Raw genomic sequence first — 57,671 nt, forward strand, 5'->3', positions numbered from 1 at the left:
CAAGTGTGATAACTGCCTTATACGCCTATTTTGGGCTGAAGTTCACCATCAAAGAAATGGTTGAGGAATTTGAGTAGGACTCGATTTCATTAGGTATTTACATTACATTGAAGCGGAAAACTCAGATGAAGCTGGGACAAAGTCCTCTTCATACCGCTTATGAAGAGGAAAACTCACCAGGTTCCCGGGCAATATCCTCTTCATACCAAAATACACATGATTCTCGGACCTCTTCATACCTCTTATAAACATTAAAAAGGCGAGTGTCCATTCACTCGCCTTTCTTTTAACTCATATTACATTTTTTCAGCATTCGTTAATGATGCTTTAATAAATTCTCTAAATAATGGTTGTGGACGGTTTGGTCTTGATTTAAATTCTGGGTGGAATTGTGATGCTACAAACCAAGGGTGGTCTTTAAGCTCAATGATTTCCACAAGACGTCCGTCTGGGCTTGTCCCTGAGAAGACAAAGCCTGCCTTTTCCATTTCTTGACGATAATGGTTGTTAAATTCATAACGATGGCGATGACGCTCGTATACCACTTCATCATTGTAGGCTTCATACGCTTTTGTACCTTCCTCAATTTTACAAGGGAAGATTCCTAGACGAAGCGTTCCACCTAAGTCCTCAACATCCTTTTGTTCTGGTAATAGGTCAATAACTGGATGAGGCGTATCTGGGTTAAGCTCTGCAGAATGCGCTCCATCTAGACCTAGTACATTTCGTGCAAACTCAACAGATGCTAATTGCATACCAAGACAAATACCTAATAATGGTGTTTTGGTTTCTCTAGCATATTTAAGAGCAACAATTTTCCCTTCAACACCACGGTCACCGAAACCACCTGGTACGAGGATACCGTCAACTTCACCAAGTAATTCAGCTACGTTTTCTTCCGTTACTTCTTCAGAATTTACCCAGTTGATGTTGATATCAGAATCAAATGCATAGCCAGCGTGCTTCAATGCTTCAGCAACAGATAAGTATGCATCTTGAAGTTCCACATATTTTCCGACCAAAGCGATATTAGCTGTTTTTGTTAGGTGAGTTACCTTCTCGACAAGCTGAATCCAATCTGTCATATCTGCTTCTTGGCAATCTAGTTTTAAATGCTCGCACGCAATTTGATCGATGCCTTGAGCTTGAAGAGCTAATGGAATTGAATATAAAGTTTCAGCATCGCGACTTTCAATAACCGCCTTCGGATCAATATCACAGAATAGCGCAATTTTCTCCTTCATATCCTCTGAGATTGGCATTTCAGTACGAACAACAATGATGTTTGGCTGAATCCCTAAACTACGAAGTTCTTTTACACTGTGCTGAGTTGGTTTTGTTTTCATTTCACCAGCAGCTTTAATATATGGAACAAGCGTACAATGCACGTACATTACATTGTGGGGACCCACATCACTTTTGATTTGACGAACAGCTTCAAGAAATGGTAATGACTCGATATCTCCTACTGTACCACCAATTTCAGTAATGACTACGTCTGCATTTGTAGTATGACCAGCGCGAAATACTCGTTCCTTGATTTCGTTTGTGATGTGCGGAATAACCTGAACAGTTGCTCCTAAATAATCACCACGACGCTCTTTCTTCAAGACAGTCGAATAGATTTTTCCAGTTGTTACGTTGCTGTATTTGTTTAGGTTGATGTCGATGAAACGTTCATAGTGTCCTAGGTCTAGGTCTGTTTCAGCACCATCATCCGTAACGAATACTTCACCATGCTGGTATGGGCTCATTGTTCCCGGGTCCACATTTATGTACGGATCAAATTTTTGAATCGTTACATTCATTCCTCGGTTTTTTAATAAACGTCCTAAAGATGCGGCAACAATCCCTTTTCCTAGAGATGAAACAACCCCACCTGTTACAAAGATATATTTTGTCATCTTTCTCTTTTCCCCCAATCATGTAATTAATTAAAGTTTGCTCAAATAAATGAAATAGTATAAAGAAATCTTGTGGCCAGTTCCACTGCTTTTTGCAGCATCAGCATCGCACGAAGAAATTGCAAAGCATTTGCGAGGATGCTGACATCGACGTTTGCCACAGAACATGGCAATAGTTAGTCGATGTCTTCGCTTGCGCTTTTCTTTTTAGTACGGGGGTTTATCTTGTAAAAACAAGAATTTCGACAAGCTGGTTTCACTTGTCGAACTTTCCGAACCTAATATTCCTATAAAAAATAAAAAAGCTCCTCTTACAAATATGTAAGGGAGCGAAACTTTTAATATGGTTTCGTAGATACTCTTTTTTTAGAGCCCAAAAAGTATTCTACCGAGTTAAGATTAAAAAGTCAATATGTAGATTGAGCAGATTTAATCGTAATTTCCTAAAGGTGTTTCGAAGGTTAGTTTTCTTCTTCTTCCTCTTCTTCGAATTCCTCATCTTCTTCATCTAGCTCATATTCTTCATCTTCGATTAACTCTTCGTCCTCGTCTTCGAAATCCTCATCTTCTTCAATGTCATCGAAGTCGTCGTCCTCTTCCTCTTCGTCGTCTTCAATGTCATCCACGTCGTCTTCTTCGAAATCTTCATCAAAGTCAAGGTCATCTTCATCAAGGTCGTCAAAGCCGATAAGATCGTCATCCTCGTCCTTCTTCTTGCTCTTTTTCTTCTTCTTCGGCTTTTCTGTATGAGTTACTTCTTCATCAATTTGCTCGTACGGATACCATGTACGAAGTCCCCAACGGTTATCACCTAATGTAATAAAACGGCCATCAATATTGATGTCTGTATAGAATTGAGAAACTTTCGCGCGAAGTTCTTCCTCAGAAAGCTCCAATATTTTTGCTACTTCGTCAACAAGCTCGTTAAACGTAATCGCATCTTTTCTCCCTAAGAAAATCTCATACGCTACTTCAAGCATTGACATTTCTTTTATTTGCTCTGGTGAGTATTGATCAAGACTCATCAAGGCACTCCCTTTCTATGTATGTAACTAGATTTCTGACAAAAACTTATTTATTCGAATAACCATGAAACACTATAAAAAAATAAGTACTGTAAAATACATATCATTCATTATAAACAAAATCAACCACTTTATGCCACTGTAACCAATTTTTAAGGCTGAGTCATCCTTTTTTGACTCAGCCTCGATGTTTTTCTACATATTTCTACGATATTGCCCGCCAACTTCATAAAGTGCCTGTGTAATTTGGCCAAGGCTAGCAACTTGAACCGTTTCCATTAACTCTTCAAAAATATTACCATTCGTAATCGCAACCTGCTTTAGCTTATTCAGTGCATCTTCTACTTTATCCTTATTTCGCTCTTTGAATTCTTGCAAATTTTTAATCTGTAGTTCTTTCTCTTCTTTCGTTGCTCGAGCAAGTTCAATGTTATTTAAGTCTTCCTCTGTTGGTGGATTAGGATTTAAGTAGGTGTTAACTCCAATAATCGGAAGTTCGCCTGTATGTTTTTTCATCTCATAGTACATTGACTCATCCTGAATTTTTCCACGTTGGTACTGTGTTTCCATTGCCCCAAGAACACCACCTCGGTCATTCAGGCGATCAAACTCCTGAAGCACAGCCTCTTCAACTAAATCAGTAAGCTCCTCGATTATAAAAGAGCCTTGAAGTGGATTTTCATTTTTGGTTAAACCGTGTTCTTTCGTGATAATCATCTGAATTGCCATAGCACGTCGAACCGACTCCTCTGTCGGCGTTGTAATCGCCTCGTCATATGCATTAGTATGAAGCGAATTACAGTTATCATGAAGTGCCATTAGAGCTTGTAGCGTTGTACGAATATCATTAAAGTCAATTTCCTGTGCGTGGAGTGAGCGTCCCGATGTTTGAACATGGTATTTTAATTTCTGGCTACGTTCATTTGCTCCATATTTCTCTCTCATTACAGTCGCCCAAATACGACGTGCGACACGGCCAATCACCGTGTATTCAGGGTCTAAACCATTGCTGAAAAAGAAGGATAAGTTAGGTGCAAAATCATCTATATTCATGCCTCTACTTAAATAATACTCTACATATGTGAACCCATTAGACAACGTAAACGCAAGTTGAGAGATTGGGTTTGCCCCTGCTTCAGCGATATGATAGCCAGAGATTGAAACTGAATAATAGTTTCTTACCTTATGATCAATAAAATACTTCTGAATATCACCCATCATTCGGAGTGCAAATTCAGTTGAGAAAATGCAGGTGTTCTGACCTTGGTCTTCTTTTAAAATATCAGCCTGAACTGTTCCACGGACTGTTTGTAATGTTTTTGCACGAACTTCTTGGAACTCCTCGACCGTTACTATTCGTCCAAGCTCCTGTTCACGCTTTTCTACTTGTTGGTGAATCGCCGTGTTCATGAACATCGCTAGGATAATTGGTGCTGGCCCATTGATTGTCATTGATACAGATGTGGATGGAGCACACAGGTCAAAGCCTTGGTAAAGCTTCTTCATATCATCTAACGTACACACGCTGACTCCACTTTCGCCGACTTTTCCATAAATGTCAGGGCGATAAGCCGGGTCTTCCCCGTATAACGTGACAGAGTCAAATGCTGTGCTTAACCGCTTTGCATCATCATCCTTTGAAAGGTAGTGGAAGCGACGATTTGTTCGCTCAGGCGTACCTTCCCCTGCAAACTGGCGCTTTGGATCTTCACCTTCACGTTTGAATGGAAATACACCTGCTGTATAAGGGAATGCTCCAGGAACGTTTTCCTTGTAAACCCAACGGAGAATTTCCCCAAAGTCCTTAAAGCCTGGCAGAGAAATTTTCGGAATCGATAAACCAGAAAGACTTTTTGTTTTTAAAATCGTGACAATTTCCCTGTCGCGAATTTTGGTTATGAATTTTTCACCCTTGTATGTTTCCTTTAGGGAATCCCAGTTTGCAAGAATCTTTTTTGATTCATCCGTAAGCTTTGCTTCATATTGTGTTTGAAGGGTTTCAAGGGCAATGAGGACCTCTTTGTTATCGAGCTCCTTCACACTTTCAATTGTACCGCTAATTTGGAATAGCTTTCTGGCGATTTCCACCTGTTCAGCTGCTTTTTTATGATAATTTCGAACCGTTTCGGAGATCTCACGTAAGTAATAACGACGGTCATTTGGGATAATTACATTTTGCTTTTGAACATCTGCCGTTTTTTCGAACGACGTTTCCCAGTTCGTGCCCATTTTTTCATTCATTTTATCAACTAAATTGGCAAAAAGGGCGTTCGTTCCTGGGTCATTAAACTGACTTGCAATGGTACCGAATACTGGCATTTCTTCATACTCTTTTTCAAATAAAAGGTGACTTCTCTGGTACTGTTTTTGCACCTGACGTTTTGCATCTTCAGAACCCTTGCGCTCAAATTTGTTAATGACAATCAAATCCGCATAGTCGATCATGTCGATTTTCTCAAGCTGGGAAGGTGCCCCAAATTCACTTGTCATGACATACATCGAGATATCACAAACCTCTGTAATTTCGGCATCCCCTTGGCCGATCCCGCTCGTTTCAACAATGATTAGATCAAAACCGCCAGCCTTTGTAACGGCAATAGCATCTTTAATAGCTAGTGATAGCTCTGATTTAGAACCCCTAGTTGCAAGACTCCGCATATAAACCCTTGGTGAGAAAATCGCGTTCATCCGAATGCGGTCACCTAGTAGGGCGCCACCTGTTTTTTGCTTGGTTGGATCAACGGATAGAATCGCCACTTTCTTATCATCAAACTCATTAATAAAACGACGAATCAGTTCGTCAGTAAGTGAACTCTTCCCAGCTCCCCCAGTTCCGGTAATTCCAACAACTGGGACGTTTTTTTCAAGGTCTTTGACTTGTTGAATGATGGTTTCTGCAGCTGCAGCACTTTCATCGGTAGAACCAATTTGGTTTTCTGCAATTGTAATGAGCTTTGCGATTGTTTTATAATCCCCATTTTGAAGAAGCTCCAGCTCATCAGTAAGATTCGTGCTAGTTGGATAATCACATTCATTTAGCATCTTGTTAATCATTCCCTGAAGCCCTAAGATACGTCCGTCTTCCGGTGAAAAGATACCAGCAATGCCGTATTCATGGAGTTCCTTAATTTCACGAGGAATAATAACGCCTCCACCACCGCCATAGATTCGGATATGGGCTGCTCCTCTCTCCTTCAGAAGATCATACATATATTTAAAATATTCAACATGACCACCCTGATAGGAGGAAATCGCAATACCTTGAGCATCCTCCTGGATTGCTGCATTCACCACTTCTTCGACCGAGCGGTTATGCCCGAGGTGTATCACTTCTGCCCCACTTGCTTGCAGAATGCGACGCATAATATTGATTGAGGCATCATGTCCATCAAATAGACTTGAAGCCGTTACAAATCGAACATGATGCTTTGGACGATAAACCTCTACCGTACTCATTTCCTCTCCCCCTTATAAGAAAAGCGCAAAGGCGCACAGCTTTAGGCGACAAGCATTCACAGAAGGTGTATTTACCTTCCGACCTGATTGTCTTTTAACCTCAAGCTAGAAATTACACTACTTTTCAATCCCCTTTAATAAAAGCTCCGTTTGCATATCAATATATTCATCAAGTGTGAAGAGCTTACGCATTGCCCAGCGGCGAAAGCCCCACATCTGTCCTTGAACGAAAATATTATGGGCAACTAACTCAACCTGTTTTTTCGGCAATTGAAGTTCCCCGTTTGCAATGCAATCTTCAATTGCTTTTTCAAACATGCCGACCATTTCTACTTCCTTATTTAACACATACGGAAGTGCGTCCTTTGAAAGCGACTTTGCCTCTTGATAAAGCACAAGTACTTCATCCTGCATTTCGTCCATAACTAAAAAATAGTTGCGGATGGCTAGTTTCAAGCCTTCAATGCTGCCTTCTTTGGTTGTAATTGCTTGCTGAAGACGTTCTTGAACCTGGTCATAAATACCGTCTACTACCAAATACAGAACATCCTCTTTTTTTCGAATATATTCATAGAGTGTGCCGATGCTAAAGCCTGCCGCTTTCGCAATCTCTCTCGTTGTCGATCGATGAAACCCTTTTTCTTTAAAAAGAGTCACCGCACCCTTAATCATCTGATCCCTTCGTTTCTTAATCAACTTCTCATCCTTCACCGAAGCTGGAACATCATTCCTTCGCACTATGTCACCTCCAACTTAAAAAGTGCAAGGCGCCGTCTATCGGCTTAGACCATAGAACCGATGGCGCCTGGAGCTAGACTTCTTGGGACAAGTTCGGAGTCCCACCCTTTGTTGCTGGGACTCCGAACCTGTCCCCCTGTCCCACTATTTTGTTAACATTCTCGAGATTACTAGACGTTGAATTTCTTGTGTGCCTTCATAGATTTGAGTAATTTTCGCATCGCGCATATATCGTTCAACCGGGTAATCCTTTGTGTAACCATAGCCACCAAAGACCTGAACCGCTTCTGTTGTCACTTTCATCGCAGTATCCCCAGCAAATAATTTTGACATCGCAGATTCCTTACCATATGGAAGCCCTTCTGATTCTAACCATGCAGCTTGATAGGTTAAGAGACGAGCTGCCTCGACATTTGTAGCCATGTCCGCAAGCTTAAACCCAACACCCTGTTGAGCTGCAATTGGTTTACCAAACTGAACGCGTTCCTTTGCATAGTCTGTTGCTGCATCTAGGGCTCCTTGTGCAATTCCAACAGCTTGTGCAGCAATCCCATTACGGCCACCATCAAGCGTCATCATTGCAATTTTAAATCCTTCTCCCTCTTCGCCAAGTAAGTTTTCCTTTGGTACACGACACTCTTCAAAGATAATTTCTGTTGTAGGTGACGAACGAATTCCCATCTTCTGTTCTTTCTTCCCAACAGAGAAGCCCGGGAAGTCACTTTCGATAATAAATGCACTTGTACCTTTATGTTTAGATGTTGGGTCTGTTAATGCAAACACCACATAAATATCAGCGATACCACCGTTTGTAATGAAGATTTTTGATCCGTTCAAGACATAATGGTCACCTTCTAATCTAGCCGTTGTTCTCATTCCACCTGCATCAGATCCGGAGCCAGGCTCGGTTAATCCATAAGCACCGATTTTTTCACCTTGCGCCATTGGACGTAAGTATTTTTGTTTCTGCTCTTCATTACCAAATTTATAGATTGGCCAGCCGGCAAGTGACGTGTGAGCTGAAAGTGTAACTCCCGTAGATGCGCACACTCTTGATAGCTCCTCAACCGCGATACAATAGGCTAAATAATCACTACCAATGCCACCATATTCCTCAGGCCACGGAATTCCTGTTAACCCGAGCTCTGCCATTTTATCGAAAATATCACGGTCAAAGCGTTCCTCTTCATCGCGCTCTGCCGCAGTTGGTGCAACCTCATTCTTTGCAAAATCACGAACCATTTTACGGATCATTTCATGCTCTTCAGACAACTTAAAATACATATCCATTCCTCCATTTGGGACAGAGGGACAGGTCCCTCGTCCCACTTTATAAATGTTTGCTGATTACGATTCTTTGGATTTCGCTGGTACCTTCATAGATTTCGGTTATTTTAGCATCACGGAAGAATCTTTCGACCGGATAGTCCTTGGTATAGCCGTAACCACCATAAACTTGTATCGCTTCTGTTGCGACCTCTACCGCGGTTTTCGATGCAAATAACTTCGCCATTGAGGATTCTTTCCCAGCTGGTAAGCCTTGCTGTTGTAGAAAGGCAGCTTGATAGACTAATAGTCTTGCCGCTTCAACATTTGTTGCCATATCGGCTAGTTTAAAACCAACTCCCTGCAAAGAGGCTATCGGCTTTCCAAATTGATAGCGTCCTTTCGCATACTCCACTGCGTGTTCAAGTGCTGCCTCAGCGATGCCAAGTGCCTGTGCAGCGATGCCAATCCGACCGATTCCAAGATTGGCCATTGCCACCTTAAAGCCCTCACCTTCGACTCCTAGGATATTTTCAGCAGGCACCTTAACATCCTCAAGTGTAATTTGAAGTGTACGCGAGCCTTGGAGTCCCATTTTATGTTCATCTTTCCCGAACACAAAGCCCGGTGTATTTTTTTCAACAATGAATGCTGTGATGCCTTTACTACCTGTTTCATTCGCATTTGTGCGGGCAAAGACAATGTATACATCCGCTTCTCCACCATTGGTGACGAAAACCTTTGACCCATTTAATACATAATGATCGCCCTGCTTTAAGGCTCTTGTTTTTAAGCTTGCGGCATCTGAGCCAGCGCTCGGTTCAGTGAGACAAAAAGCCCCAAGATACTCCCCACTCGCAAGCTTTGGAATGTATCTTCGCTTTTGTTCCTCTGTACCGAAATACAGAATGGGGTTCGTACCAACAGAAGTATGAACCGATAAAATAACCCCTATTGTCGCGCTTACCTTAGACAATTCATTTATCGCAATGATATAGGACGTAAAATCCATTCCAGCGCCACCGTATCTTTGCGGAACCGTGATCCCCATTAAGCCCAATGAAGCCATCTTTGAAAGGATTTCTCGTGGAAACTCTCCCTTTTCCATTCGTTCCACAAACGGAGCAATTTCCTCTTTCGCAAAGTCACGGACCATTTTTCGCATCATTTCTTGCTCTTCTGTAAAATGAAAATTCATGCTGTTTCCCTCCAATGTGGGATCTTATTGATATGGGTTATTTGTAAGAGTTGTCAAATCAAATACGCCTTGGCGTATTTGTGCCCAGATTTTTTCGAGCTAGCTCGAAAAATTTCCTTTGAAAATCTGTGGCATCCGCCGGAGGCTTTAACGTTATTCTGCGGGGGTTTAACCCCTGCTGAATAACGTTAGCACACCCCTATCCTTCGTATGTGTAGAAACCTCGACCTGATTTTTTACCTAACCAACCAGCCTTCACGTATTTACGTAACAACGGACATGGTCTGTATTTGTCATCTCCAAAGCCTTCGTGAAGGGTCTCCATAATATATAGACATGTATCTAGCCCGATAAAATCAGCCAGGGTTAGGGGTCCCATTGGATGGTTCATTCCAAGCTTCATCACTTCATCAATCGCTTCTTTTGTGGCGACACCTTCATAAAGTGTATAAACAGCCTCGTTGATCATCGGCATTAAAATACGGTTGGACACAAACCCAGGGAAGTCATTTACTTCAACCGGGACCTTATTCAATGTTTTTGTCATATCTTCAATGACTTGATAGACTTCATCGGTGGTTGCTAACCCACGTATAATTTCTACTAATTTCATGACAGGAACTGGATTCATAAAATGCATGCCAATTACTTTTTCCGGGCGCTTTGTGGCTGCGGCAATTTCAGTAATTGGTAGAGAGGAAGTATTTGTTGCTAAAATAGCATTCTGAGGTGCAATTTCATCTAGTTGAGAGAAAAGTTTTGTTTTGATATCCATGTTTTCAACGGCCGCCTCGATCACAAGGTCGACATCACTTGCATTCTGTAAATCAAGAGACGGCGTAAGCCTTCCCAGGGTTGCCGCCTTGTCTTCTTCACTCATGCGCCCTTTTTCGACTTGACGTGAAAGGTTTTTCGTAATTGTCCCAAACCCACGGTCTAGATAGTCTTGCTTTAGGTCATGGAGCTTTACATCGTATCCAGCCATTGCACAAACCTGTGCAATCCCAGAGCCCATTTGTCCGGCACCAATTACCATCACTTTTTGTACATTCATTTAACAAACCTCCTCAGGAGTAGTAAACTACCCTTTTTTAGACTTCCACCATTATCGCGTCGCCTTGGCCACCACCACTACAGATTGCAGCTATTCCGACTCCACCGCCACGGCGTTTTAATTCATGAATAAGCGTAATGATAATTCGTGCACCACTTGCTCCAATTGGATGACCGAGTGCAACAGCTCCACCATTGACGTTCACTTTTTCAGGATCAAGATTTGCAATTTTTCCGCTAGTTAACGCTACCGCAGCAAAGGCTTCATTGATTTCAAATAAATCAATTTCATCAACTGTTTTACTTGTCTTTTTGAGCAGTTCATTAATGACAAGTCCTGGGGTCTTTGGGAAATCCTTTGCTTCAACCGATATCGCGGCATGAGCAAGTATCGTTGCAAGCGGTGTTTTCCCTTCCTGCTTTGCCCGCTCTTCACTCATCAGTACAAGTGCAGCTGCACCGTCATTTACACCTGGCGCATTTCCGGCTGTAATTGTACCGTCTGCATTGAACACTGATTTAAGCTTCGCAAGTTTTTCAATCGTTGTATCTGCTCGTGGTGCTTCGTCTTGATCAACTACACTAACCGCACCTTTACGACCCTTGACTTCTACAGCAACAATTTCCTCAGCAAATTTTCCTGACTCTATTGCGGCAATTGCACGCTCGTGGCTACGGTATGCCCACTTATCTTGTTCTTCACGTGAAATCTCTAATTCTGTTGCGACTTCATTGCCGTAGGTTCCCATATGAACACCCTGGAAGCTACAGGTTAGGCCGTCATGAACCATTAAGTCCTTTAAGCTGGCATCTCCCATTCGTAGTCCAAAGCGTGCTTTCGGTAAAAAGTAAGGGGCATTGCTCATTGACTCCATACCACCAGCGACAATGACCTCTTCGTCACCAGAGCGAATGATTTGATCAGCAAGCGTGACGCTGCGAAGCCCAGATGCACACACCTTATTGATGGTCTCCGTTTTTACTTCCCACGGAATACCTGCATTTCTCGCAGCTTGGCGTGAAGGAATCTGACCTTGGCCACCTTGTAACACAGTACCAAAAATAACTTCATCAACAGACGTACCTTCGACTCCAGCACGTTTTAGAGCCTCCTTAATTGCAATTCCTCCAAGCTCGGACGCTGATAATGAACTCAAACTTCCCCCTAATTTTCCAAACGGAGTACGAACACCACTGACAATTACTGTTTTCCCCATGCTCAAACCTCCCTGTTTTTGATTCGACACTCTCTTGTCGAAACCGCTTACATTATTTCGACTGAACGCTCGCTCAGACTCGTCCGAAAGAAGGAGGCGTACATATTGTACACCTCTATAACTCTTATTCTATTATACTTACAACACTTTATATGTTTCCTATATTTCTAGTTTACAATATTTAAGATGGAAATTAAATCTAATTTTACCACTAAGATGCAATTTCCTTTTGTTCACCGATAATTGATCTTTCTAAGATTTCAGCGATATCGTACGTACCAATTTGGTCTTCTACTTCCTTCGCCTTCGTTCCATCACTTAGCATTGTTAAACAGTACGGACATCCAGAACTAATGGAGGTCGGATTAACAGCAATGGCTTGTTCTGTTCTTGCAACGTTAATACGAGTACCAGTGTCCTCTTCCATCCACATTAGACCACCACCAGCACCACAACACATTCCTTTTTCACGATTACGTTCCATCTCAACTAATTGTACACCTGGAATTTGTTTTAAGATTTCGCGTGGTGGATCGTAGACATCATTGTATCGTCCTAAATAACAGGAATCATGCCATGTGATAACTTCGTTTACTGCATGCTTCGGAACCAATCTTCCCTCTTTTACTAGGTCATATAATAGCTCTGTATGGTGCAAGACTTCAACATCTTCAAGACCCATATCTGGATATTCGTTTTTAAAGATATTGTAGGCATGTGGATCGATTGTTACAATCTTCTTCACTTCTGCCTTTTCAAATTCAGCAATGTTGTTTGTTGCAAGCTCTTGGAATAGGAATTCATTACCGAGACGACGTGGTGTGTCACCCGAGTTTTTCTCCTTATTTCCTAAAATCGCAAATTTGACACCTGCTTCATTCATCAACTTTGCAAATGATAATGCGATCTTTTGGCTACGGTTATCAAACGCACCCATTGAGCCAACCCAGAATAAATATTCAAATTCCTCGCCAGATTTTTTCATTTCTTTTACTGTTGGAACATGAACATCTTCACGGGCTTCACGCCAGTTTTCTTTTTCCTTACGGTTTAACCCCCAAGGATTTCCTTGGCGTTCAATATTCGTCATCGCACGCTGTGCATCTGCATCCATCTTTCCTTCTGTTAGAACAAGATAGCGACGTAAATCAATGATTTTATCAACATGCTCGTTCATTACTGGACACTGATCTTCACAGTTACGACATGTCGTACATGCCCAAATTTCTTCTTCTGTAATCACATCACCAATAAGGCTAGGACTGTATGCTAATTCAGCAGTCGCAGCCGTTTCATTAGCACCTTGGCTAGCTGAAGCAAGCGCTAACTGATTGCCTTTTGTATGAGAAAATGCAACAGCAGGTACCCACGGAACGCGTGATGTTACGACTGCACCCGTTTCCGTTAAGTGATCACGCAATTTCACAATTAAGTCCATTGGCGATAGCATTTTTCCAGTTCCGGTTGCTGGACACATATTGGTACAACGTCCACATTCTACACAAGCATAAAGGTCAACTAACTGTGTTTGCTTGAAGTCTTCAATTTTTCCAACACCAAATGTTTCTTGTGTTTCATCTTCAAAATCAATTTTTTCAAGCTTGCCTGGGCTTGTTTGTCTGCTTAAAAATACGTTTGCTGGCCCCGCAATTAAATGGGCGTGCTTTGATTGTGGTACATAAACTAAGAAACTTAATAGGAAGATGAGGTGAATCCACCATGCAATATAGAAGATGACAATTGCTGCTGTTTCACTTAGTCCGCCTAAAGCAAGCGAAATAACAGATGCAATTGGCTCTGTCCAGGTTGCTTCATGTCCGTGCCATACTAATGCCGCACCGTTTCCTAGTAATACAGATAGCATTAAGCCGCCAATAAATAGAAGTACTAGTCCGGATTTAAAACCTCTTTTTAATCGCACTAACTTTTCAACATAACGACGATGGAAAGCCCATACGACTGCTACTAGAATCATAAATGTGACAATCTCTTGGAAAAAGGTAAAGCCAGGGTACAATGGTCCAAGTGGAAGATGGGACTCTGGTTTTAGCCCTTTCCAAATAAAATCAATTGCGCCAAATTGGACAAGGATAAATCCATAAAAGAACATAACATGGATGATTCCGCTTTTCTTATCCTTTAACAGCTTCTTTTGTCCAAACACATTGATCCAAATTTGCTGAAGACGCTCTTTTACTTTCCCATCAAATTCAACCTTCTTGCCGAGCTTGATATAAGCAATTCTTGTCTTAATTAAATATACAAATAGATAAACTGCGTAAGCGGTTACAGCAAGAAATGCAAGCAGGTTAATAATTAAAAGAGTATTCATGTCTAAACTCCTTTCATGTGTTGTAATGGAAATAATTTTCTGACTATATAGTTCATACCTCCATTATATAATGAATGAGCATTCAGTCAATATTTTTATTTAAAAAACTCAAATAATCATTTTAATTTTAGTATAAACTAAGTGACAGCCTAAAGAAGGAGGAGTATCGATTGTTGCGAACTATCATCTGGATCGTCCTTATTATCATTATTCTATTACTGTTACTCCGCCTTGATTACAGTCTCGGTAGAAAAAGTCATTTAAAAAAACAAGTAGAAGAGGAATTCCCCCAACGAAACAGTGATATTGCCCTCTTTGCCACAGGCGAAATACTCTTCAAGGATTTATTTTCAGAAATCCAAAATGCCACAAATCATATTCATGTTCAGTTTTATATTTTAAAGGATGATGATATTAGTAAGGAATTTGTTGAACTTCTTAAAAAAAAATCGGAGCAAGGTGTAAAGGTACGGTTACTCTTGGATTGGGTAGGGAGTCACAGCGTTACAAAAGAGATGGAAAAAGAAATGGCTCGCTCTGGCGTTTCACTTGGCTATAGCAATAAGCCGAATTTCCCTTACTTTTTTTATAAACTCAATGAACGCAATCATAGAAAAATTTCGGTAATTGACGGAAAAACAGGTTATATAGGTGGCTTCAATATTGGAAAAGAATACCTCGGGCAAGATCCGGAGCTAGGATTCTGGCGTGATTATCATTTAAAGCTGACCGGTGAAGGAGTTACCGACCTACAAACGCAGTTTCTAGAAGACTGGCAACACTCGACTAAAGAAGCTGTCGCTACTAACGAGGATTATTTCCCACCTCAACCGAAAGGAAAGTCACAAACGAAGCTTATTCCAACAAATGGAGCTCACCTCGAAAATAATTTTGTGAATATGGTCAAAGGTGCTGAGAAGGAGATTATTATTGGCTCACCTTATTTTATACCCGGTGAAAAAATCAAGAATGAACTGAAAAATGCGGTTAAACGGGGGGTTAAGGTTCGTATCCTTCTCCCGAAAAAGCCGGATCATCCACTTGTAAAAGAAGGAGCCATTCCCTTTATGGATGAGCTTTCAGATACCGGCATTCAGTTTTATATGTACACAAAGGGGTTTTATCACGCCAAAGTCATTTGTGTTGACGATAAGCTTTGTGATATTGGAACAGCTAATTTTGATAAAAGAAGTTTGTATTCAAATTATGAGATTAATTGCTATATCTATGATAAAGATGTGATTCAACAGGTCAAGGATCTTGTTGAAGAGGATTTTACGAATTCAAACAAGCTTACTCGTGAACGAATCAATGAATTAAAGGCGGAGAATACGTTTAAAATTAAGATTGCAACGTGGATCTCGCATTTTTTATAGGGGGTTTGGCGTTTTTAGCTTTCGAAATGTACTCTTGAGTGTGGAATACTGTCACTAATTCAGGAATACTGTCACTATCAAAATATAGACATACAAACGCACTACCTAAAAAAGCACCCACACCGGGTGCTTTTTTATTTCGGTCCAAATTGTATCAAGGGTGCCACCCATTGGAACAGCTTAAACCCCAAGTAAATGCCGACTATTCCAGTAACCCCTGCGAGTGCTGGTGGTGCGGGAATCGGTAGTTTTAAAAGTGCAAATAGAAAGCCAACTATGACACCTGTTAAGAGTGCCAAAATCACTTCTTTCATGTATGTACCTCCCTTTTCCCTTCATTATTCCCGCATAAAAGGCCCTCTACTCAAAGTAGGGGCCTTGTGTAAAAAGATTACATTTTTTCTGGTGCTGATACACCGATTAATTTTAATGAATTTTGTAATGTGATTTGAACGGCCTTCATTAATGCAAGGCGTGCTTTTGTTTTTTCAAGATTGTCTTGGTCTAACACTTTTTCTGCATTATAGAAGCTATGAAGTGCTGCTGCAAGCTCATTAATATAGTTTGTGATGCGATGTGGAATTCGCTTTTCAGCCGCTTCTGTTACAGCTGCCGGGAACTCACCAAGCTTTTTCAACAAATCAACCTCTTTCTCAGAATTGATATAAGAAAGCTCGTAGTTTCCGTCTAACGCAATATTCATCTCATCACCAGAACGAAGCATGCTGCAAATACGCGCATGTGCATATTGTGCATAGTATACAGGGTTCTCGTTTGATTGTGATACAGCTAAATCAAGGTCAAAATCTAGATGTGTATCAGAACTTCTCATCGCAAAGAAGTAACGTACTGCATCTAAACCAACCTCTTCAGTCAGCTCGCGCATCGTAACAGCCTTACCTGTTCGCTTACTCATCTTCATCTTCTCACCATCTTTAAAGAGGTGAACAAGCTGAATGATTTCGACCTCGAGCGTATCTTCGTTATAACCTAGTGCTTGAATTGCTGCCTTCATACGTGGAATATATCCGTGATGGTCAGCACCCCACACATTGATTAATTTCTCAAAGCCGCGCTCAAGCTTGTCCTGATGGTATGCGATATCAGGAGTTAAATAGGTGTATGAACCGTCATTTTTAATTAATACGCGGTCTTTGTCATCGCCAAACGCGGTTGAACGGAACCAAGTTGCACCATCTTCTTCATAAATATGATCCGCTTTACGTAGTGCTTCAAGTGCTCTATCAATTTTTCCATTATGATATAAAGAAGTCTCAGAGTACCATACATCAAAACGAACGCGATACTCTTCTAAATCCTTTTGAAGCTTCTCCATTTCATACTTCAACCCATATTCACGGAAAAAGTCGAAGCGCTCCTTCTCGTCCATGTCTACATACTTATCACCGAATTCTTCAGCAAGGCGCTTTCCGATTCCAATAATATCTTGGCCATGGTAGCCGTCCTCAGGCATTTCTGCATCCTTACCAAGAGCTTGCAGATAACGTGCTTCAACTGACTTCGCTAGATTATTAATCTGATTACCAGCATCATTAATATAGTACTCACGTGACACGTCATAGCCCGCTTTGTCTAAAATATTACTTAAAGAATCACCAACAGCTGCCCCACGAGCATGTCCAAGATGCAGGTCACCTGTTGGGTTTGCTGAAACGAACTCAATCTGAACCTTGAGATTGTTACCAACATTTGTTTCTCCGTACTTCTCGCCAGCTGTTAAAATAGTCGGAATAAGGTCCGTTAAGTATGAATTGTTCATATAAAAATTGATAAACCCAGGTCCTGCGATTTCAATTTTTTCGATTGATGCTTTGGATTTGTCAAAGTTAGCAACAATGTCGTCTGCAATCATACGAGGTGCTTTTTTCGCCACACGTGCAAGTTGCATCGCCATGTTTGTCGCATAGTCTCCATGCGCTTTATCCTTTGGAAGCTCTAATACAGCTTCTGGAATTTGGTCTTCCGTAGCTAGTCCCGCTTTTAGAACCGCATCCTTAATTTCCGCTTTCAAGCGTTCTTTTACTTGATCTACAACATTCATCTAGTTTCGCTCCTTAAATGTAATCGATATTTTATGTAGTCCAGACTTTTCACCATGCAGTGAAAGCTCATATGCTAAAAACAACGTCCCTTTTCGAGAGTTTTTATACCATTTATATTCGATATTATTTGTTTTTGCGGTAAGGTCAAAAGTCCCGAGCTCACTTTGAAATGAACCGTTTGTCGTTTCATTCTTCCGGTAAACCTGACGCATCTTCACCTGGCCCGAACGAAGAATGAGAACCTCTTTTTCTGAGATTTTAATGACCGTCTTTACCGTCCCTGTTTCCTGCTTTTCGTCAAACTGCAAGTATGTATTGTTTCCTTTTAAGTAGTATAGACCATTCGCGTCAAAAGCAACATTCTCTTTTCGCGGTCCTTCCTTAATTTCGGTTACAAATTTAAGTGTAATCGGCGTTCCTGCTTGACTCATTTTCACACATCCCTATAAGTCATTAACTTTACTAGTATACGGCATTTTGCTTAATGATTTCAAATTAAAATAGAAAAACTCGACCTTAGCCGAGTTAGGTAGTTATATGAAAGTATCATTGCTTTGTGACTTTGACATTCATAAAAACGTTGATCACAAAAAGGATGATAGCAAGGGTTGTGAGTGTGCCACCGATTGCAATCGCTGGTTCAACAGCAGGATTTCCGAGCATTAACAGAGTGAGTCCGACCATCATCACAGGCAAACCAATGTTATGAAGCCAAAAATGAACTTTTCCTAGCTTCGACTCTCCTGCTTGCGGAAATAAATAATATACAATACCTGCAAGCCCCATTGAAGCCCAGCCGAGTAGGTTAATATGAACATGGACTCCCGTAAGTGTGTAGTTGTGTGACATCGACATGCCCATACCAATAAGTACTCCAATCACAAAGTAAAGAGCGGCCATTTTGATAAAGCGAACTCCAACCATTAAATTCCTCCCTCATCAAATAAAATATAGTTCAAATGTATTATATTCGCCTGATTCGAAAGAATTGTCATAATGGGTAAAATTAATTTATGGAGGACTTTAGTTCCAGAGGGGTAGGGCTTGGCTCGGGGACAAACTTCAGCGATAGTATACTGAATTGTCTCTGAGACCTCGGCTCAAGGACAATACTTGGATATCCGGTAGTGTATTTGTCTCTGATAGACCCTTTCAAAGACATTTTGAAAGCTACACCCCTACTATTTGTCTTTGATAAGCCTCCTCAGAGACATTACAAAATCTACAGCCACCAAAATAGTCCCGACCCCCTAAGTCCCACTCACTAAAAAAAGCCTGAGCCCAAGGCCCAAGCTTTAACAAGACTACTTATTTTTTCTGTACCCACCCTAAAATCATCTCACGAATCAGCTTACTTGCTGTATTTGCTGTTTGTTCAGACGGGTCATAGATTGGTGCAACCTCTACCAAATCTGACCCAACCACACGCACATCGGATTTTGCTATCTCATGAATTGAAGCTAATAGCTCCTTCGACGTGATTCCACCTGCATCCACAGTTCCCGTACCCGGTGCATGTGCTGGATCTAACACATCAATATCAATCGTTACATACACAGGACGACCCGCTAGCTTAGGAAGAATCTTTTTCAATGGTTCAAGCACTTCAAATTTTGAAATATGCATCCCATTTTCCTTCGCCCACTGGAACTCTTCCTTCATACCTGAACGAATACCAAATGAAAATACATTCTCTGGGCCAATTAAGTCTGCAATTTTACGAATTGGTGTAGAGTGAGAAAGTGCTTCTCCCTCATAATGCTCACGTAAATCTGTATGGGCATCCATATGAATAATTACAAGATCGCGATACTTTTTATAAACAGCCTTCATGACTGGCCATGATACCAGATGTTCGCCACCCATACCTAGTGGATATTTCCCTGCAGCAAGCACTTGATCAACAAAATCCTCAATCTCATCAAGACTGCGTTGCGGGTTTCCGAATGGTAATGGAATGTCACCGGCATCGTAATATTTCACTTCTTCTAGCTCTTTATCAAGATATGGACTATATTCCTCAAGTCCAATGGAAACCTCACGAATCCGGCTCGGGCCAAAGCGTGAACCTGGACGATAGCTTACTGTCCAGTCCATCGGCATCCCGTAAATGACGGCTTCACTCTCTTCAAAACTCGGATGGCTTTTGATAAACACATTTCCTGAATAAGCTTCATCAAATCTCATCGAAAATCCTCCAATTATTTCGTTAAATCAGCAACAAATTTCGGTAGTACGAACGCTGCTTTATGAATCTCTTTCGTGTAATACTTCGTGTCAATCTCATGGAAACGATCATCACTTACTTCTAATGGATCATGTTTCTTTGAACCGATAGTAAAAGTCCATAGACCACTTGGGTATGTTGGGATGTTCGCAATATAAAGTCGAGTAATCGGGAAGATTTCCTTCACATCACGTTGTACATTGCGGATTAGGTCTGGCGTGAACCAAGGATTGTCCGATTGTGCAACAAATACACCATCTTCTTTCAATGCCTTCGATATTCCTGCATAAAAGCCTTTTGTAAACAGATTTACCGCTGGGCCTACAGGCTCAGTGGAGTCAACCATGATTACATCATACTCGTTTTCACTGTTTGCAATATGCATGAAACCGTCGTCCACCTTCACGTCAACGCGTGGGTCTTCAAGCTTTCCAGCAATTTCAGGTAGGTATTTCTTTGAGTACTCAATTACTTTTCCATCAATATCAACTAAAGTTGCCTTTTTTACACTTGGATGTTTAAGGACTTCGCGAATAACACCGCCATCACCACCGCCTACGACAAGTACGTTTTCAGGGTTTGGATGTGTAAACAGCGGTACATGTGCCACCATTTCGTGGTAAACGAACTCGTCGACTTGAGTTGTCATAACCATACCATCAAGGATGAGCATGTTGCCGAATTCCTCTGTTTCTACCATATCAAGCTTCTGAAACTCAGTTTGTTCTGTATGTAAGGTTTGTTTAATTTTTGCTGTAATACCAAAGCTTTTTGTTTGTTTTTCTGTAAACCATAATTCCATTTTTATAACATCCTTTCGATTGAAAAATTCAGAGTTTCCTATCTCTTTAACGTTCCCTATTCCCGTTAAAAAATCGATGTCAACTTCAAAAAGTATAAGGCAACGTTCCAAAATTGCAAGAAAATTTTTCATGTTTTAGCAAATTAATGTTTAAAACACTCTAATTTTTTTCATACTGATTGATATATGACTAAAAAACGGCTTACATACAGCCTTCAATCTATAAAAGAGAGGTGAACCCTGGTGGAGCTCATCACAAATGACCGGTTAAAAATCGTATTAAAAATCATGCGAGCCTGTTTATTCATCACTTTAATCGGCTGTGCCCTTGTGGCTGTCGGAATATTGGGCGTGATTACCTACGCGAAGACACAGGGGGCACCTCCTCTTGCTGTCCCTTTATCAACCTTATTTTATGCGGAGGATGGAACCTTAATTGGGGAAGAACGCCATCAAGGTGAGACTCGATACTGGGTATCACTTGATGATGTTTCAGAAGCCGTCATTGATGCAACAATCTCCATCGAAGACCGTAATTTCTTCGACCATCATGGCTTTGACTACAAGCGAATTGGCGGAGCGATTATTGCAGATATAAAAGCAATGGCGAAGGTCCAAGGGGCAAGTACAATTACGCAGCAGTATGCTCGGAACCTGTTTTTAGAGCATGAAAAGACATGGAATCGAAAGCTCACTGAGGCCTTGTACACGATTCGACTTGAACTTAATTATTCTAAAAAAGAAATTCTCGAAGGTTATTTGAATACAATTTATTATGGTCATGGTGTCTATGGTGTTGAAGCAGCATCAAATTATTATTTCGGGAAAAGTGCAAGTGAACTATCGCTTGCAGAAGCCTCGATGCTCGCCGGAATTCCAAAGGGACCTACACATTACTCGCCACTCGCAAATGAGGAAAAAGCTAAGCAACGTCAAAATGTTGTTTTACACTCAATGGTAGAGAATGGCGTAATTTCGAAAAAAACGGCCGATCAAGCACATGCCGAAAAACTTGCTTTTACTGGCACCAGAATAGCTGGGCGTGAGGACATCGCTCCTTATTTTCAGGATATTGTCAAAAAAGAGCTTCACTCAAAGCTCAAGCTTGATCAACAAACAATTGAAACAGGCGGCTTACGTATCTATACGACGCTCGACCCTGATCTTCAAACAATTGCTGAAAAAAATGCGACTAATTTTATTGAGGAAGAATCTAAGATTCAACTTGGTTTTGTTGCAATGGACCCGGAAAATGGCGAGGTAAAAGCGCTAATTGGTGGACGGGACTATAAGGAAAGTCCGTTTAACCGAGCAACTCAAGCCATTCGTCAACCAGGTTCGACCTTTAAACCGATTTTATATTATGCAGCACTCGAAAAAGGCTACACACCGTCAACACCCATTCGAAGTGAGCTAACAACCTTTTCATATGACGACAATCGCTCAACATACACACCACGAAACTATAAAAATTACTATGCGAACGATTCAATCACATTAGCACAGGCGATTGCGTTATCTGACAATGTGTATGCAGTGAAAACACATCTGTTTCTTGATGATGGAGAGCTTGTTGATACTGCGAGAAGGCTAGGGATAAAAAGTAAACTGAAGGACGTCCCTTCGCTCGCACTAGGGACTTCTGGGGTTAGCGTCATGGAGATTGTAAACGCATATGCCACGCTCGATAACAAGGGGATGCTACATCAACCTGTTTTTATTGAAAGAGTAGAAAACTACAAGGGTGAAGTGATTTATGAAAATACTCCTGAACCGAAACAGGTGCTTGATGAGGATCTCGCGTTTGTGACAACACAGCTAATGACGGGCATGTTTGATGAAAAATTAAATGATTATACATCCGTAACAGGATCTACAATTAGTGATAAATTGACTCGCTTTTACGCTGGAAAGTCAGGTTCGACTGACACAGACAGCTGGATGGTTGGATATTCTCCACAACTTGTTGCTGGGATTTGGACTGGCTACGATAATAATGAACCTATTACAGTTGTGGCTGAAAAACAAGTTGCCAAAAATATTTGGGCTGGATTCATGGAGGAGGCCCATGAGGATATTCCGCCAACACCATTTAAACCAACAGAAGGTGTTGTTGGTGTCTATGTAAACCCAGAAACGGGTTTACTTCCGACAAAGGATTGCCCAATATCAAGACTGACTTACTACAAACAAGGGACCGAACCTACTGAATATTGTTCAAAACAAGCTGAAGATGAAATTGAGGATTCTCCATCAAAAGAAGAAGAAAAGCAGAAAAAGGGATTCTTTAAACGAATTTTTGATTGGTTCTAGGGACAGAGGGACAGGTCTCTTGTTCCAGGACTTGAGGTATTTTTTATACTGGATTTGTCATTACATGATGAAGAGGGTTTAAGTGAGTTTTTCAATTCTTTTCCCCTTCACTAGCATTAGGAAGAGGGTTTGAACGAGGTTCTTCGACTCTTTTCCCCTTCATTGGCGTTATGTAGAGGATTTGATTGAGGTTCTTTGACTCTTTTCCCCTTCATTGGCATATTGAAGGACTTACATACATGGTTTTGACTCTGTAACATCCTTTACCTAAATTATAAAGAACTAGACCCACTACTCTGGGGCTAAAATCAGGCGGCAACTACGCCAAGATGTATTTTTAAAGTAAAAAAGTGAAACCCCCAGGCTGTGTAGTCCTGGGGGTTTCTGTGTCCTAGTTTCAATGTGTGTACATTGTAAATTTAGTGTACTTTATTTGGCTAAAAGTTCTCAAGCATTAGTCGCTTTGTTCACCAAAATGTCACAAATTGAATCAGCTTTATTCAACCTTTAATCCTGCTTTTAACTCATCACTTGAATTATTCCAGATTTCTAGGTTGTGGTTCATTAAAAATTCCGCTAATAGTTTCTTTGATTTATCATCCATAAAATCAACCATGATATGACGTTTTAATGATTTATCCATTTTGTTCACGTGCTCTGGTAAGGATTTGTAGCCACGACGAATTGAACGATCAACGGTCATCTCACAAGCTGTTACACCCGCATAATATGGACCTTCTTCACGTCTATCAATCGTCACCCACACAAGCCAATATGGCTTTCCATTTGGAACTTCCTCTTTCGTCTTTAGGAACTTAATCCCTTTTTCTACTACACTTCTTGCATGCATTGCTCCGACATCAACAAAGACATCTTCTTCTTCTATATCTATAAACACTGGTGATATATTTTCAAGGCTTAGTGCCCCAATCCCATATCCCTTGTGCCCATCTGTTGGATCATTTTTAATGATATTAAAGGCGACCTTTTTCTTATTTTGATCCATTACACATCCACCTTTCCCTTATATTTCATTATTCACCATTTTATCACAAGACCTTCGTATTTTATAATTGAAGGATTGGCCTAAAAATTGAAACCAAGATACCTGTAATTGAATAGACCCCATTATAAAGCAACGGGTATAAAAAGCGATCTCCTAATGGTGTAATAACGAGTACCAGGAATAAAACAATTCCTAACCCTTCGTACTGTGTTAATCGAGGGCGAATCCGTGCTGGCACAAGGTCTTCAATAATCCGATATCCATCAAGCGGAGGAAACGGAAGCAAGTTGAAGATGAACAACACTATGTTCAGCCTTACAAAGAGGTTAAAGAACGTTTCGAATCCTTCTCCTATGGACTCCGGAATCGCCGCAAACACGCCAACTCTGATTAGAATCATATACAGCAAAAGCGCTAATGCCGCAACCAATAGATTGCTAAGTGGACCTGCCATTGAAACTAGGATTCCTGCAAGACGTGGATTCTTAAAATGAAACCGATTCACAGGTACTGGACGTGCCCAACCAAATCCCGCTAGAAAAATAAGTATCGTACCAAACGGATCTAGGTGAGCGATTGGATTTAACGTTAATCTCCCCTGCCGCTTCGCTGTATCATCGCCAAATTTGTATGCAACATAGGCATGTGCAAACTCATGCACCGTAAAGGCAACAAGTAAGGTAATTACCACGTATGGAATTAAAGCTAAATCAAATGCTAAAAAACGACTAAATTGTTCCACCAAATTTCTCCTTCTTCTAGAAAAGATTTTATTTTCAGTATACAATACTCTTAAGACTATAGAAAAGATAGATTGGAGAGATTCATTGTGCCATACGTAACAGTAAAAATGCTAGAAGGGCGTACTGAAGAACAAAAAAAGGCGCTCGTTGAGAAAGTAACAGAAGCTGTATCTGAAACAACTGGAGCTCCAAGTGATAAAATCGTTGTTTTCATTGAGGAAATGACAAAAAATCATTATGCGGTAGCTGGCAAACGTTTAAGCGACCAATAAGTTTACACCCGTGGTGATTTCAACCACGGGTTATTTATTTTTTATGTTCATGAACGTACACCATTTCTATATAATACTTATAAGAATTATGAAATGACATTCTGATAGCTAAGGGGATAGGAATAATGGAAAACTTTTATCTGTTTGTGTTTATGTGTATACTACTCATTATTTTACCCGGACCCGATACTGCCATTGCCACTAAAAACACACTCACTGCTGGTCGAATCGGGGGATTTAAAACAGCCTTAGGTACTTGTTGTGCCCTTCTAATCCATACTTCCGCTGCTGTGTTAGGACTATCCGCCATCATAGTGAAATCATCCTTGTTATTTTCTATCTTCAAGTATGTAGGTGCTATTTATTTGATTTATTTAGGGGTTAAAACGCTATTGTCCTTACGGAAAAAGGAAGTAGCAGCTAGCCTAGAAATGGCCTCAAAAAGCCAGTTTGAAAACACATCATGCTTTAAACAAGGATTCCTTACAAATCTTCTGAATCCTAAAGTTGCAGTCTTTTTCTTAACATTTTTACCTCAGTTTGTAGATGGTGGTAGTGAAACCTTGCTTCCGTTTCTCATAATGGGGTTTACTTATACGATACTGACAGCATTGTGGTTTTTCCTTTATGTCTATTTAATTAATCAAATTAGTACTTTCATGAAAAAACCAAAGGCCCAAAACTGGATCGAAGGAATGACCGGTTCAATTTTAATTGGCTTTGGTATAAAACTAGCTTTAGAAAAGACCAATTAGTAGAATACAAAAAGCTAACATAAAAGGAGGATTGTCCACATTTGAACAATCCTCCTTTTTAGTCAAAAATCAAACTCTAAGTGAGCCACGGAATCCTCTAGCACCGTAGTAGGAATCTGCTCCATTATGATACATGAAGACAGTATTATAGCGACGGTCACAAAAGATAGCCCCACCGAGTTTTCTAATAGCATCAGGTGTTTGGACCCAGCTAGATGTTTTCAAATCGAATTGACCAAGTTCTTGTAATGCTCGGTACTGTTCTTCCGTTAACATTTCGATCCCCATGGCATTTGCCATATCCACAGCGCTGTTTTCGGGCTTATGCTTTTTTCTCGACTCTAATGCTTCTCGGTCGTAACACACACTTCTGCGCCCTTTGGGGCTTTCTGCTGAACAATCAAAAAATATGTATTCATCTTTCGTTTCATCATATCCTACAACATCTGGTTCTCCGCCCGTACTTTCCATTTCATGAAGCGACCAAAGTTTTTCTGGATTCGCTTCTAACTTCGCTTGAACTTTATCCCATTCAAGCCCCTCATGACGATTCATATTCTTTTCAAAACGTGTTCTCAATAATGTGAGTAATTCATCACGCTGTTCGAGTGACAACTCTCGTTTAATTTCTACTGCCACGTTCATTCCTCCTTTACACACGTCCATCCTTAAAATTATCTTCATTTTACCCAAAAACCCTTATAAATAAAATCATAACACAACCTATTAAACCCATGTATTGCTTCTGATTTTTATCACAGATAAAAAAAATACTTGCGAAAGTATCCGCAAGTAAATCAAGAATAGTCTCTAGTTTTCCTTTTACTCTGACATTTGCGGTGGTTCTTCCAACCAACCTTTTTTTATCATGAGTTTTGCTCCTTTATGGGCGTACTCGAAAATATCTTTTAAAAAGACTGACATATTAGCAGGTAAGTCATTCCGTAAGCTAAAAGCCGTACCTAACGAACCACTTCCCATCGAAAAACTACATAATAAGCTTGTACAATACATCATCAGTTTTTCAGAGAAAGGTGCTAGGGTAGAATGCGTTACATTACCTCCAGCTGTCTGTGGTGTTTGAATACTACTTTGAAGTAAAATATCACTGAGCTTCTTGACGATACTTCTAGCCAAGGACGCTCCTTCATCAAAATAGTTTATAATATCCTCTTCTTTCGCACATTGAGCAAATCCTGTCATTAATTGAAATCCAAGTAAATTCGATTCAATTGCATGATGAATATGCGCGACTTCTACCGTGTTTAACGAACGTTTCTCACTAAAAGGATTAATAGAAAGACCACCTAGATAACTTGTATCTTTTGCAAATTGGACTGATTTTGGCATTGAAACATATGGAGATTTAACGAGCAAACCTTTTTCTAATAAATATTGAGTACAGATATTATAGTACCTTTGAGCAATTTCGGTAAGCTCTTTAAATAACATCACAATATCTTCACGAAACACCATTGTTATATTTAATGCATGTAGCCCCATGCTTATTTCATTTAACAAACGAATAAACATAATGTCAAAACCGTTATCATATAACTTTGGTACTTCCTTATTCACATCTTCCTCCGTGTAGCCGATTGGGATTACAGCACCTTCTTGGCGTAAGGTATCCGTGATCTTTTCTACATACGTACTGAATTCTTGATGTAGATTTGTCATGATCTCCTTAGTCGTTTCATCATCGGCTTTTTCGATAAAATATTCAAGCATACGCAAATACATCGTTTTCTCTTGATAGGTAAGCCATAACGATCCTAATTCAGATGAAGTAATCTGGGGTTTGCTAGACAAAGGAATCCCTCCTTAAATTTTATATTTTAGGATGAGCCTTGGCCGTTATTCTAATTCATTCACTTATTATATTCGTTTGAAATCAATCATGGTCCACACTTAATAAGTGAACCGTAACACCATTATTGTACGGTCCCACTGTTTTCCAAATTAGATATAGCTCTTTTTGGGAAAACTATCCTATACTTTTTAATAGATATCTCTTGCAGTTTGTCTTTAAAACGAATAATATAGAAAAGGATTTTCAAATCGTTCGTCTTTTGGAGGTTACACCATATGTTTAAACTAGCAGAACTCAATACAAATATACGAAAGGAAGTCCTTGCAGGGATTACGACCTTTTTAACAATGGTTTATGTTGTCGTTGTAAATCCGGTCATCTTATCCGATGCAGGGGTTCCTTTTGAACAGGTCTTTTTAGCAACAATCATTGCAACGGTGGTTGGAACGCTGTGGATGGCGCTGTTTGCGAATTATCCAATTGCGATTGCACCTGGAATGGGATTGAACGCCTTTTTTGCTTATTCCGTAGTTGGTGCAAATGAAAACATTACGTACGAGACTGCATTTGCAGCCGTTTTTGTTGCGGGTATTCTTTTTGTCATTTTATCGTTAACACCGTTTCGCGAAAAATTAATTGAGGCAATTCCACCTAATCTAAAACATGGGATTACGGCAGGAATTGGACTATTTATTGCTTTTATCGGACTTCGAATGACAGGAATTATTACAGCACATGAAACAAACCTAGTTACACTCGGAGATTTACATTCAGCAGAGGTCCTTTTGTCACTGGTTGGTTTAGCCATCACGCTCATCCTTATGTCGCGTAATATAAATGGGGCGTTATTTTTCGGAATGATCATCACTGGTATTATCGCTTATTTTACCGGTCACCTTGAATTCAAGGATGGACTTGTTGATGCTCCTTCGTTACCAGAAGGGTTAATTATCGCCAATCCATTCACTGCGATTGGTGATGTGATTCAGTATGGACTATATGCAGTTGTTTTCTCCTTTTTGCTCGTTACTATTTTCGATACAACAGGAACGATGATTGGAGTTGCTGAGCAAGCTGGCCTGATGAAAGGGAATGTCATGCCACGAGCTAGACAAGCCCTACTTGCTGATTCTGTCGGTACAACAGTTGGGGCGATGTTTGGGACAAGTCCTACAAGTGCTTATATTGAATCATCCACAGGTGTTGCAGCAGGCGGAAGAACAGGACTAACTTCAGTTACCGTAGCGTTCCTGTTTATAGTCGCTGTCTTTTTCGGCCCACTGGTTAGTGCGGTTTCAGGAATTGCGGCGATTACAGCGCCATCGTTAATAATTGTTGGGTCTCTCATGATGGGGAGCATTGCTCAGGTTAAATGGAATGAATTAGATGAAGCCTTCCCAGCATTTTTGATTATCATAAGCATGCCACTTACTTCAAGTATTGCAACTGGGATTGCATTAGGTTTTATTTCATATCCGTTAATGAAGGTTGTAAAAGGAAAATGGAGAGAGGTTCACCCGCTCGTTTATCTATTTGCGGTACTTTTCTTTTACCAACTTGCATTTTTACCGCATTAAAGCATTATAGGCAAAGTTAAATTAAAAACTCGGCAGTCACACATCTGCCGAGTTTTCTTATCAATGTTTAACTAGATTACGGAGAGAATCAATATATTGATAGGCTTCATCAACCTCTTCGTCCGTGTATCGTTGTTTTGCTTTAAGTGTAAATACCTTTTCTTTGACCTCTTCTTTTTCGAGTCCTTCAAAGTATAGAACCGTAGATACAAGTTCCAAAAAACGTGCACTTTGCTCATTTAAATCTTGCATGCAACCCTCTAGTGGAGGCATGTCCAATTGGTAGTGGCCTAAAAACTGCTCGCCTTTTTCAGTTAACGCATAGCGATACTGATAATAGCCACCCTTTTTCTCTTTCAGCTCATCTAAAAATCCAAGGTTACAAAGTTCTTCCACACGTAGTGTAAGTTCCTCTGAGTAGGGTCCATAAAAATGGAAGTTGTATTTTTCATAAAATGGATAATCGATCTTTTTTGCGATATAAATCATTTTTTGCAGTTTTTTCCGACCTGTAATTTCCCCTGCAGCAGCGAAAGCCTTCATTATCTTTGCGTGTTCTGTTAACAAAACCCCTTCATCTCCTCACCAAACTTATATACCTAAAGCTTCTATAATTTTGCGTTTCATCTTATCTGGTAAATTTTCAATCATATCTAGTGGAAAGTATAGCTTGTGATCGGTCCGCCTTTTTCCTGATATAGCATCTACGATTTCGGATTGTCTTGATAATTCTCGAATATCACCATTCGGCATTAACAGGTTAATAGGAAGTCTTTCCTCTTCCTCACCTGGGCGATAAAAGTCATAAGGTAAATCGGATGATGAATCAACCACTAGGTAATAATTTGGATTGATCCCCGATTCCTCAAAAAGACCTCTCAGCTCCATCATCTTCATCATTTCAGTACTTGGATCAAACTCCACATATTTGAACAGATTGCGATTAAGAAAACGACGACAAAGATCACTTAATATCGTGTCATTTTCATCCTGCCAAACTTGAAAATAAAAAGAAAAAACTCCCTCATCTAGCCTTATATAATCCTCAAGTGTTAGCGTATCTTCAAAGATGGAAATAAAATGGACTGGGGCTGTTTGAAAAGCGTAGTTTTCTTTGTACAACTGTTTTGCACGATGTAGAATTTTGGTTAGTATAACCTCCGCGCTTCGTGTAACAGGATGGAAGTAAATCTGCCAATACATTTGATATCGACTCATGATGTAATCTTCAACAGCGTGCATTCCACTGCTTTTGAAAACAACCTGGTCTTCCTGCGGCCTCATGACACGCAAAATCCGCTCCATGTCAAAATTTCCGTAGCTAACACCCGTATAGTAGGCATCTCGCAGCAGATAGTCCATACGGTCAGCATCGATTTGACTGGAGATGAGACTGACAACTAATTTATTTTTATACGTTTTTGCAATTACTTCGGCTACCTTTTTCGGAAAATCATCTCCGACTTGTTTTAAGACTCGATTTACCTCTGTGTCCCCAACAATAATTGCTTGTGTAAATTCCTCATGATCATAATGGAATACTTTTTCAAACGAATGCGAAAATGGTCCGTGGCCAAGGTCATGAAGTAATGCTGCACATAAGCATAACAAGCGCTCTTCTTCATTTAACAATGGTCGCTCTCGAAACACATCGTCGATGATTCTCCGGACAATTTCATATACTCCTAATGAATGGTTAAAGCGACTGTGCTCCGCCCCGTGAAAAGTAAAATAGGTTGTCCCTAGTTGGCGAATACGACGTAGCCTTTGGAACTCCGATGTAGCGACAAGCTCCCAAACCACCTTATCCTGAACATGTACGTACCTATGTACAGGGTCTTTAAAAACCTTTTCCTCACTTAATTTCCCATTGGAATTTGTCATCTATTCAACCTCTTCCATACTGGCATGCTACTATTATATATATTTATCATTGACAAAAAAACCTAAATTTCATCAAATTTCAGCTTAACCCAAGTCATAGCAACGTTTGGAAAATTTTTCGACAAATAAAAAAATCACCTTGTCTCCCTTAAGAGAAAGGCGATTTTAGTCCTTCTTCAGCTTCTTCTCAATCTTCTCGATTAATTCATCTTCCGTTGGAGCTGATACTGGACGGTTGTTGACAAATGCGAATGATTTTTTTCTTCCAGGGCCACAGTATGATTGGCAACGGATATCAATAGTTGCGTCTCCATCTACTTCTTTTAATCGTGGTACTAATGTTTGAATATTTGTTGCTTGGCAATCATCACAGATGCGAAATTCGTTTGCCATTTTGTATACAATCCCTTCATCATGTCATTCTGGGTCGTTTTATATAGTACGAATCAATTCTTAATTAGTAAAAACACTACACGATATTTTACCTCGTCCATTATGCCTTTGCAAGGGAACATAGGATTTTTCAAAAAATCTACACAAGTAGAAGTTAGTGATATTTCATTTATTTAATAAATGAATCTATTATCCTTTTATGCTTGTGTATAAAATTTGTTTGAATTGACCATTATATAAATAACCTAACGCAAAATAGTAAAGATATATAGTGGGAGATGAATAAAAATGAAAGAAAGACAAGATGCTTGGACAGAGGAAAACGATTTATTATTAGCTGAAACTGTTCTAAAACATGTTAGAGAGGGTAGTACTCAATTAAACGCATTTGAAGAGGTTGGAGACCGATTAAACCGTACTTCAGCTGCATGTGGATTTCGCTGGAATGCGGTAGTTCGTCACAGTTATGAAAAAGACTTACAGCTTGCGAAAAAGCACCGCAAACAACGCCAACGTGCACTTGGTAAACACCAGCCTGTTAAAAAACAACTATTGTATACACCACCAACGCCAAATCTAGAAGAATTTGCAGATGAATTACCGCTATTTCCTTCTGAATCTACCAGAGTAAAAAAGGAAACATCTATGCCGTATTCTTCTGCAAGACCAACAATGACCATTGATTCAGTGATTTCATACCTTCAATCTATGAGCAATACAAGTTTCGGAATTGAAGCATTGAAATCTGAGAATGAGAGATTGAAAAAAGAAAAGAATGAGATACTTCGTAAAAACGAAGATCTCGAAAAGAAGGTCGCGCAGCTTGAACAAAGTGCAGTGAACATTCAAGAGGATTATGAAACACTCATGAAGATCATGAACCGTGCACGAAAACTCGTCTTATTTGAAGATGAGGAACGCCCAGCTACTTCTTTTAAAATGGACCGCAACGGCAATTTAGAGAAAATGGCTGAATAGACCAGTTGCTGGACCTTTCAATATAAAGAACCCCTTGGATTAATTACAACCAAGGGGTTCCTCTATTTATCAATGTCCCGGTTTTACAGTGGCTTTTTCAATCTGATCCTCTGATGTACCCCCAAAGATTACCCGGAAAAATTTTATGTTAGGTGATGCCGCATATGCATAACTTTCCATCATTAGTTCACTTGATAGAAGATAAATAGTTTGATTTGGCGTTTGTCGAACATCGTTCACCTTTACATCAACTGGAAGGTGCTCTTGGAGTAAGTAAAATGCCTCTTCAGCTGACGCAATCGGTTCTTTTAACGTGATTATAGGCTGATCACAGCGACCTTCTGCGATAGACTGACAATGGAAAACTAGCTTATCTGTTTCAAATTCCTGATCCGATATTTTTGTCATATGTTGCTCCAAGAACAAAAGCTTGTCATAATGGCCACCCTTTAAAGTTGTTGCCTCTGTTGTTGGCACAAGTCGTCCTTCTACTATCTCATAGCTTCCATCCTTAATAAAGTCTGGAAGTTCATCTTCGACAGGCGCAGCCACATCCGTTGCTCTTTTTTCAACACCTGTAATAACAGCCGTGCCCGCTACAATCATTAGCACAAGTAACGTCACCGGCCCCGCCACTCTACTAGCTATAAATGTTTCACTAACTTGTTCAATCATTCGACGCACAACCTGATTCTTCCCGCTTGATACCGGTCTTTCAAACAACTTTCGAAACCCTTCGCTCAACAATTGGAAGGTTAGCAACAGCAATGTAAGAGCAAATGCTGGGGATAACGGGATCCACACTGCCCTCAGGATTTCATAGCGAGCTACTGACAATAACCCTGGCCAGTCGAAGAATCCTGTCTCAGAATTATACCCTGACTCCTCGCGGTCTACCCCACCCCCCGGATTATAATGAATCGTATGCTCGATAAAATATTCAAACAAGGCGAGTTGTCCTAATAACAGTGTCACACGTGCGAGGTCATTAAAAAAATTAACAACCAAGCTTTGTGAAATCGTTGGCAAATAGTGCATCACCGACAATTGGAAAGGATTGCTGCCCACTGTCACACTCGCTTGGACGAACTCTTTCTGTGACACATAATGTATTTCATTAGCAAAAATATAACTAACCCGCCCTACTTCAATAAGAGCAATTATAAGGACCTTCCAATAAACTCCGTTAGCAAGTTCGCTCACTGGGACAATCTCCAATAGCAAGATTGCCGCGAAAATCGTTGGGATACTTCCAAACAACGAATGCCAACCATTCGATATCATATAGGCAATCCCTTTTTTCGTGGAAGCCAAAAAAGCCATCGGAATCGCGATAATGTAACGAATAACTGTGATCAGAACGATAATTTTTAGTGTATCCTTCGCCCCAAGGATAATTAGACTTAAAATGTCTCTCGCTTCACTGTCTGTCCCCAGAGGATCTTCTTTAGAAGGTGGAAAAGGGGCTCTTTCAAACTCGCCACCTTCAAAAAATCTGATTCTATGTTCAGGAGGAGTATGCTCAACAAAAGGTAAATGTGGACCAACAAAGCTAATAAACAACATGATTCCAAACAGAAGTAATCCTGTCCAAAGTGACCAGTTTTTCAAAAGCTCTCTCTCCCCTCTACATAGGATTCAAAAATGAAATGATAAATAAAATAAAGCACCAGACTAATACATACTGGATAATGACCTTCATAATTTGCTGCCAAATATTGCGCTTTTCAACTTCAAATTTATATTGCAATGTCACACTCACGATTTGGGTGATGACTAGGAGCACCATAAAACAAAGTGAAAATTCAAGAATTAATCCTACTTCCGGAAAATCAACAAATGGCATATTTTCTTTCCTACTTACATTCAACCGTTTTATTGCCACCATCATTCTCCATGCCGCACCCTTATACTCCATCAACCACTCGACTAATAATAGATTAGAAACCACATAGGTCATCACCACACCAAGATGTTGTAAGATAGAGTGCAAGCATTTTTTTAGAATATGCTTGTGGACGACAAGCTTATGAGTAAGCCCTTTCGCTCGAGCATATTGGATGTACATCTCACCATCTTCATTAGCAAGGGTAGTAAAGGTGACTCTAGCAAAATACATCATTGGGTATAAGGACACTAGAATTCCCGGGATTATAAAATTAAACCACTGATCGTGCCCAAACACGTCAATAAAATTGAAATAGATTAGAATAATCCACTGAAGTACAATAATCATAAAAAAGTCTGGTAAAGAACTAAGGAAAGATGTTACTCCAGTCCCTAAAATGTTCAGGTATGTATAGCGATTGTGGTAATCGAAAAGCCCCTTCGCCATCCCGCATGTTACAGCTAAAAAAACAGCTGTAATGATCACGGATAAACTTCTTGGAAAGTATTCAAGAACGATTTCTTCAAAGGACTCCCCATGTCTCGTCGCTCCAAGACTTCCCTCCGTTTGAATAGCACTCATTAAATGTTTAATTGCTTCCCAGCTCTCAGATAGTGGAAACATTCGTACTAACATTGAAAAGAACTTCGCAACATCTCCGTCTCCTAAGATGTAGGCAATCACAAGGATAACAAGTCCGAAATAGAGGATTGATATTATATCTTGCCCACTAAACACTTTTAATCTCCTAAGCAACCAAATTCCCCTCCTTCCAGATCATTAATTGTAAAAAATAGGAATAGACATGATAATCCTATCATAAATGTTACATTCAGAAAATACCTTAAATTCAGAATTCGAGAACACAAAAAAAACCAAAGGAATCACTAGAGTGACCCAGTAAAATGAGACAAGGAAAAAACACCCCCTGTATCGAATTTAGTTAATAACTAATCGATTTTTATGGAGGGTGTTTTTATATGGGGAAAAAGGTACATTATCCATCAGAGATTAAAGTAAAAGCAGTAGAAATGAAAAAGAATGGATTTACAAACTCAGAAATTATGAATGAATTGGGGATAAAGAATGTCTCACAAATAAAGACATGGATGCGCTGGGATCGTAATGGTGAAAGCTATCGTTTTGAACAGCCTATTGGAAAACAGTACAGTTATGGAAAAGGTCCAGGAAGCCAGGATGAACTTGAAATAGAACGCAACAAAAATAAGCATCTTCAGATGCAAATTGAAATTTTAAAAAAGTACAAAGAACTCGAAAGGAGCTGGTTCCGCAAGTAGTTATTGAATTGGTAGAGGAGTTATCAAAAAGATATAAAGTAATTGATATACTCAGTGTTCTAGAAATACCAAAATCTACATTTTATCGTTGGAAAAAGAAATACATTAATCGAGGGCCAAAAAAATTAGAAAAGCTTATAATCGGCCTTTGCGAAGAGACTAAATATCATTATGGACATAGAAAAATTAAAGCTCTTCTAAAACAGCGTTATAACATTAAGGTTAATCGCAAGACTGTACAAGTTATAATGCAAAAGTTCAATCTTCAATGTCAGATTAAAGTAAAAAGACAGAAACATATCAATGGCGAAAGTAATATTATTGTGGACAACATTCTTAACCGGAACTTTAAGGCAGAAAGACCAAATGAAAAGTGGGTAACTGACATTACATACCTACCATATGGCTCTTCTATGCTTTATGTATCAACAATAATGGATTTGTATAATAACGAGATAGTCGCTTATACGGTAAGTTCAGTACAAGATACGAATTTTGTATTGAGTACATTGAGAGAGGCCATAAAAAAGCGAAGACCTAAAAAAGTTCTATTGCACAGTGATCAAGGATCAGTATATACATCCTATGCATATCAAAATTTCGCAAAAGAAAAAGGCATTATCACAAGCATGTCCCGTAAAGGAAACTGCCATGATAACGCCGTAATTGAATCCTTTCACTCCTCGCTAAAGTCGGAAGGATTCAAAGACCATAGAAGATCTTCTATCACTAATATTAAAGTAATTGAGATTGTGAATCAATATATGTATTACTATAACGAAAAACGAATACAGGCAAAATTAAACTACCTGGCTCCAATTGAATATGGACGCCAGGTAGCATAGGTGTTTTTTCTAATTCCCATTTTGGCGGGTCNGTAGATGATCGTTTGGTTTCGATGGCTTCGATTGAGTTAAATCAATTACTTGCTAGGATTGAAAGAGGAAAAACTAATCAGGGTGAGTAGAGACCTTGATGACGTACCTATATTAAATACAAAAACCACGATGAATATTAGAGTGACCCAGTAAAATGAGACAAGGAAAAAACACCCCCTGTATCGAATTTAGTTAATAACTAATCGATTTTTATGGAGGGTGTTTTTATATGGGGAAAAAGGTACATTATCCATCAGAGATTAAAGTAAAAGCAGTAGAAATGAAAAAGAATGGATTTACAAACTCAGAAATTATGAATGAATTGGGGATAAAGAATGTCTCACAAATAAAGACATGGATGCGCTGGGATCGTAATGGTGAAAGCTATCGTTTTGAACAGCCTATTGGAAAACAGTACAGTTATGGAAAAGGTCCAGGAAGCCAGGATGAACTTGAAATAGAACGCAACAAAAATAAGCATCTTCAGATGCAAATTGAAATTTTAAAAAAGTACAAAGAACTCGAAAGGAGCTGGTTCCGCAAGTAGTTATTGAATTGGTAGAGGAGTTATCAAAAAGATATAAAGTAATTGATATACTCAGTGTTCTAGAAATACCAAAATCTACATTTTATCGTTGGAAAAAGAAATACATTAATCGAGGGCCAAAAAAATTAGAAAAGCTTATAATCGGCCTTTGCGAAGAGACTAAATATCATTATGGACATAGAAAAATTAAAGCTCTTCTAAAACAGCGTTATAACATTAAGGTTAATCGCAAGACTGTACAAGTTATAATGCAAAAGTTCAATCTTCAATGTCAGATTAAAGTAAAAAGACAGAAACATATCAATGGCGAAAGTAATATTATTGTGGACAACATTCTTAACCGGAACTTTAAGGCAGAAAGACCAAATGAAAAGTGGGTAACTGACATTACATACCTACCATATGGCTCTTCTATGCTTTATGTATCAACAATAATGGATTTGTATAATAACGAGATAGTCGCTTATACGGTAAGTTCAGTACAAGATACGAATTTTGTATTGAGTACATTGAGAGAGGCCATAAAAAAGCGAAGACCTAAAAAAGTTCTATTGCACAGTGATCAAGGATCAGTATATACATCCTATGCATATCAAAATTTCGCAAAAGAAAAAGGCATTATCACAAGCATGTCCCGTAAAGGAAACTGCCATGATAACGCCGTAATTGAATCCTTTCACTCCTCGCTAAAGTCGGAAGGATTCAAAGACCATAGAAGATCTTCTATCACTAATATTAAAGTAATTGAGATTGTGAATCAATATATGTATTACTATAACGAAAAACGAATACAGGCAAAATTAAACTACCTGGCTCCAATTGAATATGGACGCCAGGTAGCATAGGTGTTTTTTCTAATTCCCATTTTGGCGGGTCAGTTCACACCCTTGGTCTCTAAGCTAGCTTTCTTTCTATTACTTTTGAAACAATTCAATCCATTCTCCATCCGGACCGGTGAAGAAGATGTATCTTGATCCGCTTGGAAGAGTCGTGATGCTTTCATCAATAAACGTAACACCATGCTCTTTTACGTTCGCAATTTCTTCTTCAATATTTTCGACTGTGAATGCGATGTGGTGGACTTTCCCTTCGGTTGGAAGATTCGGATTGTATCCAGAAATCAACTCGATTACGGTTTCGTCAGAATGACTGAAGCCCAAGAAGGCTAGCTTTAAATTGGGGTCAACATGTCCCTGTCTTTCTAACAATTCTAGGCCTAAAACGCGCGTATAAAACTCAATCGATGCATCTATGTCTTTCACTTGAATTCCAACATGTTCTAATTTTTTAAGCGGCATGTTTTTGCTCTCTCCTTTTTCGAATAACCTTTGGTCGATATTTAACTCCAATATATGTCACAGCAAGAGCCAAGACAAGCACGGACCCTTTTACGATTTCAAATGCATAGTATGGTAGATTTAGCATCGTTAGCCCATTTAAAAGTACACCAATTAACGCTGCACCAAAGAATGTACCCAGTGCATTTGGTTTGCCTGCACCAAGAACGGAAAAGCCAACAAACACAGCAGCAACAGCTTCCATCAATAACGAAGCACCAGCATCAATTTGCCCTGAGCCGACGCGGGCTGCAAATAAAATTCCAGCCATCGACGCAAATACACCAGAAACTGTATAGGCAATCAACTTCACCTTATTTGTATTAATACCTGACAAACGTGCTGCCTCTGCATTACCGCCTGTCATATATAAAATCCGGCCCCATCTCGTATGGTTCAGGATTACATAAGCAAGGAGGACGAAGAATAGCATAATCCAAACAGGTACGGGTAATCCTAGCATTTCTCCTTGCCCAATCCATAGAAACGCAGAACTGAATTCACCTGGGGCGTTTCCTCCACTTGTTAGCGGCATATTGTTGTAGATGGAGTACCCTTCCGTATACGTCCGGTGAAGCCCTGAGACGATATACATCATTCCAAGTGTCGCTAGTAAATCTGGTATCCCTATTTTCACGATTAATAGTGTATTGACTAGCCCGACCGCAATTCCCACTACTAATGGTAAAAGTAGTACAACCCATAGCGGCAGCTCATACCAGACCATTAAAGACGATGTAATGACGACTGACAAAGACATTGTCGATCCAACTGATAAATCGAATCCATCAACAACAAGGGTGAAGGTAACCCCTAACGCCAACAGAGTTACAATCGAAATCGACCTTAATATATCTGATAAATTTCCATATGAGAAAAATGCACTATTAACAAAACTAAAATAGATTAAGATAAAGCCCATTAATAAAACTGCCCCGTATTTAAACAGGAAGCTGATGATATTCCCTTTCATGAACGTCTTCCTTTCCACCGCTAGCATACAAGAGGATCTTATCCTGTGTTGCCTCTTCTCGTGAAAGTTCTTTCACGATTTCACCGTCATACATAACAAGAATGCGGTCCGATATCCTGATGATTTCATCAATCTCACAGGAGAAATAGAGGATGCCCTTTCCCTCGTCAGCAAGGGAGTGGATGAGCTTAAAAATATCCTGTTTCGCTCCAACATCTACCCCTTTTGTCGGCTCATCAAATAGGTACAGACTCGCATTGCGAGAAACCCATTTACCAATCGCAACCTTCTGCTGATTCCCTCCACTTAAATGCTCGGCCAGCGTTTCGGTGTTATCTGCTTTTATACCAAGCAACTCAATGATTGATTTGGCGTGACTTTTTTCACCTTTCCGATTCATAAATAAAAGTGGCGAGAATTTTTTCAGGTTTGCAAAGGATAGATTTGTAGAGATTGACTCATGAATGAATAAGCCTTCCTTGCGACGCTCTTCAGAAATAAGCGCTAAACCTGCTTCAATCGCCTGTTGAGAATGGGTAAACTTTTTTGCATTCCCTTTTACTTTCACTTCACCCTGTTCGTGAGGACGAAGGCCAAATAATGTCTTCGCAAGCTCTGTTTTTCCAGCACCCACTAAACCAACTACTCCAACGATTTCTCCTTCAGAAACAGTAAACGATATATCTTTAAGTTTCTCTCCGTCTTCAAGACCGTTCACCTCTAAAAGAAGGTCCCCAACCACAGCTTTTTGTTTCACAGATTGTTCGGTGTAGGAGTTACCAAGCATCGTTTCAACAACCGTTTTCTGAGTAACCTCTTTTGTAGACAATGTAGTAATGGTCTTGCCGTCTCGCATAATGGTTAACCGATCACAGATTTCAAATACTTCCGGTAAGCGGTGTGAGATGAAAATACACCCCACTCCCTTTTCCTTCAACGTTTCCACAATTTCAAACAGATGCTTCGTTTCTTCAATCGATAAAGGCGCCGTCGGTTCGTCGAATATAATGACCTTTGCTTCATGCGCAAGGGCCCTTGCAATTAAGACTAATTGCTTTTCTGCAAGTGATAACTCCAATGCCTGCTTCGTCATTGGTATATCGGTTACATTCAAAAGTTTTAAAATCGAGGCTGCTTTTTCACGCAGCTTTCGTTTATTGATAAACAAGCGTTTTTCAGTTGAAAAGGTATCGAGTAATATATTTTCAGCCACGGTCAATTGGGGCACAATCACTGTGTCTACTTCTTGATAGACGCAATAAATACCGTGGTTTTTGGCATCTCTTGGAGAACGAATAGCGATGGTTTTCCCTTCAAGAGTGATGTCACCCTCGCTATACTCGTAAGCACCCGATAAAATTTTAATTAATGTACTTTTTCCAGCGCCATTTGCTCCAAGCAAGGCATGCACTTCACCCTTATCTAGCTCAAAGGATGCCTTTTCAAGCGCAACCACATTGCCAAAGCTTTTTGTCATTTCCTTCATTTCTAGTAAAGGCATTTACACACCCTCCTTTACAGAAGGCCTATAAGACCCTCTTTTTTATCTAGTTCGCTTCAAGTTCTTTCAACCCATCTGTGTAACCTTGTTCGCTCTTACCCCAGCCTTCAATATACTGGTCAAGCTCAGCTGTTGTAATTTGTTCTGCTGGTAAAGCATCTTTCGTCACAAATACTGGCTCAAGTTTTACACGTTCTGGTGTTTCATCACCGTTTAGTTTCTGGTATGCATAACGAACCTGAATGCGTCCGATATCTTTTGGATCAACCGCTGCAGATGCAACCCATGGGCTGTTTTCTGCTTGGATCATTTGTAAGTCTTCATCACTCATGTCGATTCCATAAACCTTAATATCTGTACGTCCTGCTTGTTGGATTGCACGTACTGCACCTTTTGCAAATTCATCCCATGCTGCCCAAACTGCTGTAATCTGGCCTTCCTCTGGATATTGCTTGAGTAGAGCCTCCATTTGTGCTTGTGTATCAAGTGCTGTGTTCGCAGTTGCTGCACCAAAGGTTGCGATTTCTTTAATACCCTCGTTGTTATCAAGGAACTCTTGGTAGGCAATTTGGCGTCTTTCCATCGGTGCAAAACCTGCCACCCAGATTTTAACGATATTTGCCTCACCACCAGCCTCTTCTGCTAATTTTTCAAGTGTCATTTGTGCCATCTGCTGGTCACCTTGTTCAAGTACCGTAACTCCATCTACTTCTACTTCTGCATCAAAAACGACTACTGGAATTCCTTTATCTACTGCTTTTTGAACCGAGCTTTGTAGAGATTCCTTTGTACCATGGTCAATTAAAATAGCGTCAAATCCTTGGTTTACCGCAGCATCAACGTTTGAGGCCATTTTTGCTAGGTCTCCGTCAGATGTGAAAACCGTTGTTTCTCCCGCAAACTTTTTCACCTGCTCTTCCACACCGTCAATATACTGTGCTGAGAACGTACCTAGGTTTTGCTGCATGATTAGAGCTACCTTTTTATTCGCTAATGGATGATCGGAGTTCTTTACTTCTGTACTATCCGTTTTCGTTGTTTCCTCCGCTACTTTCGGCTGACAGCCCACTAGGACTGCGATAATGAGTAAAGCTGTAAATACTAATTTTGCTAGTTTCATTGTTTTCTCTCCCTTTTTTGTATGTATTCTTATTTTTCACATGCGCTTACTGAGTTTAAAAGCCATCACACTCCCGTTACCTGAGGCTTTTTTTTTAAAAAAAGTAAAAGCCTCTTTCTCAATCAGAAAGAGGCTTGAAGCATACAAAAGTCTTCGCACCTCTTATCTACCAGAAAGGAAATCCTTTCTGCTGGAATTAGCACCGTGCCTTACGGGTTGATTACCCGGCGAAAAAAATCGCCCCATTTCACAATGGTATTACGGTCGGTTGCTGGGCGTCATCGGGCCAAATCCCTCAGCCTACTCTTGATAAGAGAAGATACAGCAAACTATTCAATTAGCCTTCGCACATCTGTCGGAGGCTACTATTCAATCTAGGTTGAATAGATTCAATTACTTACTTGACGAGAATCATATCACGCCTAAAAACAAAATTCAATATTTTTATTATAAAAAATATTTTAATAGTTAAATTACTAAAAAGACCAGATGAACCCCGTAGGTCATCTGGTCATAGTGCTTTTTGATTCCGATCAAGCACACGCATATAGTTCTGCTCGAATACTGGCATTTCTTCCTCTGTTAATTGTGAAGCAAAGATATGCTCACTTTTATTTTTCAATGTTTGTAGCAGTAACACCATGACTTTCTGTACTGTCAGGTTCGAATCAACCAATTCAGATAAAGAAGCCATTGTATCAGGTTTTACATCCGGATACACAAATTTCGTCTGAGCTCCTTGCAACCCAATTTCATAAAAACGGCGAATGAGCTCTGCGCGCTCAGACCCGCTCCCTGTTACGCCTAAATAGATTTGTACAGCTACCCCTTTGCGAAGACGACGCTGTGAAATCCCAGCAAACTTTTTCCCATCTATACTTAAATCATAACTACCTGGACAGTATGAGCCAACTACTTCCTGCGCTACGATGTCAACTTCATACGCCTCAAACATTTTTTGAATGAGCTCGAGCATTGTATCATATCCGCGGTTGATATCAATCCCCTTTTCAGTTTCAGGAAAAATAAGTGATATATTTAAAACACCCTCGTCTAGGACAACTGCTAGTCCACCCGAATTTCGGACAATTACGCGATAGCCCATTGATTCAAGTAGTTCAATCCCTTCCTCTAGATAAGGCAATTTTGTATCTTGAATGCCAAGTACAATCGTTTGATGATGAACCCAAGCCCGGCTTGTAGCAGGAGATTCCCCCTTGCCCACAAACGCACATAGTGTGTCATCTATCGCAAAAGATTGCAAGGCGTCAAATTGATAACCTAGACTAGATTGATCAATAATTCGCCAACTTGGCTGATATAAAAGACTCTCAATCATACGGCATACTCCTATATTCTAAAAGTAAAAGTACTTTATTATAGCATATTTCCTAGACTGACCTTAAGTGGTTCAAATCTATTAGGAGAATCAAAAAATACACACTGCAGATAGCCCGTGTGCATTTTATTTGAAGTCTCGTTTATTTAATTAATATACTTCGCTATTTCAAGTGGCGAGGACTTTGTCATCCTGTAACTTATCATACGGTCTACCTGTTTTGCTATCGCCTCTACTGTTGTATCCAATGTAATGGCTAGCTCTTTAAACAACACCTTTTGTATATAAAGAAGGAGTTTACGATCCTGTTCGCTTATCTTCTTGTCAGCCAATTCAAGTTTGTATTTTTTACACAATAATGTATTGATAATGCTAGAAATACCTTTTCTGTCACCCGATGAAACAATACCAGAATAAGCTCTATTTCGCTCATTTCCGTTATCAATCCACTGAATACCTGGTAATTTAAAGGATTCTAAGACCTCTTCAGCCTCGCTTTGGCCAATGATTTTTTTCATCATAACCTTTTTATTATCGACTGGGTTTTGGATAGTTAAAGTATCATCTTCAATCGGGTGCATCACATAATACTCTCGTGTCGTACCTGCATATGTTTTCTCGCATATGTCATTTATTCGGCAAATTCCCATCGTTGAATAAATAACTAAATCCCCTATATTAAACATGTACCATACCCCTATCCATTCAATTGTCAACTAAGTTGACTATACTTATCATACACCAACTTTTGGTAGATGTCAACTTAGTTGACAATTAACTTTCCCTTATGTATAGTTATACCGATTAAAAACACGGAAGTGAGATTTATGGACCCTAAATTAGAACACTTAGATTTACTTGATTCATTGAGCGAACGACATAACCAACTGCGCAGTTTGGCCGAAAAATTATGGAACGATACGAGTGACATCACCATTTCAAATTCAGAATGGTATATCATGTCACGAATCTATAAAAAACAGCCTACCATTGCAGATGTGTCAAAAAATGTAGACATTTCAAGACAAGCCACACATAAATTCATAAAAAACTTACAAGCAAAAGGTCTAGTCAATGTTATGAATGCTGAAAACAATAAAAAGCTAAAGTGTATTGAGCTAACCCCGCTTGGCGAAGAATGCTACGAAAATAATGAGGATTTAAAAGCAACGATTGAACAGAAGATCACCAAAAAAATTGGGGAAGAACAGGTAGAATTGCTAAAAAGGGTCTTAAAAATAGATTGGGGAATCTAATACAGGATTGTTGTAAGTGTGGTCGTTTCGATTATAGCTGCTAGTACTGAAATACTGACACTAATCTAGAAATACTGGCACTAAATGAAAAATACTGTTGCTAGCAAAAAAATACCTAAAAAACGGCCATGTCCCCCAACGACATGGCCATTTCTCCTAGTTATAAGCTTTGAGCTGCTGTTATCAATGCGAGTTTATAAACATCCTCTTCATTACAACCGCGTGATAAGTCATTAACCGGTTGGTTTAAGCCCTGTAAAATAGGACCTACCGCTTCAAAGTTTCCTAAACGCTGTGCGATTTTATAACCGATATTACCTGCTTCAAGGCTTGGGAATACAAAAACATTTGCGTCTCCCTTAATCACAGAGTCTGGCGCTTTTTTCTTAGCAACAGATGGAACAAACGCCGCATCAAATTGGAATTCCCCGTCTAACACTAAAGCAGGATTCATTTCTTTTGCTAATTTAACCGCTTCTACTACCTTTTCCGTTTCAGGAGACTTTGCAGATCCCTTTGTTGAAAAACTAAGCATTGCTACTCGCGGCTCAATGTCGAACATTTCTGCTGTGTTTGCACTCTCAATCGCAATCTCCGCTAAATCTTGGCTGTCCGGTGAAATATTGATCGCACAATCAGCAAATACATATTTCTCATCGTCACGTACCATAATGAAAACACCTGAAGTCTTTTTAACGCCTTGCTTTGTTTTAATGATTTGAAGTGCAGGACGGACCGTATCCGCTGTAGAATGGGCTGCGCCACTTACAAGACCTTGTGCTTTACCTGTGTACACAAGCATTGTCCCGAAATAGTTTTCATCTTTAAGAATTTTTCGTGCATCCTCTTCAGTTGCTTTTCCTTTACGTCTTTCTACAAATGAAGCAACAAGCTGTTCAAACTCAGGGTAGGAATCAGCATCATAGATTTCCACGCCTTCAAGTGAAACGCCTAGGTCCTTCGCTTTGCTCTCAACCGCAGACTTCTCACCAACCACGATTGGTACTAGTACCTTCTCACTTGCCAAACGGCTAACTGCTTGTAATATACGTTCGTCTAGTCCTTCAGGAAATACAATTCTCAATTCCTTACCAGACACTTTTTCTTTTAACTGAGTAAATAAATCGCTCACGTTTACTCCTCCTTGGATAATAAATTCCATATGTAAATTTGGCTATTGAGTAGCCCTGCAAAACTGCCAACCATAAGAATACGGCTTTTTTTCATAAAATAAAACCAATAAGCCTCAAAAAAACTGTGACAGTATTATGTCACTATCTTCAATTTTCCCAACTACCAGACAAATTACTCACACTCTCTTACGTTCACAAAATTGTCTTAGGTTTATTCACTTGGCTATAGGAGAAACTATGATATAGTATTTGTGAATACATATTCTATGCGAAATACAAGGAGTGATAGCAATGGCTGAAGCAGCACAAACGCTTGATGGCTGGTATTGCCTACATGATTTCCGTTCAATCGATTGGACATCTTGGAAAACTCTTTCAAGTGAGGAGCGGCAATCAGCAATTCAAGAATTTCTTGGTTTAGTTGACAAATGGAACAAAACACAAAGCGAAAACCAAGGAAGTCATGCATTATACACAATCGTTGGACAAAAGGCTGATTTCATGATGATGGTCCTTCGCCCAACAATGGAAGAACTAAATGAAATCGAAACAGAGTTTAACAAAACAAAACTAGCTGAATACACAATTCCTACATATTCGTATGTTTCTGTTGTTGAATTAAGTAATTACTTAGCAGGCGATAGCAACGAGGATCCTTATCAAAATCCTTATGTACGCGGACGTTTATATCCAATCCTACCAAAGAACAAATATGTATGCTTCTATCCAATGGATAAGCGCCGTGACGGAAACGACAACTGGTATATGCTTTCTATGGAAGAGCGTAAAGAGCTTATGCGTAGCCACGGTATGATTGGTCGCCAATATGCCGGAATCGTAAAACAAATCATTTCGGGTTCAGTCGGATTTGATGATTACGAGTGGGGAGTAACCTTATTCTCAGACGATGTACTTCAATTCAAAAAGCTTGTTTATGAAATGCGCTTTGACGAAGTAAGTGCACGTTATGGTGAATTCGGAGCATTCTTCGTAGGAAACATTTTAACTGAAGAAAAAGTTACACACTTTTTACATGTCGACTAAAAAAGAGAGGGGCCTCCCTCTCTTTTTTCTATCTGCAATCATATTCCCAAACAAACCCTCATACAATTCAATGATGAAACCGCAAAAATAATTCTAGTCAAAAATCCCAAAAAATACGCAAAAAGTAGTAACCCATCTCTCACCTAAACAATACGTTAGTAAAGAGACTTTTTTCATTCAGTCTTCTTTTGGTAAGTGAGGTGGAAAGATGGCGGTAGTAGCGCATACGGAAGCAGATGTAAAACTGTTGGCAAGGTTGTTGCGTGCAGAGGCTGAAAGTGAAGGTAAGTTAGGTATGCTTTTAGTAGGTAATGTCGGAGTAAACCGTGCGAGGTCTCGTTGTCTAGATTTTAAAGATATTACAACCATTCGAAAGATGGTTTTTCAAAGTCCAGGAGGCTTTGAAGCAACACAAAAGGGCTACTTTTATCAAGCAGCAAGACCATCGGAAATTGCTCTTGCACGAAGGGTACTAAAAGGGGAGCGATTCCATCCTGCTGAATTTTCACTGTGGTTTTTTGAACCACCAGGGACCTGTCCAGCCCAATGGTTTAACCAGTGGAACGTAGGACGTTTTAAAGCACACTGCTTCTACCAACCAACCCGGGAGGATTGTCCTGATGTTTTCTAAGGCACTTTGCCTTTTATTAAAAAGAGAAAAACTTTTACATTCTGAGGAGGGCTTACATTGAGTAAAGATAATAATCAAAGAGAAGCTGCACAAAATCCATATGCTGCTTACGGGTATAACCCTCAAAGCTATGGTCAGTTTGGAGGTTATATGGATCCAAACCAGTTTGCTGCATATGGCTATCCATACCAGCAACAGCAGCAACAACCGGCAATGCAGGTACCTGCAATGCCAACACAATTCCCTACGGGGGGCACTACAAACCAAGTTCCAGGAATGCTTCCACTAGAAGAATCCTATATTGAAAACATTCTCCGCTTAAATAGAGGGAAGTTAGCTACTGTATACATGGGCTTTGATAATACAAACGAAGCGAAAGTATTCAAAGGTGTGGTAGAAGCTGCTGGTCGTGATCACATTGTTTTAAGTGACCCACAAACAGGCATGCGCTATCTACTGTTAATGGTCTACTTACAATATGTCACATTCGACGAAGAAATCGAATATGATTATCCATTCGGCGCCGGAGCTGGCCTCGTAAATTATCCACCACGGTAAATAATAAGGAGTGTCCATGAGACACTCCTTTTCCTTGTTACATATGTTTAGCTGCAGCTACAATTAATAAGGTCCAACCTATTAAAAAAGCGACTCCACCAAGCGGTGTAATGGCACCGAGGACCTTAATTCCAGAAATACTTAGAACATATAAACTTCCTGAGAACAAGATAATTCCGACAAACAAGCTCCATCCTGCCGTTGTAATTAGACTTACGTGTGAAAACTTGTCCGCCAAAAACGCAACCACAAACAACCCAATTGCATGAAACATTTGATACTGAACCGCTGTATTCCACGTTTTTAAATACTTTTCTGAAATTTTCCCTTCTAATCCATGCGCACCAAAGGCACCAAGCGCAACCGCAAGAAATGCATTGATTGCTCCTACTATTAAAAATAACTTCATACTTATTCTCCACCTTTTTTCAAAAATCCATTTTTTATATTATCATATTCATTATAAGATAGTAGTAGGACTCTATACCACAAAGGAGTTTTAATATGGACTATGAGATTTTACCTGTTGGAGATATGGCCATGCAGATTGTATTCAGGGCTGAGCCATCAGAGAGTTTACAGAGTACAATCCAACACATCACCAAACATATTGAAAAAGCAGATATACAAGGGGTTATTGAACTAGTCCCAGCTCTACAATCCATCACCGTTTATTTTAATCCAATTCTCACAACCTATCAAAACCTTGCTGCACACCTATCCGAGATTTGTAGAGGGAGCCATACTGAAGAAAGATCCTTTTATAAGAGAACAATTATTCTACCCACGTGTTACGATGGTGAGGATCTTGAGGTTGTTGCAAGTAGGCATGGACTATCGACCGAGGACGTCATTTCCATACATAGCACTGTTGATTATCTTGTCTATATGCTTGGATTTCTACCTGGCTTCCCTTATTTAAAGGGACTTCCAAGCGTACTCACGACACCACGTCTTGCCAATCCGCGACTAAAAGTTCCAAAAGGAGCAGTCGGCATTGGTGGTGACCAAACAGGGGTGTACCCGCTCGAATCACCGGGAGGATGGAACCTCATCGGAAGAACCCCAGTTCCTTTATTTGACCCAGAAAAAACGAATCCTTTTTTACTTAAAGCAGGGGACTATCTTCGCTTTAAACCTATTTCAACTGGGGAATACAAGGAAATTGAAAATCTAGTAAAAGAAAATACTTACAAGGTCGAGGTGATATCTATTGAAAACGATTGATTTGAACTGTGACTTAGGGGAAAGCTTTGGTGCCTACAAAATCGGGAATGATGAACAAATTCTCTCTTTTATTTCAAGCGCAAACATCGCTTGTGGCTTTCACGCAGGCGATCCATACGTTATGAATCAAACGGTTGGATTAGCAAAAAAATTTAATGTTGCTGTCGGGGCCCACCCTGGTTTCCAGGACCTTGTTGGCTTCGGTAGGAGAGCGATGTCTATTTCACCCCATGATGTCTACAATCTCGTTCTCTACCAAATTGGCGCACTTGCTGCCTTTTGTCAGGCACATGATGTACAACTCACACACGTAAAGCCACATGGCGCCCTTTATAATATGGCTGCTGTCGATACTAGCCTGGCTGAGTCCATTGCTAAAGCTGTTTTAGCGTTTGACTCATCACTTGCACTCTATGGACTTGCTGGTAGTAAGCTAATAGAAGCAGGAGAAAAATATGGCCTCAAAACCGTATCTGAAGTGTTTGCTGACAGGACCTATCAGCCCGACGGAACCTTAACACCTAGGGCTGAACCAAATGCAGTTATACATGACTCGCATGAATCCATCAAACAAGTTTTGCAAATGGTAAAAGAACAAACCGTCCAAACAGTTTGTGGCGAAACCATTCCCATTAAAGCTGACTCAATCTGTGTACACGGTGATAATAGCCATGCACTTCAATTTGTACAAGAATTACGACATGCACTCAACTTAGAAGGCATTACAATAAAGTGCGTCAGGGGGTGAAATTGATTTGGGACAACCGCTTTTTACCGTTCTAAAAAAGGGGCTTTATACCACCTTTCAAGATTTAGGTCGTTATGGGTATCAGCAATTCGGAGTCGTTACAAGTGGGGCAATGGATTCCTATTCAAGCCAACTTGCAAACCTACTTGTCGGCAATCCAAGAGGGGAGGCTGTGCTTGAAATTACCATGCTCGGCCCAACACTTCGGGTAGAGGCTGACAGGGCGACTATCGTAGTAAGTGGAGCAAATTTAAGTATGACTGTAAACGATAACAAAGCCCCGTTATGGAAGTCCTTTGATGTGAAAAAGGGAGATATCATTAAGTTTGGTAAACCCATTTCTGGGACCCGTTCCTATTTAGCTGTTGCTGGTGGTTTTAAGGCAGAAAAGGTACTTGGGAGCAAATCCTATTATGCGAAGGCAATGCTCGGAACTGAAATAAAAGACGGAGACATTTTATATGGACAAGTTAGTAGAATTCAGCAAAATAGGGGACTAGCGCGCCACCTTATTCCAAAATTTGAAAAGGAGATTACCGTTCGATCAATTCCTGGTCCACACGAGAACTATTTTACAGACGATGCGATTCAGCAGTTTTTTTCAGAGACTTTTATAGCTGTACAGGGGGATAGAATGGGCTACCGACTAAAAGGGGAAAAACCACTGCAACATAAACAGCAATTAGAAATTCCATCTGACGCAATCCCGCTTGGCGGCATTCAGGTGCCTAGTAGTGGCGAACCAATCATTTTGTTAGCAGACCGCCAAACTACAGGTGGATACCCGCGAGTTGCCACTGTCATTTCAGTTGATATGTATAAAATTGCGCAACTCGCAACAGGGGGGAAAGTTCGATTTATGCGCAGTAGTATCGAGCAAGCACATGAGCTTTATAAAAAAAGAGAAAAATTTCTTCAACACCTCCAAGGGTAATTGCCCTGTGGAGGTGTTTTTATTGCTAAAACTAGCCTTGTGGAACTTTATGGGACATAACTCAGATTATATGGGACACAGGAGTCGGGATATGGGACACAAACCTAATTATATGGGACACACCGTCCACTTTATGGGACATTGCACTCTATATAAGGGACAAACCCCTAAATACAAAAAAAGACCCTCTATTCGATTCGGTTAAAAATCGAATAGGGAGTCTCCGTTTGCATCGTCTTCTTCTAATTTTGTTGATTGTTGAACCGTTGTCGGTTGTTGCACCGATATCGGCTGCACAAACGGCTGCACTTGCTGCATTGGTTGCGTAGGTACTCGCACCGCCTCAAACGGCTTCACTTCAGCAGGTGCCTCATCTAACACGAGGTCACATAATGTTCGAATCGCCATTAACCGCTCTCTGATTTTCTGTTCATTTCTTTCATTTTTTGCGGTTTGCAGTTCAAGCTGCATTTTATCTAAAATCTTAGCAACAGATATATTCACAATTGTCACTCCTATGCCTGGATGTCTATGTTGTAGGAAGGTTTTTGCTCAGTCTTCAACTGTTTTTCCTCAAACTTCATACAATGAGCCCCAGAGGATCTAAAAACAGTAATTGATGGCATTGCCTGCGTCTTAAAATTAAATGCGCGGCATCCCCTTGGAAACTTCGGATCCCATGTCGTATAAAAATGTTTGCATTTTAAGCAATTGACTCTCTTTTGCATCCCTACACTACCTTTATCCATTACGATATTCGATACTCCTATTTTCCCACGGACAAAGAGCAACGTCAAACTCACATTTTGACAATCTAGCATTCCCTGTGAGGGCTTTTATACAACCGATTGCACAAAGAGTCTCAGGGTAATAAAAAACCCCTCAGATCGTCTCTAAGGGGTATTAACGCAGGTTATGTAATATTACTTACCAGCAACTGCGTCTTTAAGAGCCTTACCTGGTTTGAAAGCAGGTACTTTGCTAGCTGCGATTTCGATTTCTTCACCTGTTTGTGGGTTACGGCCTTTACGAGCAGCACGCTCACGAACTTCGAAGTTACCGAATCCGATTAATTGTACTTTATCTCCGCTACTTAATGCATTTTGAACTGCTTCAAATACTGCGTCAACAGCTTTTGTTGCATCTTTTTTAGATAGTTCTGCACTTTCAGCAACTGCACTGACTAATTCTGTTTTGTTCATTGTTCAATTCTCCTCTCCAAATAAGCACATATTCTTTTTACCACTTTTTTCATAGGTTCGCAAGAATTAAGGTAAAATTCTTCCTATTAAACTAATGGTATAAGTAATTACATCACTAGATTAGCCAAAAAACAAGCTTTTCAAACTAAAAAATCATGATTTACTTAAAAAATTTGGCTGTTTTCGCAAATATTTTGTAATTGATATAATTGATTTCCGCTCCAGGTGGACGCTTTCCGCGGGCGTGGCTTGAGCCTCCTCGTCGCTAACCGCTCCTGTGGGGTCTCAAGTCTCACGCTTTTCCCGCTGGAGTCGCCACCTTCTGCTATAATCAATAGGTTTGTTTATTCAAAAAAGCAACAATCTTTTAGATAATAGCCAGCCAAAATTTTATAAAGATTCGTTACTACCAAGTTTTACCGAAATTCTAGTATTTATACTTGGAAATACTAGAAAAAAGGTAAATCGAAAGGAGAGTTCAAAAATGGCCCGTAAAAAACGCCGCCCACTTGTTCCGGAAGCACGACCAGAACTTGACCAATTTAAAGCAACCGTAATGAGAAATCAAGGTTATAAAACAGACCCTGCCAACCCTGATCATGTGAAGTATGAAGTAGCAAAGGAATTAGGAATCCCTCTAAACACTCGGTACAACGGTAGTTTAACCTCCCAGCAAGCTGGTAAAGTGGGGGGGAATATTGGTGGTAACATGGTTAAAGAAATGGTTCGTATGGCGCAGGAAAACTTAAACAAACGTCAATAAGAGGGGATGTAAACATGATTAATAAAAAAAATCGCGAAGGCCAATCCAACCATAGTCAGTATAAAGTTGCGAAAGGTCCAAAGGCTAGGGAGTCTGGCTATGAAGCAAGTTATGAATACACATCAGGAAATGAAGTAGGGGAGCCCGGCCAACACCATAAATAACTCAAAGACCCCTAAACCTTATCTGAGGTAGGGGTCTCAATCATTATGCTAAACGATATATCCTTGTTTCATACGGCTTTAGTTCTATTGATTCCGTAGCCTGATGTGCCTCAACACTGTAATTTGATAGCATTAAAGCACCGTGCTTAAATTCAACCTCTGGCACATGACAAACAGCATGTACCTCAGATAAATTAGTTACGACAATCACTTTCTCCTCGCCGAGGGTACGTGTATAAACATACAATTGAGAATCTTCCTCTAACAACAAATCGTACGTACCATACGTGAACAAGTTATTCGATTTTTTTAGCATGATCATTTTTTTATAAAAATGCAGTACAGAATCTTCATCTGCCAACTGTTGTTCAACATTGATGTCTACATAATTTGGATTTACACCCATCCATGGCTGACCTGTTGTGAAACCAGCATTATCAGAGTTTGACCAATGCATTGGAGTTCGTGAATTATCCCGACTTGTCGCCCAAATGGTCTCCATAACTTCCTGATGCGAGACTCCTTCTGCTCGTTTTTCGTGATATAAATTCCTAGTCGCTACATCGTCATATTCTTCAATGGATTGGAACTGAACATTTGTCATACCTATTTCTTGTCCCTGGTAAATAAACGGAGTTCCTTGCATGAAAAAGTACATTGCACCTAGCGCCGTTGCACTTTCCTTCCAATACTCCTGATCATTTCCCCAATTGGAAACAACGCGTGGTTGGTCATGATTTTCAATAAATAATGCGTTCCAGCCCATATTTTCTAACCCTTTTTGCCATCTTGTTAATACCTTTTTGAGTCCAACCACATCTAGTTCTTGTTTCTCGTCATCCCAAAGACCTAAATGCTCGAACTGGAACACCATATCGAACTTTCCTTTTTCTTCTCCAACCCATTCTTCTGCTCCTTCAACACTAACACCATTCGCTTCACCAACGGTCATAATGTCATATTTTGCAAAAGTTTCTTCCTTCAATTCGCGTAAAAACTCTTGAATCCCTGGACGATTCATATGACCATCAAACGAAGAAACATATTTTAGGCCATTTGGATTCGGCATATCTGGAAAACCTGGAACTTTTTTAATATGGCTGATTGCATCGACGCGGAAGCCATCTATTCCTTTATCAAGCCACCAATTAATCATATTATAAAGCTCTTTTCGAACCTCTTTGTTCTCCCAATTCAGGTCTGGTTGTTTAGTGGAGAAAATATGCATGTAGTATTGATTTGTTGCCTCATCAAACTCCCATGCTGGTCCACCAAAGATACTTTCCCAGTTATTCGGCTCTTTCCCGTCTTTACTATCGCGCCAAATGTACCAATCTCTCTTTGGGTTCTCTTTTGAAGAACGAGATTCAATAAACCACGGGTGTTCATCACTCGTGTGGTTAATAACTAGATCGATGATTAGCTTCATTCCACGTTTATGGGTCTCCTCTAATAGCTCATCAAAATCCGCCATATTTCCAAAGTCCTCCATAATATCCTGGTAATCACTAATATCATATCCATTGTCGTCATTTGGTGATTTATAAACAGGACAAATCCAAATAACATCAATTCCTAAATCTTTTAGATAATCTAGTTTGGTAATGATCCCTTGTATATCTCCGATACCGTCACCATTCGAATCCATAAAGCTTCTTGGATAAACCTGATAAGCAACAGCTTCTTTCCACCATGCTTGTTTCATCTTTGTGTCCTCACTTCCTGTTTTTACAAGTGGTTCTCTTCCTCCATCAAGTCGTTAATCGATATACTCGTGCCTCATATGGCTTTAGCTCGATTTCTTTGATTGAATCATTTTGGTCCACATCATAATTACTAATCAATAATTCTTGTGTTTTATAGCTACAATCTTTAGGCAGCGTAAATAAAGAATATTCTTTTGCGAAGTTTAGTACAACGAGTACCTTTTCGTCAACTAGTGTTCTAGTATATGAGTAAATCGTTGGATGATCTGGTAACAACAAATCATAAGAGCCATAGACAATAATCTCGTGCTGTTTTCTTAATTCAATCAATCTTTTATAGTAGTGAAAAACTGAATTTGGGTCTCCAATTTGATTTGCTGCATTAATTTCACTGTAGTTTGGATTCACCGAAAGCCAAGGTGTGCCTGTTGTAAAACCAGCGTTCTCACTTTCATCCCATTGCATCGGTGTTCGTGCATTGTCTCTACCTTTCGCATAGATTGACTGCATTACCCGCTCTGGGTCAACACCCGCTTCCACTTTTTCCTTAAACATATTAAGGGTTTCAATGTCTTTGTATTCATCAATAGATTCAAACTGAACATTGGTCATTCCAAGTTCTTCACCTTGGTATATATATGGAGTTCCTTGCAACATATGCAAGAATGTTGCGAGCATCTTTGCAGATTCAACTCTATATTCACCATCATCCGCGAATCTTGACACCATTCTTGGCTGATCATGATTGTTCAAATACAAGCTATTCCAGCCTGTTCCTTCCAGACCCTTTTGCCATTTCGTAAAGGTCTGTTTTAAATCTTGTAACTTAAACGGGCGTACATCCCATTTTTCATTCGGGCCTGAGTCCAAATCCATATGCTCGAATTGGAAAACCATGTTGAGTTCATTACGGTCAGCCCCTGTATATGCTTGGGCTTCAATCGTATCAACTCCAGGCATTTCACCAACGGTCATAATATCGTACTTAGAAAGTACCTGTTGGTTCATTTCCTGTAAAAATTCATGAATTCGAGGTCCATTCATATAAAATGGTGCACCAGAGACATATTTTTTCCCTTCCCGTAGTTCACCGTCTGGTAATCCCGGAACCTTTGAAATCATATTTATAACATCCATACGGAAGCCATCGATTCCTTTTTCAAGCCAAAAGGTCATAAGGTCATAGACTTCCTCACGCACTTTGGGATTCTCCCAATTCAAATCAGGCTGCTTTTTACTGAATAGATGTAAATAATACTCCTCGGTTTGATCGTCATATTGCCATGCTGAACCACTGAAGATTGACTCCCAATTATTTGGCTCCTTGCCATCTCTTGCATGACGCCAAATATAGTAATCCCGGTACGGATTATCCTTTGACTCTCTAGACTTTTGGAACCATTCATGTTCATCCGAAGAATGATTTACAACCAAGTCCATCATGAGCTTCATCCCGCGATTATGTATGTGCGAAAGGAGCTCTTCCCAATCGCCCATAGTCCCGAATTCCGCCATAATTTCGCGGTAGTTGCTGATGTCATATCCATTGTCGTCATTAGGCGATTGATAGACAGGGGAGAGCCAGATTACATCAACACCTAGGTCCTTTAAATAATCCAGCTTTTCCGTTATCCCCTTTAAATCTCCAATTCCATCACCATTTGTATCCTTAAAGCTTCTTGGGTAAATTTGATACACGACACTTTCTTTCCACCATGTTTTGTTTTCCATTCCCCATTCACTCACTTTCTAGCGAATGTTAAAAAATCCGGTAAAACTGTCACAATGAATAATACTTTGACTGATTACCGACACCTTTTTAAACATTCAGTTCTACTTAATCCGCGCACACGACTTCCGCTCGATTAATTTCGCTGGTATTGTAATCCGTTTCGGTAAAACACTCGGATTTTTAATTTTTTCTATCAAACAGCTTGAGCCTTCAACTCCAAGCTGAAAAATGTCAATATCCACTGAGGTGAGGGGAGGCTTCGAATATTGAGCAAGTAGCACATTGTTGAAACTTGCTATGGAAACATCCTCTGGTACGCGAATCTTCATCTCTTCTAGATGACTCATTAACTCAATCGCAATGAAATCATCTGTGCAAACTAGCGCTGTAGGAGGCTCTACTAATTGCAGAAAAGATTGAATAGCCTTTTTCCCTTCACTTAATGTACTTTTATGAATGACATAGTCTTCATTAAATGGGAGTCCAGCCCCACTAAGAGCTTGTTTATAACCTTCTAAACGATCGACCATCACAACAAAGTCTTGATTAAAGCCGACAAACGCAATTTTTGTATGTCCTAATTCAAGTAAATGGTCTGTTACGACCTTCGTTATATATATATTATCGTTGTCCACATGCGTAATGCGTTCCGCGCCAAAAACAGGGCGACCAATCACTACAAATGGGAAATCAATTTCCTGTAAATATTGAATTAAACGATCATCAGTCCGGGAATAGAGTAGGATCAAACCATCCACACGGCGGCCTTGTACCATTCCTACTACTTCCTCAAAGATTTCATCCTCTGTTCCGGCTGTTGAAAGATAGATTCCATACTTATGCTCACGTGCTTGTACGCTGATTCCTCTTATGACTTCTGGGAAGAAAGGATCTTGAAGCACATGGGATGCGGAAAATGGCATTACAATTCCAATTGTTGCCGTGCTTTTCACCGCTAAACTTCGAGCTGTAAAGTTTGGATGATACCCTAGCTTTTCCATCGCTTCTCGTACACGTTTTTTCGTTTCTTCACTAATTCGAGGGTTATTGGCAATGACCCTTGAGACAGTGGAAGGCGATACATTTGCCTCTTTTGCAACATCTTTTATTGTAATAGCCATAAACACCCTCCGTTTATATAAAAAGTACCCGAGTCTATCGGACTTTGATTATTCAAATCTTATTTTACAGAACCCTCTGCAACTCCCTTAATAATGTGTTTTTGCATGATGAAATACACAAGAATTACTGGGATAATCGCAATCGTTAATCCTGCAAGAGCTAAATGCCATTGTTTCGTA

Annotated in this window: 56 protein-coding genes and 1 riboswitch (2 of these 57 cut by a window edge); of the genes, 18 read left to right on the forward strand and 38 right to left on the reverse strand. The window is 40.0% G+C overall.

Features of this window, described 5'->3' with window-relative positions:
* Positions 1–77, forward strand: partial view of a DUF2529 domain-containing protein gene (locus tag CZ490_RS16530; protein WP_077619936.1) — the 3' portion only. 457 nt of this gene lie to the left of the window's left edge; the window shows 77 of its 534 coding nt (coding positions 458–534); its start codon lies beyond the left edge, outside the window; its stop codon occupies positions 75–77.
* A 219-nt stretch (positions 78–296) separates the two neighbouring features.
* Here the strand turns inward: CZ490_RS16530 and CZ490_RS16535 are convergent, their stop codons facing one another.
* From CZ490_RS16535 to CZ490_RS16575, 9 genes are all read right to left on the reverse strand, one after another.
* Positions 297–1,904 (reverse strand): CTP synthase, encoded by a 1,608-nt coding sequence (locus tag CZ490_RS16535; protein WP_077619937.1) that lies wholly within the window; start codon positions 1,902–1,904, stop codon positions 297–299.
* 461 nt (positions 1,905–2,365) lie between these two features.
* A complete protein-coding gene (gene rpoE / locus CZ490_RS16540; RefSeq protein ID WP_077619938.1) occupies positions 2,366–2,929 on the reverse strand; it encodes a DNA-directed RNA polymerase subunit delta in 564 nt (187 codons plus the stop codon).
* Positions 2,930–3,124: 195 nt separating this feature from the next.
* A complete protein-coding gene (gene icmF, locus CZ490_RS16545; RefSeq protein WP_077619939.1) occupies positions 3,125–6,385 on the reverse strand; it encodes a fused isobutyryl-CoA mutase/GTPase IcmF in 3,261 nt (1,086 codons plus the stop codon).
* Between the two features lie 117 nt (positions 6,386–6,502).
* The gene (locus CZ490_RS16550) at positions 6,503–7,123 is read right to left on the reverse strand and encodes a TetR/AcrR family transcriptional regulator (RefSeq protein WP_077619940.1); all 621 of its coding nucleotides are present in this window, start codon (positions 7,121–7,123) and stop codon (positions 6,503–6,505) included.
* 144 nt (positions 7,124–7,267) lie between these two features.
* Positions 7,268–8,407, reverse strand: a complete 1,140-nt coding sequence (locus CZ490_RS16555; protein WP_077619941.1) for an acyl-CoA dehydrogenase — start codon at positions 8,405–8,407, stop codon at positions 7,268–7,270.
* A gap of 46 nt (positions 8,408–8,453) precedes the next feature.
* A complete protein-coding gene (locus tag CZ490_RS16560; protein ID WP_077619942.1) occupies positions 8,454–9,587 on the reverse strand; it encodes an acyl-CoA dehydrogenase in 1,134 nt (377 codons plus the stop codon).
* Positions 9,588–9,786: 199 nt separating this feature from the next.
* Positions 9,787–10,641 carry a 3-hydroxybutyryl-CoA dehydrogenase gene (locus CZ490_RS16565; protein ID WP_077619943.1) on the reverse strand — a complete coding sequence of 285 codons (855 nt, stop codon included), beginning with the start codon at positions 10,639–10,641 and terminating at the stop codon, positions 9,787–9,789.
* Positions 10,642–10,678: 37 nt separating this feature from the next.
* Positions 10,679–11,857 (reverse strand): acetyl-CoA C-acetyltransferase, encoded by a 1,179-nt coding sequence (locus tag CZ490_RS16570; protein WP_077619944.1) that lies wholly within the window; start codon positions 11,855–11,857, stop codon positions 10,679–10,681.
* Positions 11,858–12,068: 211 nt separating this feature from the next.
* On the reverse strand, positions 12,069–14,189 hold the full coding sequence (locus CZ490_RS16575; protein ID WP_077619945.1) for a (Fe-S)-binding protein: 2,121 nt from the start codon (positions 14,187–14,189) through the stop codon (positions 12,069–12,071).
* 170 nt (positions 14,190–14,359) lie between these two features.
* Here CZ490_RS16575 and cls point away from each other — a divergent pair, with 170 nt between their 5' ends.
* Positions 14,360–15,565, forward strand: coding sequence for a cardiolipin synthase (gene cls / locus CZ490_RS16580; protein WP_077619946.1), 1,206 nt, complete (start codon positions 14,360–14,362; stop codon positions 15,563–15,565).
* A gap of 134 nt (positions 15,566–15,699) precedes the next feature.
* Here the strand turns inward: cls and CZ490_RS16585 are convergent, their stop codons facing one another.
* The 6 genes from CZ490_RS16585 to speE form a co-directional block, all read right to left on the reverse strand.
* Positions 15,700–15,879: a XapX domain-containing protein gene (locus CZ490_RS16585; protein WP_077619947.1), complete on the reverse strand. Its 180-nt coding sequence runs from the start codon at positions 15,877–15,879 to the stop codon at positions 15,700–15,702.
* A 77-nt stretch (positions 15,880–15,956) separates the two neighbouring features.
* Positions 15,957–17,627 (reverse strand): arginine--tRNA ligase, encoded by a 1,671-nt coding sequence (argS, locus tag CZ490_RS16590; protein WP_077619948.1) that lies wholly within the window; start codon positions 17,625–17,627, stop codon positions 15,957–15,959.
* Entirely contained in the window at positions 17,628–18,059 is a 432-nt protein-coding gene (locus CZ490_RS16595; protein WP_407639791.1) for a YwiB family protein, read from the reverse strand.
* 115 nt (positions 18,060–18,174) lie between these two features.
* Positions 18,175–18,552: a cytochrome-c oxidase gene (locus tag CZ490_RS16600; protein WP_077619950.1), complete on the reverse strand. Its 378-nt coding sequence runs from the start codon at positions 18,550–18,552 to the stop codon at positions 18,175–18,177.
* 384 nt (positions 18,553–18,936) lie between these two features.
* Positions 18,937–19,815, reverse strand: coding sequence for an agmatinase (speB, locus tag CZ490_RS16605; protein ID WP_077619951.1), 879 nt, complete (start codon positions 19,813–19,815; stop codon positions 18,937–18,939).
* A 14-nt stretch (positions 19,816–19,829) separates the two neighbouring features.
* On the reverse strand, positions 19,830–20,657 hold the full coding sequence (speE, locus tag CZ490_RS16610; RefSeq protein ID WP_077621097.1) for a spermidine synthase: 828 nt from the start codon (positions 20,655–20,657) through the stop codon (positions 19,830–19,832).
* A gap of 243 nt (positions 20,658–20,900) precedes the next feature.
* Between speE and CZ490_RS16615 the strand changes: the two genes are divergently transcribed.
* The gene (locus tag CZ490_RS16615) at positions 20,901–22,970 is read left to right on the forward strand and encodes a transglycosylase domain-containing protein (protein WP_077619952.1); all 2,070 of its coding nucleotides are present in this window, start codon (positions 20,901–20,903) and stop codon (positions 22,968–22,970) included.
* Between the two features lie 496 nt (positions 22,971–23,466).
* Here CZ490_RS16615 and CZ490_RS16620 read toward each other — a convergent pair whose 3' ends face one another.
* Together CZ490_RS16620 and CZ490_RS16625 are read right to left on the reverse strand one after the other, a co-directional pair.
* Positions 23,467–23,976: a YwhD family protein gene (locus tag CZ490_RS16620; RefSeq protein ID WP_077619953.1), complete on the reverse strand. Its 510-nt coding sequence runs from the start codon at positions 23,974–23,976 to the stop codon at positions 23,467–23,469.
* A gap of 61 nt (positions 23,977–24,037) precedes the next feature.
* Positions 24,038–24,718, reverse strand: a complete 681-nt coding sequence (locus tag CZ490_RS16625; protein WP_200801598.1) for a site-2 protease family protein — start codon at positions 24,716–24,718, stop codon at positions 24,038–24,040.
* Positions 24,719–24,805: 87 nt separating this feature from the next.
* Here CZ490_RS16625 and CZ490_RS16630 point away from each other — a divergent pair, with 87 nt between their 5' ends.
* Both CZ490_RS16630 and CZ490_RS16635 read left to right on the forward strand, forming a co-directional pair.
* Positions 24,806–24,991 carry a 2-hydroxymuconate tautomerase gene (locus tag CZ490_RS16630; protein WP_077619954.1) on the forward strand — a complete coding sequence of 62 codons (186 nt, stop codon included), beginning with the start codon at positions 24,806–24,808 and terminating at the stop codon, positions 24,989–24,991.
* 122 nt (positions 24,992–25,113) lie between these two features.
* Positions 25,114–25,746 (forward strand): LysE family translocator, encoded by a 633-nt coding sequence (locus CZ490_RS16635; protein WP_077619955.1) that lies wholly within the window; start codon positions 25,114–25,116, stop codon positions 25,744–25,746.
* Between the two features lie 69 nt (positions 25,747–25,815).
* On the opposite strand, the gene CZ490_RS16640 is transcribed toward CZ490_RS16635, so the two are convergent.
* Together CZ490_RS16640 and CZ490_RS16645 are read right to left on the reverse strand one after the other, a co-directional pair.
* Positions 25,816–26,385: a DUF4256 domain-containing protein gene (locus CZ490_RS16640; protein ID WP_234987254.1), complete on the reverse strand. Its 570-nt coding sequence runs from the start codon at positions 26,383–26,385 to the stop codon at positions 25,816–25,818.
* A 183-nt stretch (positions 26,386–26,568) separates the two neighbouring features.
* Complete coding sequence (locus CZ490_RS16645; RefSeq protein ID WP_077619957.1) at positions 26,569–27,558, reverse strand: DUF3231 family protein; 990 nt, start codon at positions 27,556–27,558, stop codon at positions 26,569–26,571.
* A 276-nt stretch (positions 27,559–27,834) separates the two neighbouring features.
* Here CZ490_RS16645 and CZ490_RS16650 point away from each other — a divergent pair, with 276 nt between their 5' ends.
* Positions 27,835–29,136 (forward strand): NCS2 family permease, encoded by a 1,302-nt coding sequence (locus CZ490_RS16650; protein WP_077619958.1) that lies wholly within the window; start codon positions 27,835–27,837, stop codon positions 29,134–29,136.
* Positions 29,137–29,196: 60 nt separating this feature from the next.
* Here CZ490_RS16650 and CZ490_RS16655 read toward each other — a convergent pair whose 3' ends face one another.
* The 3 genes from CZ490_RS16655 to CZ490_RS16665 all read right to left on the reverse strand — a co-directional run bounded on the left by CZ490_RS16655 (position 29,197) and on the right by CZ490_RS16665 (position 31,413).
* Positions 29,197–29,703 (reverse strand): YwgA family protein, encoded by a 507-nt coding sequence (locus tag CZ490_RS16655; RefSeq protein WP_077619959.1) that lies wholly within the window; start codon positions 29,701–29,703, stop codon positions 29,197–29,199.
* Between the two features lie 24 nt (positions 29,704–29,727).
* Positions 29,728–31,020, reverse strand: a complete 1,293-nt coding sequence (locus tag CZ490_RS16660) for an HD domain-containing protein (RefSeq protein ID WP_077619960.1) — start codon at positions 31,018–31,020, stop codon at positions 29,728–29,730.
* A 165-nt stretch (positions 31,021–31,185) separates the two neighbouring features.
* The gene (locus CZ490_RS16665) at positions 31,186–31,413 is read right to left on the reverse strand and encodes a YuzB family protein (RefSeq protein WP_077619961.1); all 228 of its coding nucleotides are present in this window, start codon (positions 31,411–31,413) and stop codon (positions 31,186–31,188) included.
* A 288-nt stretch (positions 31,414–31,701) separates the two neighbouring features.
* Between CZ490_RS16665 and CZ490_RS16670 the strand changes: the two genes are divergently transcribed.
* The gene (locus CZ490_RS16670; protein ID WP_077619962.1) at positions 31,702–32,391 is read left to right on the forward strand and encodes an RsfA family transcriptional regulator; all 690 of its coding nucleotides are present in this window, start codon (positions 31,702–31,704) and stop codon (positions 32,389–32,391) included.
* Between the two features lie 69 nt (positions 32,392–32,460).
* On the opposite strand, the gene CZ490_RS16675 is transcribed toward CZ490_RS16670, so the two are convergent.
* A complete protein-coding gene (locus CZ490_RS16675) occupies positions 32,461–34,002 on the reverse strand; it encodes a hypothetical protein (RefSeq protein ID WP_077619963.1) in 1,542 nt (513 codons plus the stop codon).
* A gap of 16 nt (positions 34,003–34,018) precedes the next feature.
* The gene (locus CZ490_RS16680; RefSeq protein WP_077619964.1) at positions 34,019–35,035 is read right to left on the reverse strand and encodes an ABC transporter permease subunit; all 1,017 of its coding nucleotides are present in this window, start codon (positions 35,033–35,035) and stop codon (positions 34,019–34,021) included.
* A gap of 224 nt (positions 35,036–35,259) precedes the next feature.
* Here CZ490_RS16680 and CZ490_RS16690 point away from each other — a divergent pair.
* Positions 35,260–36,422 (forward strand): IS3 family transposase gene (locus tag CZ490_RS16690; RefSeq protein WP_142255311.1). Its coding sequence is split into 2 segments (ribosomal slippage): positions 35,260–35,533 and positions 35,533–36,422, totalling 1,164 coding nucleotides; the frame shifts between segments, so codons are not numbered across the junction.
* A gap of 262 nt (positions 36,423–36,684) precedes the next feature.
* Positions 36,685–37,847, forward strand: a protein-coding gene (locus CZ490_RS16700; RefSeq protein ID WP_142255311.1) for an IS3 family transposase whose coding sequence is annotated in 2 segments (ribosomal slippage) — positions 36,685–36,958 and positions 36,958–37,847 — 1,164 coding nt in all. Because the reading frame shifts where the segments join, the coding sequence is not laid out codon by codon here.
* A gap of 69 nt (positions 37,848–37,916) precedes the next feature.
* Here the strand turns inward: CZ490_RS16700 and CZ490_RS16705 are convergent.
* From CZ490_RS16705 to CZ490_RS16730, 6 genes are all read right to left on the reverse strand, one after another.
* Complete coding sequence (locus tag CZ490_RS16705) at positions 37,917–38,300, reverse strand: VOC family protein (protein WP_077619965.1); 384 nt, start codon at positions 38,298–38,300, stop codon at positions 37,917–37,919.
* Positions 38,290–39,312, reverse strand: coding sequence for an ABC transporter permease (locus CZ490_RS16710; protein WP_142255397.1), 1,023 nt, complete (start codon positions 39,310–39,312; stop codon positions 38,290–38,292). Before CZ490_RS16710 ends, CZ490_RS16705 begins: the two co-directional genes overlap by 11 nt.
* Complete coding sequence (locus CZ490_RS16715; RefSeq protein ID WP_077619967.1) at positions 39,281–40,813, reverse strand: sugar ABC transporter ATP-binding protein; 1,533 nt, start codon at positions 40,811–40,813, stop codon at positions 39,281–39,283. Before CZ490_RS16715 ends, CZ490_RS16710 begins: the two co-directional genes overlap by 32 nt.
* Positions 40,814–40,859: 46 nt before the next feature.
* Positions 40,860–41,933 (reverse strand): sugar ABC transporter substrate-binding protein, encoded by a 1,074-nt coding sequence (locus CZ490_RS16720; protein WP_077619968.1) that lies wholly within the window; start codon positions 41,931–41,933, stop codon positions 40,860–40,862.
* Between the two features lie 159 nt (positions 41,934–42,092).
* Positions 42,093–42,249: riboswitch (SAM riboswitch) on the reverse strand.
* Positions 42,250–42,444: 195 nt separating this feature from the next.
* Positions 42,445–43,272, reverse strand: coding sequence for an octanoyl-[GcvH]:protein N-octanoyltransferase (gene lipL / locus CZ490_RS16725; RefSeq protein ID WP_077619969.1), 828 nt, complete (start codon positions 43,270–43,272; stop codon positions 42,445–42,447).
* 146 nt (positions 43,273–43,418) lie between these two features.
* Entirely contained in the window at positions 43,419–43,958 is a 540-nt protein-coding gene (locus tag CZ490_RS16730; RefSeq protein WP_077619970.1) for a CarD family transcriptional regulator, read from the reverse strand.
* A gap of 141 nt (positions 43,959–44,099) precedes the next feature.
* Between CZ490_RS16730 and CZ490_RS16735 the strand changes: the two genes are divergently transcribed.
* Positions 44,100–44,528 carry a MarR family winged helix-turn-helix transcriptional regulator gene (locus tag CZ490_RS16735; protein WP_077619971.1) on the forward strand — a complete coding sequence of 143 codons (429 nt, stop codon included), beginning with the start codon at positions 44,100–44,102 and terminating at the stop codon, positions 44,526–44,528.
* 160 nt (positions 44,529–44,688) lie between these two features.
* On the opposite strand, the gene pta is transcribed toward CZ490_RS16735, so the two are convergent.
* Entirely contained in the window at positions 44,689–45,660 is a 972-nt protein-coding gene (pta, locus tag CZ490_RS16740) for a phosphate acetyltransferase (protein ID WP_077619972.1), read from the reverse strand.
* Between the two features lie 292 nt (positions 45,661–45,952).
* Here pta and hemQ point away from each other — a divergent pair, with 292 nt between their 5' ends.
* The 3 genes from hemQ (at position 45,953) to gerQ (ending at position 47,894) form a co-directional block, all read left to right on the forward strand.
* A complete protein-coding gene (gene hemQ / locus CZ490_RS16745; RefSeq protein ID WP_077619973.1) occupies positions 45,953–46,705 on the forward strand; it encodes a hydrogen peroxide-dependent heme synthase in 753 nt (250 codons plus the stop codon).
* Between the two features lie 208 nt (positions 46,706–46,913).
* Positions 46,914–47,336: a cell wall hydrolase gene (locus CZ490_RS16750; RefSeq protein ID WP_077619974.1), complete on the forward strand. Its 423-nt coding sequence runs from the start codon at positions 46,914–46,916 to the stop codon at positions 47,334–47,336.
* A 57-nt stretch (positions 47,337–47,393) separates the two neighbouring features.
* Positions 47,394–47,894 carry a spore coat protein GerQ gene (gene gerQ, locus CZ490_RS16755; protein ID WP_077619975.1) on the forward strand — a complete coding sequence of 167 codons (501 nt, stop codon included), beginning with the start codon at positions 47,394–47,396 and terminating at the stop codon, positions 47,892–47,894.
* A 37-nt stretch (positions 47,895–47,931) separates the two neighbouring features.
* On the opposite strand, the gene CZ490_RS16760 is transcribed toward gerQ, so the two are convergent.
* Positions 47,932–48,303 carry a DUF423 domain-containing protein gene (locus tag CZ490_RS16760; RefSeq protein ID WP_077619976.1) on the reverse strand — a complete coding sequence of 124 codons (372 nt, stop codon included), beginning with the start codon at positions 48,301–48,303 and terminating at the stop codon, positions 47,932–47,934.
* A gap of 95 nt (positions 48,304–48,398) precedes the next feature.
* On the opposite strand from CZ490_RS16760, the gene pxpB reads away from it, so the two are divergent.
* From pxpB to CZ490_RS16775, 3 genes are read left to right on the forward strand one after another with little or no spacing between them, the layout of a single operon-like run.
* Complete coding sequence (gene pxpB / locus CZ490_RS16765) at positions 48,399–49,121, forward strand: 5-oxoprolinase subunit PxpB (protein WP_077619977.1); 723 nt, start codon at positions 48,399–48,401, stop codon at positions 49,119–49,121.
* Positions 49,108–49,869, forward strand: a complete 762-nt coding sequence (gene pxpA, locus CZ490_RS16770) for a 5-oxoprolinase subunit PxpA (protein ID WP_077619978.1) — start codon at positions 49,108–49,110, stop codon at positions 49,867–49,869. The genes pxpB and pxpA overlap by 14 nt, the downstream gene beginning before the upstream one ends.
* Before the next feature lie 7 nt (positions 49,870–49,876).
* Positions 49,877–50,803 (forward strand): 5-oxoprolinase subunit C family protein, encoded by a 927-nt coding sequence (locus CZ490_RS16775; protein ID WP_077619979.1) that lies wholly within the window; start codon positions 49,877–49,879, stop codon positions 50,801–50,803.
* A 201-nt stretch (positions 50,804–51,004) separates the two neighbouring features.
* Here the strand turns inward: CZ490_RS16775 and CZ490_RS16785 are convergent, their stop codons facing one another.
* Both CZ490_RS16785 and CZ490_RS16795 read right to left on the reverse strand, forming a co-directional pair.
* Positions 51,005–51,307, reverse strand: coding sequence for a YwdI family protein (locus tag CZ490_RS16785; RefSeq protein WP_077619981.1), 303 nt, complete (start codon positions 51,305–51,307; stop codon positions 51,005–51,007).
* Positions 51,308–51,726: 419 nt separating this feature from the next.
* On the reverse strand, positions 51,727–52,005 hold the full coding sequence (locus CZ490_RS16795) for an HU family DNA-binding protein (RefSeq protein ID WP_077619983.1): 279 nt from the start codon (positions 52,003–52,005) through the stop codon (positions 51,727–51,729).
* A 484-nt stretch (positions 52,006–52,489) separates the two neighbouring features.
* On the opposite strand from CZ490_RS16795, the gene CZ490_RS16800 reads away from it, so the two are divergent.
* Both CZ490_RS16800 and CZ490_RS22420 read left to right on the forward strand, forming a co-directional pair.
* Complete coding sequence (locus tag CZ490_RS16800; RefSeq protein WP_077619984.1) at positions 52,490–52,768, forward strand: alpha/beta-type small acid-soluble spore protein; 279 nt, start codon at positions 52,490–52,492, stop codon at positions 52,766–52,768.
* A 14-nt stretch (positions 52,769–52,782) separates the two neighbouring features.
* The gene (locus CZ490_RS22420; protein WP_159439983.1) at positions 52,783–52,932 is read left to right on the forward strand and encodes a hypothetical protein; all 150 of its coding nucleotides are present in this window, start codon (positions 52,783–52,785) and stop codon (positions 52,930–52,932) included.
* Between the two features lie 43 nt (positions 52,933–52,975).
* Here the strand turns inward: CZ490_RS22420 and CZ490_RS16805 are convergent, their stop codons facing one another.
* From CZ490_RS16805 to CZ490_RS16820, 4 genes are all read right to left on the reverse strand, one after another.
* Entirely contained in the window at positions 52,976–54,637 is a 1,662-nt protein-coding gene (locus tag CZ490_RS16805) for a glycoside hydrolase family 13 protein (RefSeq protein WP_077619985.1), read from the reverse strand.
* Between the two features lie 46 nt (positions 54,638–54,683).
* The gene (locus CZ490_RS16810) at positions 54,684–56,369 is read right to left on the reverse strand and encodes a glycoside hydrolase family 13 protein (RefSeq protein WP_077619986.1); all 1,686 of its coding nucleotides are present in this window, start codon (positions 56,367–56,369) and stop codon (positions 54,684–54,686) included.
* A gap of 102 nt (positions 56,370–56,471) precedes the next feature.
* Positions 56,472–57,491 (reverse strand): LacI family DNA-binding transcriptional regulator, encoded by a 1,020-nt coding sequence (locus CZ490_RS16815; RefSeq protein ID WP_077619987.1) that lies wholly within the window; start codon positions 57,489–57,491, stop codon positions 56,472–56,474.
* Between the two features lie 59 nt (positions 57,492–57,550).
* Positions 57,551–57,671, reverse strand: partial view of a carbohydrate ABC transporter permease gene (locus CZ490_RS16820; RefSeq protein ID WP_077619988.1) — the final stretch only. It continues 701 nt past the right edge of the window; only the last 121 of its 822 coding nucleotides appear in the window; its start codon lies beyond the right edge, outside the window — the gene reads right to left on this strand; it ends in the stop codon at positions 57,551–57,553.

It is taken from the genome of Litchfieldia sinesaloumensis (genome assembly GCF_900156865.1).
Lineage (GTDB): Bacteria > Bacillota > Bacilli > Bacillales > Bacillaceae_L > Ferdinandcohnia > Ferdinandcohnia sinesaloumensis.

What these genes read in the sequence shown, in the direction of transcription:
- speE (WP_077621097.1), bottom strand. Translation starts at nt 20,657, where the DNA reads ATGGAATTATGGTTTACAGAAAAACAAACAAAAAGCTTTGGTATTACA.
- CZ490_RS16720 (WP_077619968.1), bottom strand. Translation starts at nt 41,933, where the DNA reads ATGAAACTAGCAAAATTAGTATTTACAGCTTTACTCATTATCGCAGTC.
- CZ490_RS16715 (WP_077619967.1), bottom strand. Translation starts at nt 40,813, where the DNA reads ATGCCTTTACTAGAAATGAAGGAAATGACAAAAAGCTTTGGCAATGTG.
- CZ490_RS16600 (WP_077619950.1), bottom strand. Translation starts at nt 18,552, where the DNA reads ATGGTTGGAGTTCGCTTTATCAAAATGGCCGCTCTTTACTTTGTGATT.
- CZ490_RS16570 (WP_077619944.1), bottom strand. Translation starts at nt 11,857, where the DNA reads ATGGGGAAAACAGTAATTGTCAGTGGTGTTCGTACTCCGTTTGGAAAA.
- CZ490_RS16800 (WP_077619984.1), top strand. Translation starts at nt 52,490, where the DNA reads ATGGCCCGTAAAAAACGCCGCCCACTTGTTCCGGAAGCACGACCAGAA.
- argS (WP_077619948.1), bottom strand. Translation starts at nt 17,627, where the DNA reads ATGAATGTTGTAGATCAAGTAAAAGAACGCTTGAAAGCGGAAATTAAG.
- CZ490_RS16750 (WP_077619974.1), top strand. Translation starts at nt 46,914, where the DNA reads ATGGCGGTAGTAGCGCATACGGAAGCAGATGTAAAACTGTTGGCAAGG.
- CZ490_RS16575 (WP_077619945.1), bottom strand. Translation starts at nt 14,189, where the DNA reads ATGAATACTCTTTTAATTATTAACCTGCTTGCATTTCTTGCTGTAACC.
- lipL (WP_077619969.1), bottom strand. Translation starts at nt 43,272, where the DNA reads ATGATTGAGAGTCTTTTATATCAGCCAAGTTGGCGAATTATTGATCAA.
- CZ490_RS16535 (WP_077619937.1), bottom strand. Translation starts at nt 1,904, where the DNA reads ATGACAAAATATATCTTTGTAACAGGTGGGGTTGTTTCATCTCTAGGA.
- CZ490_RS16565 (WP_077619943.1), bottom strand. Translation starts at nt 10,641, where the DNA reads ATGAATGTACAAAAAGTGATGGTAATTGGTGCCGGACAAATGGGCTCT.
- CZ490_RS16595 (WP_407639791.1), bottom strand. Translation starts at nt 18,059, where the DNA reads ATGAGTCAAGCAGGAACGCCGATTACACTTAAATTTGTAACCGAAATT.
- CZ490_RS16555 (WP_077619941.1), bottom strand. Translation starts at nt 8,407, where the DNA reads ATGTATTTTAAGTTGTCTGAAGAGCATGAAATGATCCGTAAAATGGTT.
- CZ490_RS16710 (WP_142255397.1), bottom strand. Translation starts at nt 39,312, where the DNA reads ATGAAAGGGAATATCATCAGCTTCCTGTTTAAATACGGGGCAGTTTTA.
- icmF (WP_077619939.1), bottom strand. Translation starts at nt 6,385, where the DNA reads ATGAGTACGGTAGAGGTTTATCGTCCAAAGCATCATGTTCGATTTGTA.
- CZ490_RS16560 (WP_077619942.1), bottom strand. Translation starts at nt 9,587, where the DNA reads ATGAATTTTCATTTTACAGAAGAGCAAGAAATGATGCGAAAAATGGTC.
- speB (WP_077619951.1), bottom strand. Translation starts at nt 19,815, where the DNA reads ATGAGATTTGATGAAGCTTATTCAGGAAATGTGTTTATCAAAAGCCAT.
- CZ490_RS16805 (WP_077619985.1), bottom strand. Translation starts at nt 54,637, where the DNA reads ATGAAACAAGCATGGTGGAAAGAAGCTGTTGCTTATCAGGTTTATCCA.
- hemQ (WP_077619973.1), top strand. Translation starts at nt 45,953, where the DNA reads ATGGCTGAAGCAGCACAAACGCTTGATGGCTGGTATTGCCTACATGAT.
- rpoE (WP_077619938.1), bottom strand. Translation starts at nt 2,929, where the DNA reads ATGAGTCTTGATCAATACTCACCAGAGCAAATAAAAGAAATGTCAATG.
- CZ490_RS16665 (WP_077619961.1), bottom strand. Translation starts at nt 31,413, where the DNA reads ATGGCAAACGAATTTCGCATCTGTGATGATTGCCAAGCAACAAATATT.
- pxpB (WP_077619977.1), top strand. Translation starts at nt 48,399, where the DNA reads ATGGACTATGAGATTTTACCTGTTGGAGATATGGCCATGCAGATTGTA.
- CZ490_RS16735 (WP_077619971.1), top strand. Translation starts at nt 44,100, where the DNA reads ATGGACCCTAAATTAGAACACTTAGATTTACTTGATTCATTGAGCGAA.
- CZ490_RS16660 (WP_077619960.1), bottom strand. Translation starts at nt 31,020, where the DNA reads ATGACAAATTCCAATGGGAAATTAAGTGAGGAAAAGGTTTTTAAAGAC.
- CZ490_RS16585 (WP_077619947.1), bottom strand. Translation starts at nt 15,879, where the DNA reads ATGAAAGAAGTGATTTTGGCACTCTTAACAGGTGTCATAGTTGGCTTT.
- CZ490_RS16730 (WP_077619970.1), bottom strand. Translation starts at nt 43,958, where the DNA reads ATGTTTAATATAGGGGATTTAGTTATTTATTCAACGATGGGAATTTGC.
- CZ490_RS16815 (WP_077619987.1), bottom strand. Translation starts at nt 57,491, where the DNA reads ATGGCTATTACAATAAAAGATGTTGCAAAAGAGGCAAATGTATCGCCT.
- CZ490_RS16760 (WP_077619976.1), bottom strand. Translation starts at nt 48,303, where the DNA reads ATGAAGTTATTTTTAATAGTAGGAGCAATCAATGCATTTCTTGCGGTT.
- CZ490_RS16650 (WP_077619958.1), top strand. Translation starts at nt 27,835, where the DNA reads ATGTTTAAACTAGCAGAACTCAATACAAATATACGAAAGGAAGTCCTT.
- CZ490_RS16670 (WP_077619962.1), top strand. Translation starts at nt 31,702, where the DNA reads ATGAAAGAAAGACAAGATGCTTGGACAGAGGAAAACGATTTATTATTA.
- CZ490_RS16620 (WP_077619953.1), bottom strand. Translation starts at nt 23,976, where the DNA reads ATGGATCAAAATAAGAAAAAGGTCGCCTTTAATATCATTAAAAATGAT.
- CZ490_RS16795 (WP_077619983.1), bottom strand. Translation starts at nt 52,005, where the DNA reads ATGAACAAAACAGAATTAGTCAGTGCAGTTGCTGAAAGTGCAGAACTA.
- CZ490_RS16810 (WP_077619986.1), bottom strand. Translation starts at nt 56,369, where the DNA reads ATGGAAAACAAAACATGGTGGAAAGAAAGTGTCGTGTATCAAATTTAC.
- CZ490_RS22420 (WP_159439983.1), top strand. Translation starts at nt 52,783, where the DNA reads ATGATTAATAAAAAAAATCGCGAAGGCCAATCCAACCATAGTCAGTAT.
- CZ490_RS16705 (WP_077619965.1), bottom strand. Translation starts at nt 38,300, where the DNA reads ATGCCGCTTAAAAAATTAGAACATGTTGGAATTCAAGTGAAAGACATA.